This is a genomic window from Bradyrhizobium archetypum (assembly GCF_013114835.1).
Taxonomy (GTDB): domain Bacteria; phylum Pseudomonadota; class Alphaproteobacteria; order Rhizobiales; family Xanthobacteraceae; genus Bradyrhizobium; species Bradyrhizobium archetypum.
In genome coordinates this window covers 56,444-112,358 of the sequence record NZ_JAAVLW010000006.1, presented here as the reverse complement: position 1 = coordinate 112,358, position 55,915 = coordinate 56,444, and the positions used below count along the sequence as shown (strand labels likewise).

55 protein-coding genes, 1 tRNA gene and 1 pseudogene (2 of these 57 cut by a window edge) are annotated in these 55,915 nt (G+C 63.8%); 33 read left to right on the top strand and 24 right to left on the bottom strand.

Annotated features, from left to right (window positions below; all coding sequences use genetic code 11):
• Positions 1–196: the 3' portion of a DUF3095 domain-containing protein gene (locus tag HCN50_RS20785; RefSeq protein ID WP_171711554.1), read on the top strand. Its footprint begins 956 nt before the window's first position; 196 of the gene's 1,152 nt are visible here — the last part of the coding sequence; its start codon lies beyond the left edge, outside the window; the stop codon is at positions 194–196.
• A gap of 155 nt (positions 197–351) precedes the next feature.
• Here HCN50_RS20785 and HCN50_RS20780 read toward each other — a convergent pair whose 3' ends face one another.
• From HCN50_RS20780 to HCN50_RS20770, 3 genes are all read right to left on the bottom strand, one after another.
• Positions 352–792, bottom strand: coding sequence for a DUF2147 domain-containing protein (locus HCN50_RS20780; RefSeq protein ID WP_171711553.1), 441 nt, complete (start codon positions 790–792; stop codon positions 352–354).
• A gap of 87 nt (positions 793–879) precedes the next feature.
• Positions 880–2,262, bottom strand: a complete 1,383-nt coding sequence (locus tag HCN50_RS20775) for an MATE family efflux transporter (RefSeq protein ID WP_171711552.1) — start codon at positions 2,260–2,262, stop codon at positions 880–882.
• An 88-nt stretch (positions 2,263–2,350) separates the two neighbouring features.
• Positions 2,351–2,890 carry a GNAT family N-acetyltransferase gene (locus HCN50_RS20770; RefSeq protein WP_171711551.1) on the bottom strand — a complete coding sequence of 180 codons (540 nt, stop codon included), beginning with the start codon at positions 2,888–2,890 and terminating at the stop codon, positions 2,351–2,353.
• A 175-nt stretch (positions 2,891–3,065) separates the two neighbouring features.
• On the opposite strand from HCN50_RS20770, the gene HCN50_RS20765 reads away from it, so the two are divergent.
• The 17 genes from HCN50_RS20765 to HCN50_RS20685 all read left to right on the top strand — a co-directional run bounded on the left by HCN50_RS20765 (position 3,066) and on the right by HCN50_RS20685 (position 16,960).
• A complete protein-coding gene (locus HCN50_RS20765) occupies positions 3,066–3,668 on the top strand; it encodes a superoxide dismutase (RefSeq protein WP_171711550.1) in 603 nt (200 codons plus the stop codon).
• A gap of 272 nt (positions 3,669–3,940) precedes the next feature.
• On the top strand, positions 3,941–4,318 hold the full coding sequence (gene crcB / locus HCN50_RS20760) for a fluoride efflux transporter CrcB (protein WP_171711549.1): 378 nt from the start codon (positions 3,941–3,943) through the stop codon (positions 4,316–4,318).
• A 100-nt stretch (positions 4,319–4,418) separates the two neighbouring features.
• Positions 4,419–5,066, top strand: a complete 648-nt coding sequence (locus HCN50_RS20755; RefSeq protein ID WP_171711548.1) for a permease — start codon at positions 4,419–4,421, stop codon at positions 5,064–5,066.
• A complete protein-coding gene (locus tag HCN50_RS20750; RefSeq protein WP_171711547.1) occupies positions 5,063–5,566 on the top strand; it encodes a hypothetical protein in 504 nt (167 codons plus the stop codon). The genes HCN50_RS20755 and HCN50_RS20750 overlap by 4 nt, the downstream gene beginning before the upstream one ends.
• Positions 5,567–5,888: 322 nt before the next feature.
• Complete coding sequence (locus HCN50_RS20745) at positions 5,889–6,080, top strand: hypothetical protein (protein WP_171711546.1); 192 nt, start codon at positions 5,889–5,891, stop codon at positions 6,078–6,080.
• 2 nt (positions 6,081–6,082) lie between these two features.
• Positions 6,083–6,835, top strand: coding sequence for a metal ABC transporter ATP-binding protein (locus tag HCN50_RS20740; RefSeq protein WP_171711545.1), 753 nt, complete (start codon positions 6,083–6,085; stop codon positions 6,833–6,835).
• Between the two features lie 5 nt (positions 6,836–6,840).
• Entirely contained in the window at positions 6,841–7,710 is an 870-nt protein-coding gene (locus tag HCN50_RS20735; RefSeq protein WP_171711544.1) for a metal ABC transporter permease, read from the top strand.
• Positions 7,711–7,712: 2 nt separating this feature from the next.
• Positions 7,713–8,582 (top strand): metal ABC transporter solute-binding protein, Zn/Mn family, encoded by an 870-nt coding sequence (locus HCN50_RS20730; RefSeq protein WP_171711543.1) that lies wholly within the window; start codon positions 7,713–7,715, stop codon positions 8,580–8,582.
• A 47-nt stretch (positions 8,583–8,629) separates the two neighbouring features.
• Positions 8,630–9,685 (top strand): CobW family GTP-binding protein, encoded by a 1,056-nt coding sequence (locus HCN50_RS20725; RefSeq protein WP_171711542.1) that lies wholly within the window; start codon positions 8,630–8,632, stop codon positions 9,683–9,685.
• A 1-nt stretch (position 9,686) separates the two neighbouring features.
• Positions 9,687–10,691 carry a WD40 repeat domain-containing protein gene (locus HCN50_RS20720; RefSeq protein WP_171712000.1) on the top strand — a complete coding sequence of 335 codons (1,005 nt, stop codon included), beginning with the start codon at positions 9,687–9,689 and terminating at the stop codon, positions 10,689–10,691.
• A gap of 122 nt (positions 10,692–10,813) precedes the next feature.
• Positions 10,814–11,116 (top strand): hypothetical protein, encoded by a 303-nt coding sequence (locus HCN50_RS20715; protein WP_311968086.1) that lies wholly within the window; start codon positions 10,814–10,816, stop codon positions 11,114–11,116.
• A gap of 231 nt (positions 11,117–11,347) precedes the next feature.
• Positions 11,348–12,286 carry a dioxygenase family protein gene (locus HCN50_RS20710; protein WP_171711540.1) on the top strand — a complete coding sequence of 313 codons (939 nt, stop codon included), beginning with the start codon at positions 11,348–11,350 and terminating at the stop codon, positions 12,284–12,286.
• A 90-nt stretch (positions 12,287–12,376) separates the two neighbouring features.
• Positions 12,377–13,621, top strand: coding sequence for an amino acid ABC transporter substrate-binding protein (locus HCN50_RS20705; RefSeq protein ID WP_171711539.1), 1,245 nt, complete (start codon positions 12,377–12,379; stop codon positions 13,619–13,621).
• A 49-nt stretch (positions 13,622–13,670) separates the two neighbouring features.
• Positions 13,671–14,537: a branched-chain amino acid ABC transporter permease gene (locus HCN50_RS20700; protein ID WP_235977114.1), complete on the top strand. Its 867-nt coding sequence runs from the start codon at positions 13,671–13,673 to the stop codon at positions 14,535–14,537.
• The gene (locus HCN50_RS20695; RefSeq protein WP_171711537.1) at positions 14,534–15,499 is read left to right on the top strand and encodes a branched-chain amino acid ABC transporter permease; all 966 of its coding nucleotides are present in this window, start codon (positions 14,534–14,536) and stop codon (positions 15,497–15,499) included. Before HCN50_RS20700 ends, HCN50_RS20695 begins: the two co-directional genes overlap by 4 nt.
• A complete protein-coding gene (locus tag HCN50_RS20690) occupies positions 15,496–16,233 on the top strand; it encodes an ABC transporter ATP-binding protein (RefSeq protein WP_171711536.1) in 738 nt (245 codons plus the stop codon). The genes HCN50_RS20695 and HCN50_RS20690 overlap by 4 nt, the downstream gene beginning before the upstream one ends.
• Positions 16,223–16,960 carry an ABC transporter ATP-binding protein gene (locus tag HCN50_RS20685; RefSeq protein ID WP_171711535.1) on the top strand — a complete coding sequence of 246 codons (738 nt, stop codon included), beginning with the start codon at positions 16,223–16,225 and terminating at the stop codon, positions 16,958–16,960. Before HCN50_RS20690 ends, HCN50_RS20685 begins: the two co-directional genes overlap by 11 nt.
• Positions 16,961–16,984: 24 nt before the next feature.
• Here HCN50_RS20685 and HCN50_RS20680 read toward each other — a convergent pair whose 3' ends face one another.
• The 7 genes from HCN50_RS20680 to HCN50_RS20650 form a co-directional block, all read right to left on the bottom strand.
• Positions 16,985–17,212, bottom strand: coding sequence for a hypothetical protein (locus HCN50_RS20680; RefSeq protein ID WP_171711534.1), 228 nt, complete (start codon positions 17,210–17,212; stop codon positions 16,985–16,987).
• Positions 17,213–17,413: 201 nt separating this feature from the next.
• A complete protein-coding gene (locus tag HCN50_RS20675) occupies positions 17,414–18,844 on the bottom strand; it encodes a homospermidine synthase (protein WP_171711533.1) in 1,431 nt (476 codons plus the stop codon).
• A 43-nt stretch (positions 18,845–18,887) separates the two neighbouring features.
• Complete coding sequence (locus tag HCN50_RS20670; protein WP_171711532.1) at positions 18,888–19,277, bottom strand: RidA family protein; 390 nt, start codon at positions 19,275–19,277, stop codon at positions 18,888–18,890.
• A 96-nt stretch (positions 19,278–19,373) separates the two neighbouring features.
• On the bottom strand, positions 19,374–19,535 hold the full coding sequence (locus tag HCN50_RS20665) for a hypothetical protein (RefSeq protein ID WP_171711531.1): 162 nt from the start codon (positions 19,533–19,535) through the stop codon (positions 19,374–19,376).
• Positions 19,536–19,539: 4 nt separating this feature from the next.
• The gene (locus HCN50_RS20660; RefSeq protein ID WP_171711530.1) at positions 19,540–20,145 is read right to left on the bottom strand and encodes a GNAT family N-acetyltransferase; all 606 of its coding nucleotides are present in this window, start codon (positions 20,143–20,145) and stop codon (positions 19,540–19,542) included.
• Between the two features lie 123 nt (positions 20,146–20,268).
• Positions 20,269–21,411 carry a type III PLP-dependent enzyme gene (locus HCN50_RS20655; protein ID WP_171711529.1) on the bottom strand — a complete coding sequence of 381 codons (1,143 nt, stop codon included), beginning with the start codon at positions 21,409–21,411 and terminating at the stop codon, positions 20,269–20,271.
• Positions 21,412–22,065: 654 nt separating this feature from the next.
• Entirely contained in the window at positions 22,066–22,326 is a 261-nt protein-coding gene (locus HCN50_RS20650; protein ID WP_171711528.1) for a hypothetical protein, read from the bottom strand.
• Positions 22,327–22,501: 175 nt separating this feature from the next.
• Here HCN50_RS20650 and HCN50_RS20645 point away from each other — a divergent pair, with 175 nt between their 5' ends.
• The 4 genes from HCN50_RS20645 (at position 22,502) to HCN50_RS20630 (ending at position 27,052) form a co-directional block, all read left to right on the top strand.
• Positions 22,502–24,592, top strand: a complete 2,091-nt coding sequence (locus HCN50_RS20645; RefSeq protein ID WP_171711527.1) for a M3 family metallopeptidase — start codon at positions 22,502–22,504, stop codon at positions 24,590–24,592.
• Positions 24,593–24,733: 141 nt separating this feature from the next.
• Positions 24,734–25,360 (top strand): DUF1007 family protein, encoded by a 627-nt coding sequence (locus HCN50_RS20640; protein WP_171711998.1) that lies wholly within the window; start codon positions 24,734–24,736, stop codon positions 25,358–25,360.
• A 5-nt stretch (positions 25,361–25,365) separates the two neighbouring features.
• Positions 25,366–26,430, top strand: a complete 1,065-nt coding sequence (locus tag HCN50_RS20635) for a nickel/cobalt transporter (RefSeq protein WP_171711526.1) — start codon at positions 25,366–25,368, stop codon at positions 26,428–26,430.
• 187 nt (positions 26,431–26,617) lie between these two features.
• A complete protein-coding gene (locus HCN50_RS20630) occupies positions 26,618–27,052 on the top strand; it encodes an acyl-CoA thioesterase (RefSeq protein WP_171711525.1) in 435 nt (144 codons plus the stop codon).
• Positions 27,053–27,090: 38 nt separating this feature from the next.
• Here HCN50_RS20630 and HCN50_RS20625 read toward each other — a convergent pair whose 3' ends face one another.
• Positions 27,091–27,489, bottom strand: a complete 399-nt coding sequence (locus HCN50_RS20625) for an MAPEG family protein (protein WP_171711524.1) — start codon at positions 27,487–27,489, stop codon at positions 27,091–27,093.
• Positions 27,490–27,600: 111 nt separating this feature from the next.
• Here HCN50_RS20625 and hemH point away from each other — a divergent pair, with 111 nt between their 5' ends.
• From hemH to HCN50_RS20610, 3 genes are all read left to right on the top strand, one after another.
• A complete protein-coding gene (gene hemH / locus HCN50_RS20620; protein WP_171711523.1) occupies positions 27,601–28,638 on the top strand; it encodes a ferrochelatase in 1,038 nt (345 codons plus the stop codon).
• Positions 28,639–28,810: 172 nt separating this feature from the next.
• The gene (locus tag HCN50_RS20615; protein ID WP_171711522.1) at positions 28,811–29,809 is read left to right on the top strand and encodes an SPFH domain-containing protein; all 999 of its coding nucleotides are present in this window, start codon (positions 28,811–28,813) and stop codon (positions 29,807–29,809) included.
• Between the two features lie 123 nt (positions 29,810–29,932).
• Positions 29,933–30,376 (top strand): NfeD family protein, encoded by a 444-nt coding sequence (locus HCN50_RS20610; protein ID WP_171711521.1) that lies wholly within the window; start codon positions 29,933–29,935, stop codon positions 30,374–30,376.
• 145 nt (positions 30,377–30,521) lie between these two features.
• On the opposite strand, the gene HCN50_RS20605 is transcribed toward HCN50_RS20610, so the two are convergent.
• Positions 30,522–30,857, bottom strand: coding sequence for a winged helix-turn-helix transcriptional regulator (locus HCN50_RS20605; RefSeq protein WP_171711520.1), 336 nt, complete (start codon positions 30,855–30,857; stop codon positions 30,522–30,524).
• Between the two features lie 71 nt (positions 30,858–30,928).
• Here HCN50_RS20605 and HCN50_RS20600 point away from each other — a divergent pair, with 71 nt between their 5' ends.
• Positions 30,929–31,480, top strand: coding sequence for a carboxymuconolactone decarboxylase family protein (locus tag HCN50_RS20600; protein WP_171711519.1), 552 nt, complete (start codon positions 30,929–30,931; stop codon positions 31,478–31,480).
• A gap of 110 nt (positions 31,481–31,590) precedes the next feature.
• On the opposite strand, the gene HCN50_RS20595 is transcribed toward HCN50_RS20600, so the two are convergent.
• Positions 31,591–32,607 carry a KpsF/GutQ family sugar-phosphate isomerase gene (locus tag HCN50_RS20595; protein ID WP_171711518.1) on the bottom strand — a complete coding sequence of 339 codons (1,017 nt, stop codon included), beginning with the start codon at positions 32,605–32,607 and terminating at the stop codon, positions 31,591–31,593.
• Between the two features lie 192 nt (positions 32,608–32,799).
• Between HCN50_RS20595 and HCN50_RS20590 the strand changes: the two genes are divergently transcribed.
• A complete protein-coding gene (locus HCN50_RS20590) occupies positions 32,800–34,497 on the top strand; it encodes an outer membrane beta-barrel protein (RefSeq protein WP_171711517.1) in 1,698 nt (565 codons plus the stop codon).
• Positions 34,498–34,638: 141 nt separating this feature from the next.
• Here the strand turns inward: HCN50_RS20590 and HCN50_RS20585 are convergent, their stop codons facing one another.
• Complete coding sequence (locus tag HCN50_RS20585; protein WP_171711516.1) at positions 34,639–36,096, bottom strand: glutamate synthase subunit beta; 1,458 nt, start codon at positions 36,094–36,096, stop codon at positions 34,639–34,641.
• A gap of 151 nt (positions 36,097–36,247) precedes the next feature.
• Positions 36,248–40,996 carry a glutamate synthase large subunit gene (gene gltB, locus HCN50_RS20580; RefSeq protein ID WP_171711515.1) on the bottom strand — a complete coding sequence of 1,583 codons (4,749 nt, stop codon included), beginning with the start codon at positions 40,994–40,996 and terminating at the stop codon, positions 36,248–36,250.
• A gap of 481 nt (positions 40,997–41,477) precedes the next feature.
• On the opposite strand from gltB, the gene HCN50_RS20575 reads away from it, so the two are divergent.
• Complete coding sequence (locus tag HCN50_RS20575; RefSeq protein ID WP_171711514.1) at positions 41,478–42,218, top strand: hypothetical protein; 741 nt, start codon at positions 41,478–41,480, stop codon at positions 42,216–42,218.
• Positions 42,219–42,454: 236 nt separating this feature from the next.
• Here HCN50_RS20575 and HCN50_RS20570 read toward each other — a convergent pair whose 3' ends face one another.
• Together HCN50_RS20570 and HCN50_RS20565 are read right to left on the bottom strand one after the other, a co-directional pair.
• Positions 42,455–43,222, bottom strand: coding sequence for an alpha/beta fold hydrolase (locus HCN50_RS20570; protein WP_171711513.1), 768 nt, complete (start codon positions 43,220–43,222; stop codon positions 42,455–42,457).
• 193 nt (positions 43,223–43,415) lie between these two features.
• Positions 43,416–43,883: an Hsp20 family protein gene (locus tag HCN50_RS20565; RefSeq protein WP_028350462.1), complete on the bottom strand. Its 468-nt coding sequence runs from the start codon at positions 43,881–43,883 to the stop codon at positions 43,416–43,418.
• A 231-nt stretch (positions 43,884–44,114) separates the two neighbouring features.
• On the opposite strand from HCN50_RS20565, the gene HCN50_RS20560 reads away from it, so the two are divergent.
• Complete coding sequence (locus HCN50_RS20560) at positions 44,115–45,062, top strand: alpha/beta fold hydrolase (RefSeq protein ID WP_171711512.1); 948 nt, start codon at positions 44,115–44,117, stop codon at positions 45,060–45,062.
• 166 nt (positions 45,063–45,228) lie between these two features.
• On the opposite strand, the pseudogene HCN50_RS20555 reads toward HCN50_RS20560, so the two are convergent.
• Positions 45,229–45,882 (bottom strand): annotated as a pseudogene (locus HCN50_RS20555) (di-heme-cytochrome C peroxidase); the annotation flags it as partial.
• A 156-nt stretch (positions 45,883–46,038) separates the two neighbouring features.
• Positions 46,039–47,853, bottom strand: a complete 1,815-nt coding sequence (locus HCN50_RS20550; protein WP_171711510.1) for an adenylate/guanylate cyclase domain-containing protein — start codon at positions 47,851–47,853, stop codon at positions 46,039–46,041.
• 202 nt (positions 47,854–48,055) lie between these two features.
• On the opposite strand from HCN50_RS20550, the gene HCN50_RS20545 reads away from it, so the two are divergent.
• Positions 48,056–48,706: a LysE family translocator gene (locus HCN50_RS20545; protein WP_171711997.1), complete on the top strand. Its 651-nt coding sequence runs from the start codon at positions 48,056–48,058 to the stop codon at positions 48,704–48,706.
• Positions 48,707–48,710: 4 nt separating this feature from the next.
• On the opposite strand, the gene HCN50_RS20540 is transcribed toward HCN50_RS20545, so the two are convergent.
• Positions 48,711–49,463, bottom strand: coding sequence for a sulfite exporter TauE/SafE family protein (locus HCN50_RS20540; RefSeq protein WP_171711509.1), 753 nt, complete (start codon positions 49,461–49,463; stop codon positions 48,711–48,713).
• A 185-nt stretch (positions 49,464–49,648) separates the two neighbouring features.
• Here HCN50_RS20540 and HCN50_RS20535 point away from each other — a divergent pair, with 185 nt between their 5' ends.
• Positions 49,649–50,542, top strand: a complete 894-nt coding sequence (locus HCN50_RS20535; protein ID WP_171711508.1) for a LysR family transcriptional regulator — start codon at positions 49,649–49,651, stop codon at positions 50,540–50,542.
• Between the two features lie 26 nt (positions 50,543–50,568).
• Here HCN50_RS20535 and HCN50_RS20530 read toward each other — a convergent pair whose 3' ends face one another.
• From HCN50_RS20530 to HCN50_RS20520, 3 genes are all read right to left on the bottom strand, one after another.
• Complete coding sequence (locus HCN50_RS20530; RefSeq protein WP_171711507.1) at positions 50,569–51,537, bottom strand: Bug family tripartite tricarboxylate transporter substrate binding protein; 969 nt, start codon at positions 51,535–51,537, stop codon at positions 50,569–50,571.
• A gap of 152 nt (positions 51,538–51,689) precedes the next feature.
• Positions 51,690–52,469, bottom strand: a complete 780-nt coding sequence (hisN, locus tag HCN50_RS20525; protein WP_171711506.1) for a histidinol-phosphatase — start codon at positions 52,467–52,469, stop codon at positions 51,690–51,692.
• Positions 52,470–53,030: 561 nt separating this feature from the next.
• Complete coding sequence (locus tag HCN50_RS20520) at positions 53,031–53,918, bottom strand: N-formylglutamate amidohydrolase (RefSeq protein ID WP_171711505.1); 888 nt, start codon at positions 53,916–53,918, stop codon at positions 53,031–53,033.
• A gap of 324 nt (positions 53,919–54,242) precedes the next feature.
• Between HCN50_RS20520 and cpdR the strand changes: the two genes are divergently transcribed.
• Both cpdR and HCN50_RS20510 read left to right on the top strand, forming a co-directional pair.
• Positions 54,243–54,602, top strand: coding sequence for a cell cycle two-component system response regulator CpdR (gene cpdR, locus HCN50_RS20515; protein ID WP_027539837.1), 360 nt, complete (start codon positions 54,243–54,245; stop codon positions 54,600–54,602).
• A gap of 103 nt (positions 54,603–54,705) precedes the next feature.
• Positions 54,706–54,780: transfer RNA gene (locus HCN50_RS20510), tRNA-Val, on the top strand.
• 92 nt (positions 54,781–54,872) lie between these two features.
• On the opposite strand, the gene HCN50_RS20505 is transcribed toward HCN50_RS20510, so the two are convergent.
• Positions 54,873–55,915: the 3' portion of an adenylate/guanylate cyclase domain-containing protein gene (locus HCN50_RS20505; RefSeq protein ID WP_171711504.1), read on the bottom strand. The gene runs 724 nt beyond the window's last position; 1,043 of the gene's 1,767 nt are visible here — the last part of the coding sequence; the start codon falls outside the window, past its right edge; its stop codon occupies positions 54,873–54,875.

The window sequence follows — 55,915 nt, the reverse complement described above, 5'->3', positions numbered from 1 at the left end:
CGAACGGGCGCTGACGGAGCTGCTCGCAAAGGCTGCTTCGAACAGGATCGTCCGCTACGGCCTGCACCGGCAGGACGCCGCGATGATGACCTGCTTCGCGCCCTCGGTGATGCGCAGCGATCATGTTCACTTCATCGATGGCGCCCGCGGCGGCTATGCGTCGGCAGCGTCGGCGCTAAAGGCGATGGCGGCGTGAGCGCCGGAAATCCGTAGGGTGAGCAAAGGCGCAACGCGGCGTGCCCACCATCTTTCCAAATCGTTGATGGTGGGCACGCAGAGCCTGTCATCAGGCGCGCATTCGCGCGACCCGTTGGCTTTGCCCATCCTACAGAACTGCGATTGGGAGCGTCACTACCGCCCGACCCGCGTCCAGGTCTCGCCGCCACACAGCGCGCCGACGCAGCCTTCGATCTTTAGCGTGTCTGCGCCTGTCACCGACACACTGCTCGCATAGGTGCCGCCGTCATCGGCGTTGTAGATCTGGCCCGACCATTTGTTGGGCGCTGAGGGCTGCATGCCGCTGAACAAAGGAAGCCCGATCATCGGCCGCGTCTTCAGGGCCGGATTCGGATTCTTGTCATCGACCTGAGGCTTGCCGGTGGCGGGATCGACCGGCTCCTTCAGGCCGACGATCACGCCACAAAGACCGCCACCACATTTGGAGATTTTCACCCTGGCATCGCCCGCCTGGGTCTGCCAGACGCCCGTCGGCTCGGCGCCTTGCGCGAAGGCATATGGCGATGCCAGCAATGTCGCCGCGATCGCGATGATGAAAGCCGTTCTGCAAGCCATGAATCATTCCTTTGAAAAAAGCAGGCCTGCATAACAACAAATTAGATTTGTGCAACGTCGGATTGCGTGCAACTTGCCGTGAAGCGCTTACTTCCCCCATCGCGTCAGACGAACCGAGAGCGCGGTGCTGAGGCCGAATACCACCATTGCGGTGCCGACCAGTGCAAACATCGTCCAGGCCGGCGCCCCCGACGAGGCCAGCCACCAGCCGCCGACCCCAACCAGCACCAGGCGCAGCGTCCCCGCCAGCACGGGCCCGCCGACCTTGGCTGCGCCTTGCGCGGAGAAGTAGAGGCACACGCCAAGGCCGAAGAAGCCGAATCCCGGACCGGCCCAGGCGAAATAGGAATTGGCAGCCGCCGTCACGCCGGGATCGCTGGTGAACAGTGAAACCCACAGCATCGGCTTGATCGCGACGATTAGGCCGATGAGACCCACGGTGACGCCCGCCGCGGCGGCTGCCGTCCATGCGATCCGGCGCGCGCGTGCAACAAGGCCCGCGCCGACAGCCATGCCGATCATCGGCACCGAGGCGACGCCAAATGCAAAGGTGATCGGAATCAGCAAAAACTCCAGCCGCGATCCCATGCCGTAGCCGGCCAGCGTCTCGGTACCGTAGCCGGCGAGAATCCTGGTGAAGATCAGGATGGTCAGCACGCTCTGCAATGGCGACAGGCATGAGATCGCGCCGACCTTGAGGATGTCGATGAACATGTCGCGGTGGAAGGTGAATGCCCCGAAATGCAGCGTCAGGCGGCTGCGGCCGCTGACGAGATACCAGGCCAGGAATACTGCTCCGAGCGTGAAGGCGATGAGCTGGCCCATGGCAACGCCACCCATGCCGAGCCGCGGCAGGCCGAACAGCCCAAGGCCGAGTGCGCCGCCGACGGCGATCTGTACCAGCGCGATGCCGATCAGCGCTATCGATGGAATCCGCATGTCGCCGGTGCCGCGCACGACAGAGGCCAGCGTGTTGACCAGCCAGATCGAAATCGCGCCGGAGAACAGCACGTGCGAATACTGCATCGCCTCTTCAAGCACGCCGCCGCGTCCGCCGAGCAGCGTGTAGAACGCGCGGCCGAAGATCAGCATCATCGCCGTGAAGAAGAGGCCGGCGCAGGCGCCGATCATCGCCGCATGCAGCGCCAGCGTCGCCGCGCGCTCGCGCTTTCCCGCGCCGAGTGCGCGGCTGATGGCCGATGAAACGCCGCCGCCCATCGCGCCCGCCGACATCATCTGCGTCAGCATGGCGAAGGGAAACACCAGCGCGATCCCTGCGAGCGGCTCGGTGCCGAGCCGGCCGATATAGGAAGTCTCCGCGACCGCCACCAGCGTGGTGCCGACCATGGCGATCGCGTTGGGAAGCGCGAGTTTCAACAGTGTCGGCAGGATCGGCGAGGTGAGCAGATCGTTGGTCGGCGCAGATGGCGCTGCGGCGGAACGCAGGTCGAGCGGGGTATCAATGGTCATATGTCACCGGTGATCCAAATCGAATTGGATTATGGACGACATATTATCGGCCTTGTCCGGCACAAGCCACCTGCGCGCGGCGCAGGGGTCACCACGGCAGGCCGCATAGGTCGATTATTCCATCGCGCGGCTTGCGGGTGAAATCGAACACGTATGGCGCCATCGACTCGAAGCGAATTCTTCCCTCCGGCTGCTCGGCATAGACCTCGCCGTTGAAGCGATGCCAGCCGCGCGCCTGGTAGAATGCCTCGTTGTGCGGCTCGCAGAACAGCATTGCAAACCGCACCGCTTCGTGATCGCGCAGCGTCCTGACCGCGGCATTCAGCGCCAGCGTGGCATAGCCGCGTCCCCGGCAATCCTGTCGGGTCGAGACGGCGCCGATGCCGCCGATCTGCACCTTGCGTCCATCCCAGGTGGCGGTGCGGAAATAGATGCCGACATGGCAGGCAAGACCCGGCCTCTCGGCGCCCTCGGGCGCGTCAATCAGCACGCGCAGATCGGCATGGGCCCATTTGACGTGGCCCCAGGGCAATTTTGCCACGACATCGCGCGGCCACACCGCCTGCATGAGCGGTTCGGCCCGCGGCCATGACGAGTCCCCATTCAAGACGTCGATTTCGATGCTCATTTTATCACCATATGGTGCAAAACCTCAGGGGGCTGTGTCTTGTCATACGCTGGACGCGTACAGGCCTTACCGGAGAACCCCTCCCGTTTTGTCAAATTGCGGTGTTTAAGGACAATGGAACCTTCTATAAGGGGTCCCGTTAGACCACGTTCTCCATCAGTTCGGACATCACCCCATGACCTTCACGCTGCCCAATCTTCCCTATTCCCATGACGCCCTTGCCCCCCACATGTCCAAGGAAACGCTGGAATATCACCACGACAAGCATCACCAGGCGTACGTGACCAACGGAAACAACGCGATCAAGGGGACTGAATTCGAAGGCAAGTCCCTGGAGGAGATCGTCAAGGGTTCGTTCGGCAAGAATCCGGCCGTGTTCAATAATGCCGGCCAGCATTACAACCACCTGCATTTCTGGAACTGGATGAAGCCGAATGGCGGCGGCAGCAAGCTGCCAGGCCGGCTGGAAAAGAAGATCACCGAGGACCTCGGCGGTCTCGAGAAGTTCAAGGCCGATTTCGCCGCTGCCGGCGTCGGTCAGTTCGGCTCCGGCTGGTGCTGGCTGTCGGTCAAGAACGGCAAGCTCGAGATATCCAAGACCGCGAACGGCGAAAGCCCGCTGGTCTACGGCGCGACGCCGATCCTCGGCTGCGACGTCTGGGAGCACTCCTACTACATCGACTATCGCAACCGCCGTCCCGACTATCTCAAGGCGTTCTGCGACCACCTGATCAACTGGGACTATGTCGACGAGCTGTTCGGCAAGGCCGGAGCGTAACGACCAGGCGCGGTAGCGCCGTTTCACCCTCCTTTGGAGGGAGGCTATCGCATATGGCAGTTGGAGGTTGCCGGATGAGCTCGCCTGCATGGTTCGAGACGCCCGCTTTGGCGGGCTCCTCACCATGAGGGTCTAATATCTCGCCGCAAAACGCGACCTCATCCTGAGGGCCCGCCGTCGGCGGGCAGGCGAGCTGCACACCAACGTTTTTCTTCATATGCGATAGCCCTGCCATCCAGGGGAGGGTGAACACCGGGGCAATAGTAGGCAACGTGACAAGCTATCTCTTGGTCTTTGTCGGTGGCGGCCTTGGCGCGACGCTGCGCCATTTCATCAATCTCACTTGCGCCCGCATCCTGGGTACCGGATTTCCGTGGGGCACCTTCATCATCAACATCACGGGCTCCACCGTGATGGGGCTGATCGCGGGCTATCTCGCCTTCAAGGGCGAGGCGTCGCAGCCGTGGCGGCTGTTCTTGATGACCGGCATCCTCGGTGGCTACACGACGTTTTCCGCCTATTCGCTCGATGCGGCGCTACTCTATGAGCGCGGTGAGCTGGGGGGCGCGGCGCTTTACGTGATCGGCTCGGTCGTGATCTCGATCGCCGGGCTGTTCGGCGGCCTCGCCCTGGTCCGCCAGTTCTCCTGAACCAGGATCCGGTACGAGCACGGGCCAGGGTGACGTGCTCGCATGGGCCTCCCCAGGCTGCGCATGGGGTATCGGTCGGCTTCCGTTTGCTTCGCCACCCATGGTGGGACTAAGCAGGGTGGATTCGCATCTCCCGTCCAACCCGCAAGCCTTGTCAGAACTCCCGATAACAGATCCGGCGCCAGCCGACGACGCCGAGCCAAAGCCGCGGCGTGCCCGCAAGCCGGTCGGCTGGTCGATGATCTTCATCGCCGTCCTCGTCGCCGTCTGCGCGGCGCGGGTCTGGCGGCGCGACGGCATCGACGGCGTGCTCAACATTCTCACCCACGATCTCTGGCTGTTCGGCGAAATCGTTCCGCGCGTGCTGGCCGGCTGCCTGCTCGGCGGCTTCATCGCGGAAATTCTCCCCCACGACAAAGTCTCGCGGTCGTTGGGTCCGAAATCGGGCCTGAAGGGACTTTTGATCGGAACGGCATTCGGCGCGATCCTGCCGGGCGGTCCCTTCACCGCCTATCCGGTGGCAGCGGCCCTGCTGACGGTCGGCGCCGATTTCGGCGCCACCATCGCCATGGTGGTGAGCTGGACGCTGATCGGCTATGGCCGCGCGGTCGCCTGGGAATTGCCGATCCTCGGCACCGAATTCACGCTGTGGCGGATCGTGATCTCGCTGCCGATCCCGGTGCTGGCCGGCTGGCTCGGCCGCGTCGTCTTCGTGCGGATGTACCCGAAGGGCGAGCCATCCGAATGACTGCGTCGGCGCTGATCATCGACATCACGCTGTGGGGTTCGGTCGCGATTCTCGGCTTGATGGCCTGGCGGCGCGGGCGCGTCGTGCTGGTGTCGTCGGTGCGCGAAGGTTCGATTGACTTCATCAACATCGTGCCGCGCATTGCGCTTGGCGTGATCGGCTCGGGCTACATCGCCGCCGTCATTCCGCCTGATGTCATCACCGGCTGGCTCGGACCCGACAGCGGCTGGTTCGGCGTTCTGATGGCTGTGATCGCCGGCGCGGCGACGCCCGGCGGGCCGGTGGTCGGCTTCTCGATCGGCGCCGTGGCGCTGAAGGTCGGCGGTGGCCCGCCGCAGGTGATCGCCTATGTCGTCGCCTGGGCGCTGTTTGCCTTCCAGCGCATGATCCTCTGGGAAATCCCGTTCATGCCGGCGCGCTTCGTCTGGTTTCGCGCGGCGGTCTCGCTGCCGTTTCCGTTTCTGGCCGCCGCCATCGCAATGGTGATCGGCAAGCCGTGAGGGCGCGCGCGGGCCTCTCCGAGCTCGCCCTTTGCTGTCTCCGTACCTGGGGCGGCATTGGATCGCCCGGAACCCTCGCCGGCTCCTTATCGTTTAAGAATTCATGAAAGCCCTGGGCGCCGCATGTGTTGCCGTGTTCGTTTTGTGGGTCGTTGACGTCAACTTCAATGGTAGCCGTTACACCAGCGCCGTCGTGCAGATGATTCGGCCGGCGGCCGCATCGATTGGCATTCGATTTTAACGCAGTTGAGGTGGGGGAGAGACAGGCCCACGGCCGTCCCAACGCGTAGACTCCCGTAATGTTATATTATAACGTTCCCCCATGGCTCACCTTCATTCGCACGACCACGCCCATCATCACCATGGCCACGCCCATTCCCATGGTCCGGCTACGCCGCATCCGGCGCAGGCCGCGCCCTGGTCGATCCTGCGCATGACGCTCGCCGCCCGCCTTGCCGCGGCGCTGGCGGTCTCGGCCGCGTTGTGGGCTGTCGTGCTGGTGGCGATGAGGTGAGCATGGCCGCGCAGATCAAATTCCGAAACGTCACGCTCGGCTATGAGCGGCATCCGGCGGTACATCACCTCAACGGTGAAGTTGCTTCCGGCGCGCTGCTGGCGGTGATCGGTCCGAACGGCGCCGGCAAGTCCACCCTGTTCCGCGGGGTGGCCGGAATCCTCAAGCCGCTATCCGGCGCGATCGATCTCGGCGGCCTCGATCAGAGGGATATCGCCTATCTGCCGCAGACCGCCGATATCGACCGCAGCTTTCCGATCTCCGTGTTCGACTTCGTGGCCAGCGGCCTGTGGCGCTCGACCGGCTTGTTCGGCGGGATCAGCGGCAAGGCGCGCGAAAAGATCCTCGCGGCAATCGCCGCCGTCGGCCTCAACGGCTTTGAGAATCGCCCGATCGGCACGCTTTCGGGCGGCCAGATGCAGCGTATGCTGTTTGCACGCGTACTGCTGCAGGACGCGCGGCTGATCGTGCTGGACGAGCCGTTTAATGCCATCGATGCCAAAACCTCGGCCGACCTCTTGGCGCTGGTCGGGCGCTGGCATGCCGAGGGGCGCACCGTGCTGGCGGCGCTGCACGACCTGGATATGGTGCGCGCCAATTTCCCCGAAACCCTGCTGCTGGCACGCGGGCCTGTTGCATGGGGCTCCACGGCGGAAGCGCTGACACCGGAAAATCTGCTGGTGGCCATGAAGATGTGTGAAGCCTTCGACGACCGGGCTGCTGCCTGCGCCGATGTGCCCTCGCGCGCGGCCTGAAGCCGATGCTGAATGACGTGCTGATCGCGCCCTTCACCGAATTCGAGTTCATGCGCCGCGCGCTCGCCGCCGTGATTGCGCTCGCGCTCGGCGCATCCCCGATCGGCGTGTTCCTGATGCTGCGGCGGATGAGCCTCGTCGGCGACGCCATGGCGCACGCGATCCTGCCGGGCGCTGCGATCGGGTTCCTGATTTCGGGGCTGAACCTGTTTGCGATGACCACCGGCGGGCTGATTGCGGGCTTTACGGTCGCGCTGCTCGCCGGGCTCGTCGCGCGCAATACGGAGCTGAAGGAGGACGCCTCGCTCGCAACCTTCTACCTGGTGTCGCTCGCGCTCGGCGTCACCATCGTTTCCGTCAAGGGCACCAATATCGACCTGCTGCATGTCTTGTTCGGCAACATCCTCGCGATGGACGACCAGACGCTGCTGGTGATCGCGTTCAATGCCACCATCACGCTTCTGGTTATGGCGGTGATCTACCGTCCCCTGGTGATCGAATGCGTCGATCCGGTATTCCTGCGCACGGTCAGCCGCGCCGGCGCGCCCGCGCATCTGGCATTCCTGGCGCTGGTCGTGATCAACCTCGTCAACGGCTTTCATGCGCTTGGCACGCTGCTCGGCGTCGGCCTGATGATCCTGCCCGCCGGCATCGCCCGGTTCTGGTCGCGCGACATCACCGGCATGATCTGTATCGCGGTGGCGAGCGCGATCGTCTCCGGCTATGCCGGACTGGTGCTGTCGTTCCAGACCAAAATTCCCTCAGGTCCCGCGATCATCCTGATTGCCGCGGCGTTGTATGTGGCCTCGCTGCTGTTCGGCCCTGTCAGCGGCCTGGTCCGGCAAATGTTTCCCGGCCGGCATCTCGAGGCATAGCCATGGTTCGGCTCTGGCTCGTTGCTCTCGCCTTGTTCGCGACCGTTGGTCCGGTTCACGCCGCGGACCGCATCAACGTCGTCGCCAGCTTCTCGATCCTCGGCGATTTCGTCCGCAATGTCGGCGGCGATCGTGTCTCCGTCACGACGCTGGTCGGTCCCGACGGCGACGCGCATGTCTATACGCCGACGCCGTCGGACGCCAAACTGGTCGCGGATGCCAGGCTCGTCTTCGTCAACGGCCTTGGGTTCGAGGGCTGGCTGGCACGGCTATTGAAGTCTGCCGGCGGCAAGGCTTCTGTCGTGACTACGACGTCGGGCATCGCGCCGCTCAAGCTCGGCTCGGAAGCCGATCCGCATGCCTGGCAATCGGTCATCAACGCGAAGATCTATGTCGCCAATATCCGCGATGCGCTTATTGCAGCGGCGCCCGCGGACGCCGAAGCCTTCAATTCCAATGCGAACGCCTATCTGGCTGATCTCGACGCGCTCGAGCGTGAGGTGCGCGAGGCGGTTGCGAAGATCCCACAAGACCGCCGCAAGGTGATCTCGACCCACGGCGCCTTCGGCTATTTCGCGGCAGCTTACGGCATCGAATTCATCGCGCCGCTCGGCGTCTCGACCGAATCCGAAGCGAGTGCCCGCGACGTCGCCAAGATCATCACCCAGATCAGGGCGACCAAAATACCGGCCGTGTTTCTCGAAAATATCACCGACCCCCGCCTGATAGGCCGGATCTCGGCCGAGACCGGCGCCAAGGTCGGCGGAACGCTCTATTCCGACAGTTTAACGGGCGAAAAGGGCGATTCTCCCACTTACATTGCGATGGTCAGGCACAATATAAAGGCCCTGACCAGCGCGCTGAGCCAATAGGGCAGGGGCCTCCCTGCTGCTCGCGCGCATTCTGCCCCGGAGATATTATGCCTGAACTTTCGTCCCAAAAGATTCCAGTAACCGTGCTGACCGGTTATCTCGGCGCCGGCAAGACCACGCTGCTTAACCGCATTTTGTCGGAGAACCACGGCAAGAAATACGCCGTCATCGTCAATGAATTCGGCGAGATCGGCATCGACAACGACCTCATCATTGGCGCCGACGAGGAAGTGTTCGAGATGAACAATGGCTGCGTCTGCTGCACGGTGCGCGGCGACCTTGTCCGCATTATGGACGGGTTGATGAAGCGCAAGGGCAAGTTCGACGCCATCATCGTCGAGACGACGGGATTGGCCGATCCGGCGCCGGTGGCCCAGACCTTCTTCGTCGACGAGGACGTTCAGAAGAACGCGCGGCTCGATGCCGTCGTGACCGTAGCCGACGCGAAGTGGCTGAGCGACCGCCTGAAGGATGCGCCGGAGGCCAAGAACCAGATCGCATTTGCCGACGTCATCGTGCTGAACAAGACCGATCTCGTTTCCAAGCCGGAGCTCGCCGAGGTCGAGGCCCGCATCCGCGGCATCAATCCATATGCAAAGCTGCACCGCACCGAGCGCTGCAAGGTCGCCCTGGCAGACGTGCTGGAGCGCGGTGCGTTCGATCTCGATCGTATCCTTGAGATCGAGCCGGAATTCCTCGACGCCGGCGACGATCATCATCACCACGACCATGATCACCATCATGGCCATGACCATCACAATGACCACAGCCATAGCCATGGCGGGCTAAAGCACTACCACGACGAGGACATGCAATCGCTGTCGCTGCGCTCGGACAAGCCGCTCGACCCGACCAAGTTCATGCCGTGGCTGCAGAACCTCGTCGCCACCGAGGGGCAGAAGATCCTGCGCTCGAAGGGCATCCTCGCCTTCACCGATGATGACGACCGCTATGTGTTCCAGGGCGTGCACATGATGCTGGAAGGCGATCATCAGCGAAAGTGGAAGGAAGGCGAGCCGCGCGAAAGCCGCGTCGTCTTCATCGGCCGCGAATTGCCGGAAAAGACGATCCGCGAAGGTTTCGAAAGCTGCATTGCTGCGTGAGATGATGTCCGATCAGCTCTCCATTGCGTCCCTGACCGATCGCGTGAAATCCGTCGCGGTCGGTGCACCCGTCTCCGCCGTGCATTTCCTCGGCGAGCGCGCCGCCTTCGTCTGTGCCGAGGAAAAGATCGCGATCGCCGATGCCGCCGGCGAAATCTCCCATGTGGACGTGCATGGCGGCGCGATCCTCTGCGCGGTGTCCGATGGCAAGCATGTCGTCACCGGCGGCGATGACGGCAAGGTCACAGCATTGAACGCGAAAGGCGAGACGTTGGTACTCGCCACGGATGCGAAACGACGCTGGATCGACAACGTCGCCTTGCATCCCGATGGTGCGTTTGCCTGGTCGGCCGGCAAGACGGCGTTCGTCCGCAGCGGCAAGGGCGAGGAGAAGAGTTTTGACGCGCCATCGACCGTCGGCGGGCTGGCCTTCGCGCCGAAAGGCCTGCGCGTGGCAATCGCCCATTATAACGGCGTGACGCTATGGTTTCCCAACATGGCGGCAAAGCCGGAATTTCTGGAATGGGCCGGCTCGCATCTCGGTGTGACCTTCAGCCCCGACAACAAATTCCTGGTTACCGCCATGCACGAGCCGGCGCTGCATGGCTGGCGGCTCGCCGATAACAGGCACATGCGGATGAGCGGCTATCCCGGCCGCGTCCGCTCGATGTCCTGGAGCGCGGGCGGCAAGGGGCTCGCTACCTCGGGCGCCGACAGCGTGATCATCTGGCCGTTCACCAGCAAGGACGGCCCCATGGGCAAGGAGCCGGCCATGCTGGCGCCACTGCAGGCGCGCGTCTCCATGGTCGCCTGCCATCCGAAGCAGGACTTTATGGCCGCAGGTTATGGTGACGGCACGGTGCTGATCGTGCGGTTCGAGGATGGTGCGGAAATCCTGGTGCGCCGCAATGGCAGTGAGCCGGTTTCGGCGCTGGCCTGGAACGCGAACGGCACGCTGCTGGCCTTTGGCACTGAGGACGGCGACGCTGGAATGCTGGAATTCTAGCCGCGTCACTTGCGCCCTGGTTCCCCACGGAACCATGCGCGTTGCCGGCCGTTGACCCACGAACAATTCGTGGATTGAACGATATGCCTGCCGATCACCGTCAACGCGAATATCGAAGAGATATGCTGGGCGCATCCACGTTGATCGCGGTCGGGTTGATCATCTCGGCGCTGTCACTGACCGAGATCAGGGCGCGCGATTCCCAGCACGTCGCGCAGGCCACACCGCCAACGCAATCGACGCCCGGCTCTGAAACAAAGCCGCCTGCGCCGTCCGAGCCCGGCACGACCGGCCAGCGGCCGCATGACATTCCCCCGCAGCCGGCCCGCCCCGATCCGGAAGCGCAGAAGTTGGGTGCTCAGCCCGCGCTGCCGCCCGCGCCGGCCGAGAAGGTTGCGCCGCCGATCCGAGAAAAGGAAAAATAATCCCACTCTCGTCGCAACAATTGTGCACCCGCAAAATCGTGGGCTGAAACCTGCGGCGCACATTTGATGCGCGAATCTGCGGCCATGTGACCCGATCCGCTCGTATCAATTCGTCGGAAGGAGCGCGGGCGCCGACCTCGAACGCCTTGTGTTGATCCCCAACAAGCGGTTAGGCTTGCTGCAATAACAGCCGGCGGCTCGAACAATGGCCGGCATGTCAGGGAGTGACGCATGCGTGAGCTAACGCCGGAAACGATCACGGACGCCGTGCTCGAGCAGATGGCGACAACGCCGGACCCACGTCTGAAGACGATCATGGCATCGGCGGTGAAGCACCTCCATGCCTTTGCCCGCGAGGTCAACCTGACGCCGGCGGAATGGATCAAGGGCATCGAATTCATGACCGCCGCCGGCAAGATGTGCTCGCCGGAGCGGCAGGAATTCATCCTGCTGTCCGACACACTCGGGCTCTCGGCGCTGGTCAACGGCCTGCACGATGCAACGGCGCTGGAAGAAGCGACCCATACCAGCCTGCTCGGGCCGTTCTACCGCGAGGCCACCCCGACGCTTCCTGCCGGCAGCTCGATCGCCAAAAATCCGAAGCCGGGCAGCGAATGCGTACTGTATGGCCGCGTCACCGATGCCGTTGGCAGGCCGGTCGCGGGCGCCACCGTCTCGATATGGCAGACCGGCGCCGACGGCCTCTACGATATACAGGCCAGCGCGACATCGGTCGACTATCGCGGCGTGTTCGCAACCGATGCCGATGGCTTCTATGTGCTGAAGACCGTCAAGCCGCTCGGTTATTCGATCCCGATGGATGGACCGGTCGGCGCCATGGTGAAGGCGCAGGCACGGCACGGCATGCGGCCGGCACACATTCATTTCCTGGTCGGCGCAGCCGGCTATCGCGAGCTGGTCACCGCGCTCTATCTGCGCGACGATCCCCACCTTGATGATGACGTCGTGTTCGGCTCCTCGGGCGACCTCGCCGTCGACGTAGTGGCTGAGGATCCGGATTGCCCGATCAAGGGCATGCCGAGCATCCGCTTCGACATGCGGCTGTCGCGGGAAAGCGCGGCCGACAAGACCAGCGGGCGCGTCGGCGCCGATCCGTCGGCGATCCTGAAACAAGCGAAGAACGAAACGGCAGCCGTCGGAGCCGGATAGTCCAGGTCCAGCATCAATAGTTCGCAGCGACCGGGCGGAGATCCGGCGGAGCCGAAATGACCGATAACAACAACAAAGGAGGGGGAAGCAATGAAACGCAGGACATTTCTCGGCGGCGCGATGGCGGTCGCTGTGTTCGGACAGGGATCGAGCGCCTTCGCCCAGCAGCCGCCGATCAAGATCGGCATGTCGATGCCGCAAACCGGCGGTCTTGCCGGTGGCGGCAAGGCTTCGCTGCTCGGCATCGAAATCTGGCGTGACGACGTCAACGCCAAGGGCGGCCTGCTCGGCCGCAAGGTCGAGCTCGTCGTCTATGACGACAAGTCGAGCGCCTCGGAGACGCCGGCGATCTACGCCAAGCTGGTCGACGTCGACAAGGTCGATCTTCTGTTCGCGCCATACGCGACGGTGCCGACCGCACCGATCATGCCGTTCGTCAAGCAGCGCGGTCTGTTGCTGATGGGGAATTTCTCGTTCCAGGTGAACAGCAAGGTTGGCCACGACATGTGGTTCAACAATGCGCCCTGGGGCCCGGCCGACAGTTGGGCGGCCTCGTTCCTCGATCTGGCGCAGAAAGCCGGCGGCAAGAACATGGCGCTCCTGACCGCGGATCAGGAATTCGCCCAGAACCTCGCAGTGACCGCGCGGGATGTCGCCAAGAAGCGCAACATCCCGATCGTTTTCGATCAGGTCTACCCGCCGAACACGGTTGAATTCTCGTCGATCATTCGCGCCCTGAAAGCGGCCAAACCCGACATCGTCTACGTCGCGTCCTATCCGCCGGATTCCGCCGGCATCCTGCGCGCCGTGAACGAGATCGGGATCGGCGACAGCGTCAAGATTTTCGGCGGCGGCATGGTCGGCCTGCAGTTCGCGGCCGTGATGTCCAACCTCGGCTCGCTGCTCAACGGCGTCGTGAACTACAATACCTGGCTGCCGGAAAAGAGCATGTATTTCGACGGCACCAAGGAATTTTTCGACAAATACACCAAGCGTGCGATCGAGGCGAAGGTTGATCCGCTCGGCTATTATCTCGCGCCGTTCGGCTATGCGATGGGACAGATGATCGAGGCGGCGGTCAATTCCACCAAGTCGCTCGATCAGAAGGGCATCGCCAAATATTTGCGCGAGAATGAGCACAAGACCATCGTCGGGCCCATTGCTTTTTCGGCCGATGGCGAGCGCAAGGAAACCGCGACGCTGCAGGCACAGTTCCGCGGCGTCAAGGACAAGGACATCGAGCAGTTCCGGTCCTCCGGCAAGCAGGTGATCCTGTTCCCCGACAAGCTGAAAACCGGAGAGCTCATCACTCCCTTCGAGGCAGCCCGGAACTAGACTTCGTGGCATTCCGGCCAGGGGCCGAGGGGGACCTGAATTGTTTTCGATGGACCTGCTGCTTGGCGCAGTGCTGCTCGGGGTGCTGCTCGGCTGCTTCTATGCAGCCGTCAGCGTCGGGCTGTCCGTCTCGTTCGGACTGCTCGACGTGCCCCATGTCGCGCATCCGGCCTTCCTGGTGATGGCGTCCTATGGCGTGTACCAGCTCAATGAGAGCTACGACATCGACCCGCTGCTGGCGGGGCTTGCGATCACGCCGCTGTTTTTTCTGTTCGGCCTGCTCGCCTACCGCGTCTACCATGAGACCTTCGAGAAGCGCGGCAGCGACGCCGCCGTTCGCGGCATCGCGTTTTTCTTCGGCATCGCCTTCATCATCGAGGTTCTGATCATCCTGCAATTCGGCGTCGACCAGCGCTCGGTTTCGGCGACCTATATCGGCAAGGCCTGGCGGTTCGGCGAGATGCGAATCCCGATCCGGCAACTGGTGGCGTTCGCGGTGGCGCTGGCGCTGACGGTGCTGCTTGCGGTGTATCTGTCGAAGACCTTCATGGGTCGCGCGATCCGGGCCGTCGCGCAGGATGAGGAGGCGCTGCGGCTGATGGGCGCCAATCCGGTCCGCATCAAGCAATTTGCCTTCGGCATCGCCACCGCCGTGCTCGGGATTGCCGGCGCGCTGCTGATCATCGTGGCGCCCGTCGAGCCGACGCTCGACCGCGCCTATATCGGGCGCACCTTCTGCGTCGTCGTCATGGCGGGGCTCGGCAGCATCAGCGGCACGCTGATCGCCGCCATCATTCTCGGCGTCGCCGAATCCATCGTGCTGACCTTGTTCGGCGCCTCCTGGGCGCCGGCGATCTCGTTCGCCATGCTGCTCGGCGTGCTCGCCGTGCGGCCGCAAGGTCTGCTCGGCCGATGAACAAGCGCAGCCACAGCATCGCGTTCTGGGCCGGGGTGGCCGTCTTCCTCATCGCCGTGCTGACGATGACGCAAATCGTCCGCAACGAATATCCGTTCTTTGCCGGCTACGTCATCCTGCAGTTCATCGCGCTTGCGGTCGCCTGGAGCATCCTCGGCGGCTATGCCGGCTACGTCAATTTCGGTACCAACGCCTTTTTCGGAGTCGGCGTCTACACGGCGGTCGCCTTGTTCAAGGCGACCGGCGCCCCGCTCATGCTGCAGATCGCCGCCGGCGCAGTCGTCGGTATGACGCTCGGGTTTGGCGTAGGGCTATTGACCCTGCGGATGCGCGGCATCTTCTTCTCGATCGCGACAATCGCGCTTGCGATCATCATCGAGACCTTCGTGATGAACTGGCGGTTCGTCGGCGGCGCGGCCGGCATCCAGATCCAGCGGCCGCCGGTGATGGCGCCGTTCGACTCATACGTGAAGATGCTGTTCTTCGTGCAGGCGCTCCTGGCCGTGACAGCCGTCTCCATCGCGCGCTACATCCAGAATTCCCGGATCGGCCGCGGTTTGCAGGCGCTGCGGGACGACGAGCTCGCCGCCGAATGCACGGGCGTGCCGACCTTGAAGCTGAAGCTGGTCGCCTGCATGATCTCGGGCGGGCTGATTTCCGCGGCCGGCGCACCTGCCGCGATGTACCTGCAATATGCCGATCCGTCCTCGGCCTTCAATCTGAGCTATTCGGTTTCGGCGCTGGCGATGGCGCTGATCGGCGGCACTGCGCACTGGATCGGCCCGGTGTTAGGCGCCATCCTGCTCGGCTCGACGCAACAGCTTCTCGCCGTGACCATCTCCTCTGAGGTCAACGTGCTGGTGCTCGGCATCATGCTGGTGCTATTCGTGGTCGGCGCGCCCAAGGGCATCATCGGGCTGTTGCGGCCGCGCTATCGCCTGCGCGCGGGAGGCAAGCCATGACGACGGTGGCCGCAGCCGATACGCCGCTGCTGCAGGTCGGGACTCTGACCAAGACCTTCGGCGGCTTCACCGCGCTCGACAATATCAGCGTCGATATCAAAAAGGGCGAACGATTCGGCCTGATCGGCCCGAACGGCTCGGGCAAGACCACGTTGATCAACTGCATTTCCGGTGCGCTGCGTCCGCAGGTCGGCAGCGTGGTGTTTTGCGGCGAGGACATCACCCAATTGCCCCCGCACTTGCGCGCCCGACGCGGCATTGCCCGCAGCTTCCAGATCCCGCGGCCGTTCAGGAGCATGACGGTGCTGGAAAACCTCATGGTCGGGCTCGACTTCGCCGCCGCCGGCTCAGCCGCGGCGGAGGAAGAAATCGCGATGTCGATCCTGACGCGGATGGGCCTTGCCGCCAAAGCCGGCGCTCCCAGCGATACGCTGAGCCAGGTGGAATTGCGCAAGATGGAGCTGGCCCGCGCGATGGCGGTGCGGCCAAAACTTCTGATTTCCGACGAGGCGATGGCGGGGCTGTCGTCTTCCGAGGTCGACGAGGTGCTCGATCTCCTGATCAGCCTCGGCGAGGAGGACATCACCATCATCATGATCGAGCACATCATGCAGGCCGTGATGCGCTTTTCGGAGCGGGTGATGTGCCTCGACGCTGGAAAGATCATCGCGCTCGGTGTGCCCGCCGAGGTGATGGCCAACAAGCGGGTGCAGGAGGCCTATCTTGGCACTTAGCCTTGCCATCGAAGGCCTCGATGCCGGCTACGGCGCGGTGAAGGCGCTGCGCGGCGTCACGCTGCATGTCGAGGCCGGCGAGACGGTGGCTCTGCTCGGCACCAACGGCAACGGCAAGAGCACGCTGATGAAATGCATCATGGGCCTGGTGCGGCCGGATAGCGGCCGGCTTGCGCTGTCGATCGACGGCGTGACGCATGACCTTGCAAGACTCTCGCCCGAGGCGATCGTCGATCTCGGCGTGGCGCTGGTCCCGGAGGGACGGCGGCTGTTTCCCAAGCTGACGGTGACGGAGAACCTGATGCTCGGCGCGTTCCGGAAAATGGCCCGCAGCGCGATCCAGCAAAATCTCGCGCTCGTCTTCGATACCTTTCCGGTGCTGAAGGAGCGGCGCGACCAGCTCGCCGGAACCATGTCCGGCGGCCAGCAGCAGATGCTGGCGATTGCGCGCGCGCTGATGTCGTCGCCACGGCTGCTCCTGATCGACGAGCCGTCGGTCGGGCTGTCGCCGCTACTGGTGTCGCAGACCATTGCCAAGATCGGCGAGCTCAAGCAGCGGGTAGGGCTGACGGTCCTGATGGCGGAGCAGAATTTCAATCAGGCGATCCGGATCGCGGACCGCGGCTACATCATCGTCCACGGCGAGATCGCGGTCGCCGCGCAATCGGTCGACGAGTTGAAGGCCAACGACATCGTCAAGCGGCTCTATCTAGGCGGCGTCGCCTGACGGTGACAGGCCGCGCGCGGGCGATCAGATCGCGCCCCTGAGCGTGCAGGCGGTCGAGCAGGTCGTCATCACCCCGCGCTCGCAGGTGATGCACACCGCGACGCACTGCTTCTTGTCTTTTGGATTGTACTGGCTGTAGAGCTTGCGGGCGCAATTGTCGATCGAGCCCGTCACGTCAGCATGGCTGCTGGTCTCGGGCGTGCACGACGCCAGTGCTGCTGCCGACAGCACGATGGCCAAAAGGGTGCGCATGTCGCTCGCTCCACCGAGGGAGCCGTCGCTCAAAAAGGGCGGCGACGGCCATGGGCCCTCGCAGAAATCACCCTTCAGGATCGCGCGATTGGATTAATTGACGGTTACGGGAATCTCGACTCTCGCAGCTCTACGCCGGTCGAAGCCGTGGGAAGAGCAAATGTGCGCTGCAGCGAGAACTGCAGCGCACAGGTTGCGGTGTTACCGCACCAGTACGTTCCTGAATTGCCAGGGGTCCGAGGTGTCGATGTCTTCCGGGAATAGCCCGGGACGGTCGGTCAGCGGCGTCCAGTCGGTGTAATAGCCTTTCACCGGGCCGAGATAAGGCATCTGGATTTCCAGGCAGCGGCGGAAATCCATCTCGTCGGCCTCGACGATGCCGGCCTCCGGATTTTCCAGCGCCCATACCATGCCGGCCAGCACGGCCGAGGACACCTGCATGCCAGTGGCGTTCTGGTACGGGCAGATGCGCCGCGTTTCCTCGATCGAGAGCTGCGAGCCGTACCAGTAGGCGTTCTTGCCGTGGCCGTAGATCAGCACGCCGAGCTCGTCGATGCCGTCCTCGATCTCGTGTTCGTCGAGGATGTGCCACGAGGGCTGCATCCGGCCGGTCGCGCCGAACATCTCGTGCAGCGAGAGCACGGCATCGTTGGCCGGGTGATAGGCGTAGTGACAGGTCGGGCGGTACACCACCTTCGATCCGTTGCGCACGGTGAAATAGTCCGCGATCGAGATCGACTCATTATGGGTGACGAGGAAGCCGTATTGCGCGCCGGGCGTCGGGCACCACGAGCGTACTCGCGTGTTGGCGCCGGGCTGCAGCAGGTAGATCGCAGCGCCGCAGCCCTCGGTGTGCTGGCGGCCGTTCTCCGGCATCCACTTCTCATGCGTGCCCCAGCCGAGCTCCGCCGGCTGCATGCCCTCGGACACAAAACCTTCCACCGACCAGGTGTTGACGAACACGTCGATCGGCTTCGGCCGCTTCGAGCGCTGGGTGTCGCGTTCGGCGATGTGGATGCCCTTGACGCCGAGCTTCTGCGCAAGCTGGCCCCAGCCCTCGCGGCTCTTCGGCTCGTTGACTTCCACATCCGTGTCGCGGGCGATGTCGAGCAGCGCCTGCTTGACGAACCAGGACACCATGCCGGGATTGGCGCCGCAGGTGGAGACCGCGGTGGTGCCGCCCGGGCTCTTGTGCTTGGCCGCCAAGAGCGTCTCGCGCAACGCGTAGTTGGAGCGCTTCTCCGGCCCGATCGCCTTGTCGAAATAGAAGCCGGCCCACGGCTCGACCACGGTGTCGATATAGAGCGCGCCGATCTCCCGGCACAGCGTCATGATGTCGACGGAGGAGGTATCGACCGACAGGTTGACGCAAAAGCCCTGGCCGCCGCCTTCGGTGAGCAGCGGCACCAGGAGCTCGCGGTAGTTGTCGCGAGTCACGCCCTGCTTGATGAAACGCACGCCGTGCTGTTTCGCCAGTTCGCCGTCCTCATGCGGATCGATGATGACGAAGCGCGATCTGTCATAGTCGAAGTGGCGTTCGATCAGGGGCAGCGTGCCCTTGCCGATCGAGCCGAAGCCGATCATGACGATGGGACCGGAAATTTTCGCGTGAATCTGCGAGGGCGGGCTCATGGGGCTGGACTCCGAAAAAGTTGATCTGTCTTGAACGGGGGAATCAGGCGGTGCGGCGCTTTGCGGTCACTTCAATCTCGACCTTCATCTCGGGCTTGTAGAGGCCAGCTACGACGAGCAGCGTTGCAGCCGGTCGGATGTCGCCGAGCACCTCACCGCAGACAGCGAAATGGGCATCCGCATCCGCAGGGTCGGTGATGTAGTAGGTCGCGCGTACGATGTCGGTCATCGCAAAGCCGCCTTCCTTCAGCGCGGCCTCGATGGTCTTGAAGCAGTTCCGTGACTGGCTCGTGACATCCGCGGGCATCGTCATGCTGGTGTAGTCGTAGCCGGTGGTGCCGGCGACGAAGGCGAAATCGCCATCGATGACGGCGCGGCTGTAGCCAGCGGTCTTCTCGAAGGGCGAGCCGGTGGAAATCAGGCGGCGGGGCATCGGAACCTCGATTGTGGCAACGATCCTGGGATTGATCCGGGGCGAGATGGGCGCGGTTTAAGGGGTTTTTCCCGCTGCGCGCAACCCCTCGCGGGGCTAGCGGGATGGCCTGACGACGTCGGAGGCAGGCGGCGTGGGGCCGGCCCAGCGCCGCACCAGGATGTCCCTGACGATCATGATCGTGATCATGACCAGCAGGGCCGTGGTGATGGCGCTGCGCCAGCGCGGGCGCGCATCTCGGAATAGGCTCGCCGGCATGGCTTCAGGCCACGCGCGGCACGAGCACGGCCTTCGCCTTCCTGGCCCGTGCTGCCCTGATTTTCGGCAAGCGTGCCCCGGTCGGCACTATCATCCCCCAGGCCCCGTCGAGCGCGCCCTCGGAAAGCTCGAGGCCGAGCAGCCGGTCGCGCTCAAACACGCCGGGCAGCGACAGGCCGCCGGTCTTCGCGGCCGAGAAGCCGAAGCGGGCGTAATAGGGCGCATCGCCCAGCAGGATGACTGCGCGATGGCCACGCGCCTTCGCCGCCGCGAGCGCGTGGTCCATCAGCGCAGCCCCGGCCCCGAGCCGGCGGGAGGAAGCCTCCACCGCCAACGGGCCGAGCATGAGCGCCGGGATGCCCCCGGCGCTGACGTGCCACAACCGCAGCGTCCCGACCAGCCGGCCTCCGCTCACCGCCGAGAAGGCGAGGCCTTCGGCGGGCGTGCGTCCGTCGCGCAGGCGCTGGCAGGTGCGCATATGGCGGTCATCGCCAAAGCAGGCATCCAGCAGCGCCTCGCGCGCCGCGACGTCCGAGGCCCGCTCGCTGCGGATCGCGACCGAAGCGGCCTGGGAGGTGAGGGCATTGGTGGTCTTACGCAAAGCAGTCATGGCACGTCAGTCCCCGCTGGCAACGGCTCTACGCCGCGCCAAGCGTTGTCTTCGAAGTGGCTTGTGCAGGGGAGGGAGCCGGCGCACCGGCTCCCGATTATTCGAACCTCGAAGCGAGGCTGCTCAGATGTGATAGGTCCTGAGCGGCGGGATGCCGTTGAACGCCACCGACGAGTAGGTCGACGTATAAGCCCCGGTGCCTTCGATCAAAAGCTTGTCGCCGATCTCAAGCGTCACCGGAAGCGGATACGGCATCTTCTCGTACAGCACGTCGGCGCTATCGCAGGTGGGGCCTGCGAGCACGCACGGCGTCATGTCCGCGCCGTCATGCGGCGTGCGGATGGCGTAGCGGATCGACTCGTCCATCGTCTCGGCGAGACCGCCGAACTTGCCGATGTCGAGATACACCCAGCGCACCTCGTCCTCGTCGCTCTTCTTGGAGATCAGAACGACTTCGGTCTCGATGATCCCGGCGTTTCCGACCATGCCGCGGCCCGGCTCGATGATCGTCTCCGGGATCTGGTTGCCGAAATGCTTGCGCAGCGCACGGAAGATCGACCGGCCGTACTGCACGACCGGAGGAACGTCCTTGAGGTACTTGGTCGGGAAGCCGCCGCCCATGTTGACCATGGACAGGTTGATCCCGCGCTCGGCGCAGTCCCGGAACACCGTCGAGGCCATCGCCAGCGCGCGGTCCCACGCCTTCACCTTGCGCTGCTGCGAGCCGACATGGAACGAGATGCCGACCGGCTCCAGGCCCAGACGCTTGGCGAGGTCGAGCACCTCGACCGCCATCTCCGGGTCGCAGCCGAACTTGCGCGACAGCGGCCATTCGGCGCCGGCGCAGTCATAGAGGATGCGGCAAAACACCTTGGCGCCGGGGGCGGCGCGGGCGATCTTCTCGACCTCGGCGGCACAGTCGACCGCGAACAGGCGAATGCCGAGCGCGAAGGCGCGCGCGATGTCGCGCTCCTTCTTGATCGTGTTGCCATAGGAGATGCGATCCGGCGTCGCACCCGCGGCCAGCGCCATCTCGATCTCGGCGACGGTCGCGGTGTCGAAGCAGGAGCCCATGGACGCGAGCAGCGACAACACTTCGGGCGCCGGGTTGGCCTTCACGGCGTAGAACACGCGGCTGTCCGGCAGCGCCTTGGCAAAGCTCTGGTAGTTGTCGCGCACGACTTCGAGGTCGACGACGAGGCACGGCTCGGTGTCGAGGCCCTCGCTGCGGCGGTTGCGCAGGAATTCCTGAATACGTTCGGTCATGGCACTCTCCCAAGGCCCTAGCGACAGGGCCGGTAGCAAGTGATTTCGGTCGTGAGTGCCTTGGCGTTGTCGCACGATGGAGACGCGACAAGGCCTCGAACCCGTAACCGACTTTTGCTGCCGTGGATTGGGTTGGGAGTGTCTCCCGGCCCGCTCACCTGGCAATGAAGGACAAGCCTTTTCAGTAGCCCGCGCCGGCGGTGGAATGCCGGTAGAGACCAAAAAAGCCCGATCCGTCGTTGCTTTAAGTCGCGTCCCCCGTTGAGAGCGGGGTGCGCCGGTTCGCCTCCGGCTGCCAGTCACGGTTGCAAAGGATGGAGAGACCTTCAACGGCATCTCTTGAGAGAGATGCTGGCCGCTCGAACTGAAGCGACCCTCGGTTCTTCATCCCTTGGCGGCTGTCCGGCCTCTTGTCCGGATACCTACCGACTGACACACGACCACAGGCACGTGCGAAATTGGGCAAGTCGGGAAATAAGACTTTTGATTCTGGTTCGCAAGAATTTTTTTAGGCTGGGGACAAATTTCCCGCGCGCGTGCTTACGAAAGTGTTCGCGAGCCGCGCCACCGCCGACCAACATGAACGAGCGTTAAGATTTCTCGAGAGACGTAGAGCGCTGCAGCGCCTGTGCTGCAGCGGTTTGTTGAAAGCGTTCAGACGCGCTTGAAGAACGGCTCGATGCGTTGCGCGCCGCGGATGAACGCCACCATGATCAGCACGCCGATGCCGAACAGCACGGCCTGCAGGATGTGCGCTGAGGTGTCGTTGAGGCCGAACAGGATTGCGAGCGCCCAGCCGCCGGCAAACGCCGCGCCGAACACTTCGGCGCCGATCAGGATCGCCGCCGAGATGACGGTGATGACGCTCGGCCAGGCGATCACGCGGGAGGATTTCGAAGCGGGCTGTGGGCTCATGGAAAAAGGTCCTGTTATGGGGGCGCAATCTCTCCGAAAAGGCCCTATCTATCAAGCGCAAAAGGCCCAAAAATGCCGCATCGCGTGCTATAGATTGCCGCATGTTCTGAAGCGTTTTCGAGCGAAATCGGTACCGGTTTCCGCGCAAGAAAACGAGGCAAAAACGGGAATTGTGATGTCAGAAACCCTGCAGACGGCGGCCCCTTCGGAAGCTGGCGAAAATCCGCTGCTCCGCCCGTGGCAGACGCCATTCGAGACACCGCCCTTCAGCGAGATCAAGCCGGAACACTTCCTGCCCGCCTTCGAGCAGGCCTTTGTCGACCACGCCGCCGAGATCGCGGCGATCACCCACGATCCCTCGGTGCCCGATTTCGCCAACACCATCACGGCGCTGGAGCGCTCGGGCAAGCTGCTCGCGAAGGTCTCGGCCGTGTTCTACGACCTGGTCTCGGCGCACTCCAATCCCGCGATTCTCGAGATCGACAAGGAAGTCTCCTTGCGAATGGCGCGGCACTGGAACCCGATCATGATGAACGCGGTGCTGTTCGGCCGCATCGCGCTGCTGCACGAGAACCGCGCCTCGCTCGGCCTGACCGGCGAACAGATGCGGCTTTTGGAGCGCACCTACACCAACTTCTACCGCGCCGGTGCCGGCCTCGACGAGGCCGCCAAGAAGCGCCGGGCCGAGATCAACGAGCGGCTGGCGCAGCTCGGCACCTCGTTCAGCCACCATCTGCTCGGCGACGAGCAGGACTGGTTCATGGAGCTTGGCGAGGACGACCGCGCCGGCCTTCCCGAGGCCTTTATCGCCGCGGCCAAGGCGGCGGCGGAAGAGCGCGGCATGGCAGGCAAGGCGATCGTGACGCTGTCGCGCTCTTCCGTCGAGCCGTTCCTGAAGAGCTCGTCCCGCCGCGATCTGCGCGAGAAGGTCTTCAAGGCCTTCACCGCGCGCGGCGACAACGGCAACGCCAACGACAACAACGCCATCATCGTCGAGATCCTCGCGCTGCGCGAGGAGGCCGCCAGGATCATGGGCTTTCCGACCTACGCCGCCTACCGGCTGGAGGATTCCATGGCCAAGACGCCAGAGGCGGTGCGCGGCCTCCTGGAGCGGGTCTGGAAGCCGGCCCGGGAGCGGGCGCTCGCCGACCGCGACGCGCTGCAGGCGTTGATCGCGGAGGAGGGCGGCAACTTCGCGCTCGCCCCGTGGGACTGGCGTTACTACGCCGAAAAGCTGCGGCAGCGGAAAGCCGATTTCGACGACGCCGCCATCAAGCCGTATCTGGTGCTCGATCACATGATCGAGGCCGCCTTCGACTGCGCCACCCGCCTGTTCGGGATTACTTTCTCCGAACGCAAGGACATTCCGGTCTGGCATCCGGATGTCCGGGTCTGGGAAGTGAAGGGGCCCGACGGCAAGCACAAGGCGCTGTTCTACGGCGACTACTTCGCCAGGCCTTCAAAGCGCTCCGGCGCCTGGATGACCTCGCTGCGCGACCAGCAGAAGCTCGACGTCGAGGTTGCCCCCTTGATCATCAATGTCTGCAACTTCGCCAAGGGCGCGGACGGCCAGCCGTCGCTGCTGTCGCCGGATGACGCCCGCACCCTGTTCCACGAGTTCGGCCACGGGCTGCACGGCATGCTGTCCAACGTGACCTATCCGTCGCTGTCGGGAACATCCGTGTTCACCGATTTCGTCGAGCTGCCCTCGCAGCTCTACGAGCACTGGCAGGAGCAGCCGCAGGTGCTGCGGCAGTTCGCCAGGCACTACCAGACCGGCGAGCCGCTGACTGACGACCTGCTGCAGCGTTTCCTCGCCGCCCGCAAGTTCAACCAGGGCTTTGCCACCGTGGAGTTCGTCTCCTCGGCGCTGATCGACCTCGAATTCCATACCCAGCCGGCCGAGGCCAGCCGCGACGTCGCCGCCTTCGAAAAGGCCGAGCTGGAGAAGATCGGCATGCCCGCCGAAATCGCGCTGCGGCACCGGCCAACGCAGTTCGGCCATATCTTCTCCGGCGATCATTACGCGGCGGGCTATTACAGCTATATGTGGTCGGAGGTGATGGACGCCGACGCTTTCGGCGCGTTCGAGGAAGCCGGTGACATCTTCGATCCCGCGGTGGCAAAGCGCCTGCACGACGACATCTATTCATCGGGCGGCTCGCGCGAGCCGGAGGAGGCCTATGTCGCGTTCCGCGGTCGCGAGCCGGAGGCCGACGCGCTGTTGCGCCGGCGCGGCCTGCTCGAAGCGACGCCGGCGGCCTGACTGGCCACGAGTCATCCCTGCGAACGCAGGGACCCATAACCCCTGGTGTTCGTTGGGAAGGAAAAGCCTTTGCCACACTGCCAAAAACAAACAACGCGACGTATGGGTCCCTGCCTTCGCGGGCACGACGTGTTGCGCGTGATGTTCGGCGTACTGATCTTCATTGGCGGGATCGCATTCGGTGCGACTGCGGCCGAAGCCCATCCCCATGTCTGGATCACCGCCAGAAGCGAGGTGGTGTACGCGCCTGACGGCGCGATGACGGGAGTGCGTCACGCCTGGACGTTCGACGACATGTTCTCCACCTACGCGCTGCAGGGTATCGAGACCAAGGCCAAGGGCGTTTACACCCGCGACGAACTGGCGCCGCTGGCGCAGACCAATGTCGAATCGCTCAAGGAGTTCGCCTACTTCACCTTCGCCAAGGCCGACGGCAAGAAGGCGAAATTCGACGAGCCGGTCGACTACTACCTCGAATACAAGGACAGCGCGCTGACGCTGCATTTCGTGCTGCCGCTGAAGGCGCCGGTGACGTCGAAGCAACTGGCGCTGGAGGTGTTCGATCCCTCCTACTTCATCGACTTCAAGTTCGACGACAAGGATCCGATCAAGCTGGTCGGCGCGCCCGCCGCCTGTCAGATGCAGTTCCAGCGGCCGAATGACGCGACCGCCAACACCCAGCGGCTGAACGAGCAGAATTTCATGAACGGCGACAATTCCAATTATGGCGCGATGTTCGCCAACAAGATCACGGTGAACTGCCCGTGAGGTTGATGTCAGCACCTGTCGCGCGAGGCATCGCAATCACGGCCGCGGGGTTCGCGGCCGTTGTGGTTTTCGACGCTGCCTGGCACGCGGTGATGGCGCAAAATCCATTCGGCGGGCCGCGCCCGGCCGCCGCCGAGCCGCAGGTCGGCGGCGTGATCGGATGGATTCTGGCCAAGCAGTCGGAATTCTACCGCGAGATGTCGGCAACCATCCGCGCCGCGAAATCGGACGGCAGCGCGGTCTGGACATTGCTGGCGATCTCGTTTGCCTATGGGATCTTTCACGCCGCCGGTCCCGGCCACGGCAAGGCGGTGATATCGTCCTACCTCGTTGCCAACGAGGAAACCGCGCGGCGCGGCATCGTGCTGTCGTTCGCCTCGGCGTTCCTGCAGGCGCTGGTGGCGGTGGCAATCGTGGCCGTGTTCGCCTGGCTGCTGTCTTCGACCGCCAAGACGATGTGCTCGGCGGAGAAGGCGATCGAGATCGTCAGCTACGCCCTGATCGCCGCCTTTGGCGCACGGCTGGTCTGGACCAAGGGCGGCGGTTTTATGCGCGCGCTGCAGGCGAAGCCGGAGCTGGCGATGGCGGCCACAACCCCTCATCAGCACGATCATGATCATGGCCATCATCATCACCACCATGGGCATGAGCATGATCACGGCCATGGCCACGTTCACGACGAGCATTGCGGCCATTCGCACGGCCCGACGCCGGACCAGCTCGCCGGTCCCGGCGGCTGGCGGCGCGGCCTGGGGACGATCCTCGCCGTCGGCATGCGACCCTGCTCGGGCGCGATCCTGGTGCTGGTGTTCTCGCTGGCGCAGGGCCTGTTCCTCGCCGGCATTGCCGCGACCTTCGTAATGGGGTTGGGTACGGCGATCACCGTCGCAACCATCGCCCTCATCGCCGTATCGGCAAAGGGGCTCGCCAAGCGGCTGAGCGCCGGGCGCCAGGGCGGCGGCGCGCTGATCATGCGCGGCATCGAATTCGGCGCCGCCGGCCTCGTGCTCTTGTTCGGCCTCGGCCTGTTGTTCGGCTATCTCGCCGCCGAACGGGCGACGTGTTTGTAGCTATCCGTCATTCCGGGATGGTCCGAAGGACCAGACCCGGAATCTCGAGATTCTCAGGTGCGCAATTGCGCACCATAGTTCGTGCTTCGCATGCCCCGGAATGACAGCCAAACAGTGGGAGCACCGGCTTTATGAAACGGACTGTGTCGGCTATGCACACAGCCGAACACGCAATACCGGGAATCCCATGTCACGCGAGCAATTCTGGTTCTTTCACCCGTTCCGGGTGCGCTATTCCGAGATCGACGGCCAGGGCGTCGTCTTCAACGCGCATTACCTGACCTATTTCGACACCACCATCACCGAGTATTTTCGCGCGCTCGGCTATGATCAATATGCCGATGCCAAGCAATCCGGCGTTGATTTTCACGTCGTCAGATCCGTCATCGAGTACAAGGCGCCGGTCCGTTTCGACTGGGAGCTCGAGGTCGGCGCGCGCGTGGCGCGGATCGGCAATACGAGCATGACCTTCGAGCTTGCGATTTTCCTCAAAGGCGGCGGCGATGCGCTAGTGACCGGCGAGATCGTCTGGGTGAACACCGATCAGCAGACCCATCGCCCGGTCCCGATATCGAAGGAAATCCGCGAGCTGATCGCGACACGGGAGAAGCATCTCGGCTGAGCGAAGTCGGGAGCATTTCATCGAGCGGTAAGCCAGCCTCACACCGGCAGATAACGCTTGATCGCTGGCATGAAGAAGATCGCGATATTGATCGCGAACCCGATGGTCCAGAGGATCGAGCGCAGGGTGGGGCGGTTGCCGAGATAAGTGAAGACATAAGCGATCCGCACGATCACGAAGAGAATCGCGAGCTCGTCGATCAGGCGCTGCGGTCCGAGCCGGAATTCCGCCAAGAGCACGGCGATCGCAAAGAACGGAAAGGCCTCGATGCCGTTCTGGTGTGCGCCGAGCGCACGGGCGCGGATCGGGTCCTGGTAGAAGGCGGGATCGCGCGGCTTCGCATTGTCGAAACGGCCATAGGCGGCCCACTTGACCGAGGCGATCGTCAGCAGATAGAGCAGCAGCGTTCCGAAAACGCACCATTCGGCGATCGTCATGGTTCCTCCCCGGGCGCACCCGCACGCACGCGCCCCGCGGCAATTTGGGAAGGGTACCGAACCGGCGGTTATCTTGACAAGGATGGTACGACGCGCGAAGCCATCAAAATCATGACCACGGTCATCCCTTTTGGAAATGCGAAAGCGGCGCAGGCCGCCCTGGCGCAACGCGTCGGCGTGCTGCTGGTCAATCTCGGCACGCCCGATACCGCCGATGCGCAGGGGGTGCGCGTTTACCTGAAGGAATTTTTGTCCGATCCTCGCGTCATCGAGGATCAGGGGCTGCTCTGGAAACTGATCCTCAACGGCATCATCCTGCGCATCCGTCCGGCCAGGAAGGCGCGCGACTACCAGAAGATCTGGAATGTCGAGCGAGGCGAATCGCCGCTCAAGACGATCACCCGTTCGCAGGCCGAAAAGCTCGCCGCGGCCATCGCAGATCGTGAGCATGTCGTGGTCGATTGGGCGATGCGCTACGGCAATCCGTCGATCCGCTCGCGCATCGAGGCCTTGGCCGCGCAAGGTTGCGATCGGCTGCTGGTGGTACCGCTCTATCCGCAATATTCCGCGGCGACCTCGGCAACCGTCTGCGACGAGGTGTTTCGCGCGCTGGCCGACATGCGCGCGCAGCCGGCGCTGCGGGTCAGCCCGCCTTATTACAATGATCCCGACTACATCGAGGCGCTCGCCGTCTCGATGTCGGCGCATCTGGCGACCTTGCCGTTCCAGCCCGAACTGATCGTGGCGTCGTTTCACGGCATGCCGCAGAAATATGTCGACAAAGGCGATCCCTATTACGCCCAGTGCGTCGCGACCACCGAAAGCCTGCGCAGGCGGTTGGGCCTTGATGCCTCGAAACTGGTCCTCACATTTCAATCGCGCTTCGGCAACGACGAGTGGCTGCAGCCCTACACCGACAAGACCATCGAAAAATTGGCGAAAGATGGTGTGAAGCGCATTGCGGTTGTGACCCCCGGCTTCTCGGCCGATTGCCTGGAGACGCTGGAGGAGATCGCGCAGGAAAATGCCGAAATCTTCAAGCGCAATGGCGGCGAGCAATTCGCCGCAATCCCGTGTCTGAACGACAGCGAGCCGGGCATGGACGTCATCCGCCAGCTCGTTTTGCGCGAGCTTCAGGGCTGGATATAGCCTTCGAAGAGTGGGGGGCCACGCTTCGAGTCTGAACATCTGGTGGCCGTCCATTCGTTCCCTAGTTATATAACCATGATTGATAACAGCCGGCGCTGAACCGGCGCCGCGGCCTTGATGACAAACGGGTAGCGCGTCCGGCAGCGCCTCCTGCCGGCTTTGGAGGGGACTTATGAGCGGTTTTGACATCTTCGCGATTGCGTTTGTTCTACTCGTCATTGTCACGCTGTTCGCGGGCGTCAAGACGGTGCCACAGGGCTACGACTGGACTATCGAGCGGTTCGGCAAATACACCCGCACGTTGTCGCCGGGACTGAACCTGATCGTGCCCTATTTCGATCGCGTCGGCCGCAAGATGAACATGATGGAGCAGGTAATCAACATTCCCGAGCAGGAGGTGATCACCAAGGACAATGCGACCGTGACGGTAGACGGCGTCGCGTTCTTTCAGGTGTTCGACGCGGCGAAGGCAAGCTACGAGGTCGCCAATCTCGAACAGGCGATCATTGTGCTGACCATGACCAACATCCGCTCGGTGATGGGCTCGATGGACCTCGACCAGGTGCTGTCGCATCGCGACGAGATAAACGAGCGCCTGTTGCGCGTGGTCGATGCCGCGGTATCACCGTGGGGATTGAAGGTCAACCGAATCGAGATCAAGGACATCGTGCCGCCGGCCGATCTGGTCGAGGCTATGGGCCGGCAGATGAAGGCCGAGCGCGTCAAGCGCGCCGACATCCTGCAAGCCGAGGGCCAGCGTCAGTCGGAGATCCTGCGCGCCGAAGGCGCCAAGCAGGGGCAGATCCTGCAGGCCGAAGGCCGCCGCGAGGCCGCGTTCCGCGACGCCGAGGCGCGCGAGCGGCTGGCGGAGGCGGAGGCCAAGGCGACGCAGATGGTCTCCGAATCGATCGCCAAGGGCGACGTCGCCGCGCTGAACTATTTTATTGCTGATAAATACATCAAGGCGTTCGGGCAGTTTGCGGATTCGCCGAACCAGAAGGTGCTGCTGATCCCGGTGGAAGCAACCTCCGTACTGTCCTCGCTGGCCGGCATCGGCGAGATCGCCAAGGCGACCTTCGGTGAAGCGGCAATTGCCGCGGCCGCCGCGCGACGGACGTCCTCGGTGCCGAGCGCCGGCCCGACGCCGCCGCCGGTCGCGCCGCAGCGATAGGAGCGTATCAATGTACCGACCCTGGCAATGCAATGGCAGTGCGCTCCCTCGCCCGGCTCTTCGCGGGGAGAGGGTTGGGGTGAGGGGTCTCTCCCCACGGAAGAACGTTGAGAGGTTCGTGTCATGACCGAAGTGTTTTCGACATTAGGCACCTGGAATTGGCTGATCTTCGGCTTCCTCCTGATGGCGCTGGAATTGCTCGCGCCGGGTGTCTTCATGTTCTGGCTCGGGCTCGCGGCGCTATTGGTCGGGCTGGTGTCGTTTGCGATCAACCCGTCCTGGCAGACGCAGCTTTTGATGTTCGCGGTGTTCGCCATCGCCGCGGTGCCGGCGTGGCGGTACTTCGCGCGCAGCACCGGCAGCCGCAGCGAGAGCCCTTTTCTCAACAACCGGACCAAGGCGCTGATCGGCCGGGAATTCACCCTGGAAAAGCCGATCGTCGGCGGCACCGGCACGGTGCGGATCGACGACACGATCTGGCGGGTCGCGGGCCCGGACGCGCCGGCGGGCAGCCGCGTCAGGGTCGTGCAGGCCGACGGCGCGAGCCTGACGGTGGCTGTGGCTTAACAAACCCCCGCTGCCAGCTCTTCGGGGGAGAGGGTCAGAGTGAGGGGCTCTCACCGCGAGCGTCGAATGTGGAGAGTTCGGTAACTCCTCACCGGCCGCGCAAGCGCGGCGACATCTCCTCGCAAGCGGGGCGAAGTTAAGCAGCTCAACCGCGCCGGCTCCAGCGCTCGGCGAAACGGTGCAGCGGCAGGAAGCTCTCCATCAACTCCCTGCCGAGCGGCGTGAGGCGGTAGCCGTCGCCGGCCAGGAGTTCGACGAGGCCGGCCTCGCGCAGCTCCGACAACCGGGCCTGTATCACGGTCGGCGAGGCGTCGTCGCAGGCGATGCGAAGCGCGCGCGAGGTCAGGGGGGCGTCACGCAGCTCCCAGACGATCCGCAGGGTCCAGCGGCGGCCGAGCAGGTCGAGCAGGGCCATGATAGGCCGGCCGGTTCGCGAGCCGCGAACGGCGCGTTGGTTGGTGGCGACGTCCGGTTTCGGCATGGAGATCCTCTTGCGCATTGCTACAAATAATGTAGCGTACCGCTACGTTATCTGTAGCACAGGAGTTGGCGATGTCCCAGACAGCCCCGCGCGTCGCGCCGCTTGAGCCGCCTTATGCACCTGAAATTGCCGCGCAGTTCAACCGCATCATGCGCGGCGCGCCGCCGCTGATGCTGTTCCGCGTCGTGGCCGGCAGCGCCCGCGCCTGGGAGAAATTCCGCGCCGCCAGCCTGCTGGATCGCGGCCCGCTGTCGTTGCGGGAGCGCGAGATCGTCATCGACCGTACCTGCGCGCGAACGCGGTGCGAATATGAATGGGGCGTGCATGTGACGACCTTTGCTGACGCGGCGCATCTGACGGAAGAACAGGTCCGCGCCACCGTGCTCGGCCCAGCCGATGCGGGGTGCTGGTCGCCGGCAGAGCAGGCGCTGATCGCAGCCGTCGATGCGCTGCATGAGCGCGCCACGTTCAGCGAGGCCGAATTCGCGGACCTCTCGGCGCACTATAATGAAGCGCACATTTTCGAGATCATCCTGCTGTGCGGATTCTACCGGACCGTGTCGTATCTCGCGAACGGACTGGCCCTGCCGCTGGAGGAGACGGCCGCGAGATTTCCGCGATGAAGGTCATTCCGGGGCGATGCGGAGCATCGAACTATGGTGCGCACTTGCGCACCTGAGAATCTCGAGGTTCCGGGTTCACGCTTCGCGTGCCCCGGAACGACAGGGACCCCTTACGCCACGCCCGCGCGTAAGAAATCGTGCAGGTGTACGATGCCGACCGGCTTGTTGGCGTCGGTGACGATCAAGGTCGTGATCTTCGACGAATTGAGAATTTCCAGCGCCTCGCCGGCCATCACGTCGCGGCCGATCGTCTTCGGATTGCGCGTCATCACCTCGTCGACGGTCGCCGCCATCAGGTCGGGATGATCCATGTGGCGGCGCAAATCCCCGTCGGTGACGATGCCGGCGAGATGGCCGCGCGCATCGGTAATGCCGACGCAGCCAAAGCCCTTCGACGTCATCTCGACCAGCGCCTCGGACATCTTGGTGCCGAGCGGCTTCAGCGGCACCGCGTCGCCGGAATGCATGAGGTCGCGGGCGTATTTGAGCAGTGCGCCAAGCTTGCCGCCGGGATGCAGCACGCTGAAGTCGGTCGAGGTGAAGCCGCGGCCTTCCAACAGCGCGATCGCCAGCGCATCGCCGAGCGCCAGCATCATCAGCGAAGAGGTGGTCGGCGCCAAGTTGTGCGGGCAGGCCTCGCGCGCCTTCGGCAGCGTCAGCGCCACGTCGGCGGCCTTCGCAAGCGAGGATTCCCGCTCCGCCGTCATCGCGATAACGGGAATGCGGAAGCGCTTGGCATAGGTGATCAGATTCTTCATCTCCGGCTGCTCGCCGGACCAGGACAGCGCCAGGATGACGTCCTCGGGCGTGATCATGCCGAGGTCGCCATGGCTCGCCTCGGCAGCATGCACGAAGAAGGCCGGCGTGCCGGTGGAGGCAAAGGTCGCGGCGATCTTGCGGCCGATATGGCCGGACTTGCCGAGTCCGGTGACGATCAGCCGCCCGTTGGCGTTCCGGATCAAATCGGCCGCCGCTACGAAGGGTGCGCGCAGATCGGATTGCAGCGCTGCCGATAGCGCGGCGATCCCGCTGCCTTCGGCGTCGAGCGTGCGCAAGGCTGACTGGACGGCGGAGTCAGCGGGGGTGGTGCCGGATGATTCTGTCATCAGCGGATGCGGATTGGCCATGTCTATCCCAGGGAGGAGGCGCTTCGCCCAAAGCCCTCCATAGCATGGCCGGTTCGGCGATGCGACGCGGTCAGAAGGGCTCTCAACGACCCATTAACCATAATTGTTTTAACTCCATTAACGACGAGTTCCCGTACGAGCGGGCGGCGTGCATGTGCCAAGTAGTTGTTTTCGTTGGAGTTACTTATCGTCATGACGAGGCCAGCAACGGGCCGGAGAAGCGCGCGCGCCTTTCGCGCAGCCTTGCCGTGCCTCGCGCTGATCGCGCTCTCGGGAACCGCAGCGCAGGCTCAAACCGTCACACCGGACCTGTTCAGCTCGCAGCGTACCAGCCAGATCACGTCGCCCGATTCGCCACTGCGCCGGACTGTGGCCGGGGTGAATGATCTGCTCACCCGTCCGAAGCTACCGCAGGGTGAGAGGCCCGCGTCGGCGCGGACCGGACCGATCCCGAAATACGGCCTGCCGGCGGCGAGCGGCGCTGCCGACTCCGGCTACGACTCGTTGAACCGCAAGCGCAAGAAGCCGAAATATTATCCCGGTCAGGCGAAGCCCAAGCCGCCGGTCGGTCCCGGCAGTCCGCCGCCGATCGCGTCGAACACGCGGCTGCGGCTGTCGATTCCCCCGTCGGAATCCGCGCACAAGGCTCCGGTCCCACCGGCGATGGCGGGCACGGTTGTGGGACAACCGCCGCGCAAGCGCCTCCGGATCGACGACGATCCGTTCGGCGCGGTCGGCGACTACGCCGGCAGCTTCCTGATCAAATCCGCGGTAGAAATTTCCGGCGGCTACGATACCAATGCCGGTCGCTTGGCCGCGGCGCAAGGCAAGCCGCTCTACGTGATCGCGCCGGAATTTTTGGCGGTCTCCGACTGGAGGCGTCACGCCCTGGTGGCTGATCTCCGCGGCTCCTTCACCGGCTACGCCAGCAATCTCACGCCGAACGCGGACGGCACGCCGCTGTCGGCGCCGCTCGATGTCGATCGGCCCAACTTCAACGGTCATATCGACGGCCGGCTCGATGTCAGTCGCGACACGCGGCTGACCGCGCAGGGTCGGCTGTTCGTCTCGACCGACAATCCCGGCAGTCCGAACGTGCAGGCGGGTCTCGCCAGATATCCGATCTTGACCACGTTAGGCAGCACCATCGGTGTCGACCAGAGTTTCAACCGGCTGCAGGTCTCCGCCGGCGCCACGGTCGACCGCACCGACTATACCAATTCAAAGCTCACCGACGGCACTTCAACGACCAACGACGACCGCAACTTCAGCCAGTATGGCGGCGTTGGCCGCGTCAGCTATGATCTGAAGCCGGGCATAAAGCCCTTCGTGGAAGTGCAGGGCGACAGCCGCGTGCATGACGTCAGGCTCGATCGCAGCGGATTTGCGCGCGATTCCTCGGGCGGCTACGCCAAGGGCGGCACCAGCTTCGAATTCTCGCGGCTATTGACCGGCGAAATCGCGGTCGGCTACGCCATGCGCGACTATGTCGATCCGCGGCTGAACCGCCTGGAAGGCCTGCTCGTCTCGTCCTCGCTGGTCTGGACCGCGACGCCGCTGACGATGGCAAAATTCTATTCCGACACCACGATCACGGAGACCACGCTGCCCGGCACGTCGGGCGTGCTGACGCATGTCTATACCGTCGAAGTCGACCACGACTTCCGCCGCTGGTTGACCGCAATCGGCAAGTTCACGTGGGGCTCGCTCGACTATCAGGGCAATCCCAGGCGCGACAAGATCTACGGGGTATCAGGCGACGCCATCTACAAGATGAACCGCAACGTCTGGCTCCGCGGCACGCTGCGGCGGGACTGGCTGGATTCGAACTTGCCCGGGAATAGCACGGCATCGACGGTGGTGATGCTGGGGGTGCGGGTGCAGCATTAAGAGCTGCATTCGCACTCCAGTCGTCATGCCCCGCGCAGGCGGGGCATCCAGTACACCGCGGCTTATCCGAATTCCACAGAAAAGCCTCTGGGATACTGGATCGCTCGCCTTCGCGGGCGATGACAGCCGTGTGGACAGGGACTACCTTGGCAGCGTCGTCGAGCCCATCAGATACTGATCGATCGCCCGGGCGCACAGGCGGCCTTCACGGATCGCCCAGACGACGAGAGATTGTCCGCGGCGCATGTCGCCGGCGGAGAATACGTTCGGCAGCGAGGTCTGGTAGTCCGACGTGTTGGCGCGGACGTTGCCGCGCTGGTCGAGGTCGACGCCGAGTGTCTTCAGCATGCCCTCGTGCACCGGGTGCACGAAGCCCATGGCGAGCAGCACGAGCTGCGCCTCGAGCTCGAATTCGGTGCCGGGAATCGGCTTGAACTTGTCGTCGACCTTCACGCAGTGCAGCTTTTGCACCTTGCCGTCGACGCCCGAGAATTTTTGCGTCAGCACCGCGTATTCGCGGATGGCCCCTTCGGCCTGGCTCGATGAGGTCCGCATCTTCAAGGGCCAGTTCGGCCAGGTGACGCCCTTGTTCTCATGCTCGGGCGGCGCCGGCATGATTTCGAGCTGGGTAACGGACTTCGCGCCCTGCCGAAGCGAGGTGCCGATGCAGTCCGAACCGGTGTCGCCGCCGCCGATCACGACGACATGCTTGCCGCCGGCGAGAATTTCTTTGGTGTCGCCGAGCGGCTCGGAGGAGACGCGGCGGTTCTGCTGCGGCAGGAAATCCATCGCAAAGTGGACGCCGTCGAGGTCGCGGCCTGGGATCGGCAGGTCGCGGCCGGCCTCGGCGCCGCCGGTCAATGCCACCGCGTCATACTGGGCGAGCAGTTCGCGCGGATCGATTGCGCCCGCAGATGTGCCGCCGATGTGAACGCCGTAGTGGAACGTCACGCCCTCGGCTTCCATCTGCGCCACGCGGCGATCGATGATGTGCTTTTCCATCTTGAAGTCGGGAATGCCGTAGCGAAGCAGGCCGCCGGCCTTGGCGTACTTTTCGTAGACATGAACGTCGTGGCCGGCGCGCGCGAGCTGCTGTGCGGCGGCAAGGCCCGCGGGGCCGGAGCCGACGATGGCGACCTTTTTGCCGGTCTTGGTTGGCGCAATCTCGGGCTTCAGCCAGCCATTGTCCCAGGCGCGATCGACGATGGCGCATTCGATGGTCTTGATGGTGACCGGGTTGTCATCGATGTTGAGCGTGCAGGACGCCTCGCACGGCGCCGGGCAGATGCGGCCGGTGAACTCCGGAAAATTGTTGGTCGAGTGCAGGTTGCGCGAGGCCTCTTCCCAGTTGCCCTGATAGACGAGGTCATTGAAATCGGGGATCTGGTTATTGACCGGGCAGCCCGGTGTGCCCGGCGCCACCGAGCCGGTGCCGTGGCAGTACGGAATGCCGCAATTCATGCAGCGCGCGGCCTGATCGCGCGTGTCCTTCTCGCTCAGGGGAATGACGAATTCGCGAAAATGCTTCAACCGCTCGGCGACCGGCGCGTACTTGCGTTCGTTGCGGTCGATCTCGAGGAAACCTGTGATCTTGCCCATTAAACCTGATGCCCCTGCATCTCTCGTTCGCATCTGTCTATTTCCGTCACCCTCCGTCATTGCGAGGCGCGTGGGCCGCGAAGCAATCCATGGTTCGGCTCGGTGGCGCTATGGATTGCTTCGCTGCGCTCGCAATGACGGGCTGGTGTAACTAAGCCCCGATCGCGATTTTCGGCTCGGCGTCGGCGTTCGCCTTCAATTCCTTCAGCGCGCGGCGGTATTCCACCGGCATCACCTTGCGGAATTTCGGCAGCCAGGCCTTCCAGTTCGCGAGGATCTCGGTAGCCTTCTTCGAGCCGGTCAGCTTGGCATGGCGCGAGATCAACACGTGCAGCCGCTCGACGTCGGAGTCGAGCAGGTTCTGGAACACGTCGACCCGGCCATGCGCTTCGAGATCGCCGGTGTGGTGATAGGTGTTCTGGTTGATCATCTCTTCCGAGAGCACCGGCTCCAGTTCGACCATCGCCATGTTGCAGAGTTTTGTGAAGTCGCCGGCTTCGTCCAGCACGTAGGCGATGCCGCCCGACATGCCGGCCGCGAAGTTGCGCCCGGTCTTGCCCAGCACCACGACGATGCCGCCGGTCATGTATTCGCAGCAGTGATCGCCGGCGCCTTCGACGACCGCCACCGCGCCGGAGTTACGCACCGCAAAGCGCTCGCCGGCGATGCCGCGGAAGTAGCACTCGCCCTCGATCGCGCCGTACATCACCGTGTTGCCGACGATGATCGATTCTTCCGGTACGATGCCGGAATTTTTCGGCGGCCTGACGATGATGCGACCGCCGGACAGGCCCTTGCCGACATAGTCGTTGCCTTCGCCTTCGAGATCGAAGGTGACGCCCTTGACGAGCCACGCGCCGAATGCCTGGCCCGCGGTGCCCTTCAGGCTGACATGAATGGTGTCATGCGGCAGTCCGGCATGGCCGTAGATCTTCGCAACGGCTCCGGACAGCATCGCGCCGGCCGAGCGGTCGGTGTTGTTGATCTCTTCCTCGATTTTCACCGGGGCGCCGCGGTCGAGCGCGGCCTGCGCCTTGGCGATCAGGCGGCGGTCCAGCACCTTTTCCAGATGATGGTTCTGCGGCTCGGCGTGATAGATCTTCTGGCCCTTCTCTTCCTTTTGCCGCACGAACAGCTTCGAGAAATCGAGCCCCTTCGCCTTCCAGTGCGCCACCAGCTTGGATTGGTCGAGCATCTGGGTCTGGCCGACCATCTCGTCGAACGTCTTGTAGCCGAGAGATGCCATGATCTCGCGGACTTCCTCGGCGACGAAGAAGAAGTAGTTGATGACGTGCTCGGGCTGGCCGGTGAAACGCTTGCGCAGCACCGGATCCTGCGTCGCGACGCCGACCGGGCAGGTATTGAGATGGCACTTGCGCATCATGATGCAGCCGGCGGCGATCAAGGGCGCGGTGGCGAAGCCGAATTCGTCGGCGCCCAGCAGCGCGCCGATCACGACGTCGCGTCCGGTACGGAAACCGCCGTCGACCTGCACCACGATGCGGCTGCGCAGCCGCTCGCGCACCAACGTCTGGTGGGTTTCGGCAAGGCCGATTTCCCAAGGGCTGCCGGCGTGCTTGATCGAGGTGAGCGGGGACGCGCCGGTGCCGCCCTCGAAGCCCGCGATGGTGACGTGGTCGGCGCGCGCCTTCGCCACGCCCGCGGCCACCGTGCCGACGCCGATTTCGGAAACCAGCTTGACCGAGACCTGGCCGTCCGGATTGACGTTCTTGAGGTCGTAGATGAGCTGCGCCAGATCCTCGATCGAATAGATGTCGTGGTGCGGCGGCGGCGAGATCAGGCCGACGCCCGGCGTCGAATGCCGCACGCGCGCGATCGTCGCGTCGACCTTATGGCCGGGCAACTGGCCGCCTTCGCCGGGCTTGGCGCCCTGTGCCATCTTGATCTGCATCATGTCGGAGTTGACGAGGTATTCCGTCGTGACGCCGAAGCGGCCCGAAGCGACCTGCTTGATCGCCGAACGCATCGAATCGCCGTTCGGCATCGGCTTGAAGCGATCGGCTTCCTCGCCGCCTTCGCCGGTGTTCGACTTGCCGCCGATCCGATTCATGGCGATCGCAAGCGTAGTGTGTGCTTCGCGCGAGATCGAGCCGAAGCTCATGGCGCCGGTGGCGAAGCGCTTGACGATTTCGCTGGCCGGCTCGACCTGGTCGAGCTTCACCGGCTTGCGCTTCTCGTCCTCGGCCGTCTTGATTCGGAACAGGCCGCGCAGCGTCAAGAGCCGCTCCGACTGCTCGTTGAGGATCCTGGCGAACGCCCGGTAACGCTCCTGCGAGTTGCCGCGCACGGCATGCTGCAGCGTGGAGACGGACTCGGCCGTCCAGGCATGGTCCTCGCCGCGGGTGCGGTAGGCGTATTCGCCGCCGACATCGAGCGCATTCTTGTAGACCTGGGCGTCACCGAACGCGTCGGTGTGGCGGCGCGCGGTTTCCTCGGCGATTTCGGCAAGGCCCACGCCCTCGATGCGGGTGTGGGTGCCGGCAAAATACTTGGCGACAAAATCGGCCTTCAGCCCGACGGCGTCGAAGATCTGCGCGCCGCAATAGGACTGGTAGGTCGAGATGCCCATCTTGGACATCACCTTCAACAGGCCCTTGCCGATCGACTTGATGTAGCGCTTGACGATTTCATAGTCGTCGAGCGCGCCCGGCAGGCGATCCTTCATCGCGATGATGGTTTCGAACGCCAGATACGGATTGATCGCCTCGGCGCCGTAGCCGGCCAGACAGGCGAAATGATGCACTTCGCGCGGCTCGCCGGATTCGACGACGATGCCGACGGAGGTCCGCAGGCCGGTGCGGATCAGGTGGTGATGCACGGCGGCGCAGGCGAGCAGCGAGGGAATCGGAATCCGGTCCGTGCCCGCCATCCGGTCCGACAGGATGATGATGTTGACGCCTTCGCGCACCGCGCCCTCGGCGCGCGCGCAGAGTTCGTCGAGCACCTGCTCCATCCCCGCCGCGCCGAAGCCGGCGTGGAAGGTGGTGTCGAGCGTGCGCGACTTGAAATGGGTGTCTGCGACGTCGGAGATCGAGCGGATCTTCTCCAGATCCGCATCGGTCAGGATCGGCTGCCGCACTTCGAGCCGCTTGGTCGAGGCCATGCCCTGCAGGTCGAACAGGTTCGGCCGCGGCCCGATGATCGAGACGAGGCTCATCACGAGCTCCTCGCGGATCGGATCGATCGGCGGGTTGGTGACCTGCGCGAAGTTCTGCTTGAAATAGGTGAAGAGCGGCTTCGGCCGGTCCGACAGCGCCGAGATCGGCGTGTCGTTGCCCATCGAGCCGGCGGCTTCCTCGCCGGTCGCCGCCATCGGCGTCATCAGGATGTTGATGTCTTCCTGCGAATAGCCGAACGCCTGCTGCCGGTCGAGCAGCGGCAGGTTGGAGCGCACACCCTTGGTGGCCGCATCAGGCAATTCCTCCAGCACGAGCTGGGTACGATGCAGCCAGTCGCTGTAGGGATGGCTCTTGGCGAGCGTCGCCTTGATCTCGTCGTCGGGAATCAGGCGTCCCTGTTCAAGGTCGACCAGCAGCATCTTGCCCGGCTGCAGCCGCCACTTGGTGACGATCTGGTCCTCGGGGATCTTCAGCACGCCCATTTCGGACGCCATCACGATGCGGTCGTCGTTGGTGACGAGATAGCGCGCCGGGCGCAGCCCGTTGCGGTCCAGCGTCGCGCCGATCTGGCGGCCGTCGGTGAAGGCGATCGCGGCGGGGCCGTCCCACGGCTCCATCAGGGCTGCGTGATATTCGTAGAAGGCGCGGCGCTGCTCATCCATCAAGGGATTGCCGGCCCACGCTTCCGGAATCATCATCATCACCGCGTGCGGCAGCGAGTAGCCGCCCTGCACCAGGAATTCCAGCGCGTTGTCGAAGCAGGCGGTGTCGCTCTGGCCTTCGTAAGAGATCGGCCACAGGCGGCTGATGTCCTTGCCGTAAAGCTCCGAATGCACGGAGGCCTGGCGCGCCGCCATCCAGTTGACGTTGCCGCGCAGCGTGTTGATTTCACCGTTATGGGCGATCATCCGGTACGGATGCGCCAACGACCAGGTCGGGAAGGTGTTGGTCGAGAAGCGCTGATGCACCAGCGCCAGCGCGCTCTCGAAATCTTCTTCGTGCAAATCGGGATAGTACTTGCCGAGCTGGTCGGCGAGGAACATGCCCTTGTAGATCACGGTACGGCACGACATCGAGACCGGATAATAGCCGGCCATGCCGCGATCGCGCCGCTGATAGATCGCCTGCGAGATCGACTTGCGCAGGATGTACAGCCTGCGCTCGAACTCTTCCTCGGTCTTCGCCGTGCCGTTGCGGCCGATGAACACCTGCATGTGGTAGGGCTCGGTCGGCTTGACCGTGGCGCCGAGCGAAGCGTTGTCGGACGGCACGTCGCGCCAACCGAGCAGCACAAGGCCCTCTTCCTTGATCTGTTCGGCGATGATGCTCTGGATCACCTTTCGCCACGCCGTTTCCTTCGGCATGAACAGCGCGCCGATCGCGTACTGGCCGGGCTCCGGTAGCTTGAAGCCGAGTTCGGCGGTCTTGCGAGCGAAGAAGGCGTGCGGGATCTGCACCAGAATGCCGGCGCCGTCGCCGGCGCGCGGATCGGCGCCGACCGCGCCGCGATGCTCGAGGTTGCAGAGAATGTTAAGCGCGTCGGAGACGATCTGATGCGACTTCTTGCCCTTGATGTTGGCGATGAAGCCGACGCCGCAGGAATCCTTCTCCAGGCTGAGATCGTAGAGGCCCTCCGCCGGCGGACGCCAGTCATGCTCGCGCCGAGAATCCTCAAGCAGCGTGTCGGCCGGTTTCGAAGCCGCGGTCGCCGACAGGGTTTCTGTCACGATGTTTTCGCGCTCGAATTCCGACCCGCTCATTTCATTCCTCTCAAAAAAGGCTAAGGGCCTCACCGCATCGTCGGCGCACCTTGGACGCTTGCGGCACCCACCGGGCCACCGCTCGTCCGCCGCGAGCCGCAATTTCTTAAATTCAGGCCTTCCCGTTCAACGTCCCTGAGGAACGGCCTTGCCTGCACTGCCCCGACGCTCGTGGCGCCACGGTTTCGTTGCAATCCCTATGCCGGGACCGCCCCGCAATTGAGACAGTGATACTGTCCTAACTTCGACCATGCCAAATTTTTCTTTATCACACAAGCGCGTGAAAGTCCTTAGCCCGCATGCGGATCGGCGGCTTGCGGCCGGGAAAGACCGCAGGCTGGGCCTTGCGGCGGCAGCGCGCCCCGATCCGGCCCAAGGACCGCCGGATTTCGTAATGAAATTGACCGCGGGCCGGCGGACGAGAGAGCGGAATGCTCCCGTCCGGTCCGGCGGCTAAAGGGGATTACAGGAGCTTTCGACAATGAAGTTGTTCACGGGATCTTTGGCGGCGGGACTGATCCTTCTTGCTGGCGGCGCGCAGGCGCAGGTTCCCGGGCGCTACACAGCGGCATCCGATTTCGATGCACCCTATGCGGTGGCTCCGCCGGTGGTCCATGGGCCGCGCTATGCCCCCGGCCCGGACTACGTACCCGGTCCGCAATACGGATACGCCCCCGGCCCCGGCCTGCTGCCCTCGACCGAGGTCTATTCCGTGCTGCGCGACAACGGATTTTCTCCGCTCGGAATCCCGAGGCTGCGGGGCTTTGTCTATACGATCTCGGCGATCGACAGGAGCGGTGAGGACGGCCGGCTGGTGATCGACGCACGCAACGGCCGGATCATCCGTTTCGTGCCCTATCGAACGGGCGACAATTTCTACGAAGACCAGAGCGCGCTGCGCGCGCCACCGGCTGCTCCGGTGCCGCAAGCCAACACGGAGGCGCAGGTTCAGGCCGTGACACCGGCAGCTCCTTTCCAGGCCGCCCCGCGGCCGTCAAAGCCGCCTGCGCAGCTGGCGAGCCGAACGGTGCCGATGCCGAAGGCCAGCCCGATCGCAGCCAAGCCCACGCCGGCGCCGGTACAGCAGGCCACCGCGCCTGCGCCGAAGCCGACCGAAGTGCAGGCTGCGGCTGGGCCGGCCGCCACGGGCTCGATCCCGGCCACGCCTGCCCCGCAGATTGCGCCGACCCAGGATATGCCGAACGTGCAGGGGCTGGAGTGATCCCATCGTCGTCCCTGCGAACGCAGGGACCCATACGCCGCGGCCGGCGGAAATGGCACACGGGAAGACGGCTTTGCCTCAACGACTGCGCACTGTGATTATGGGCCCCTGCGTTCGTAGGGGCGACGATTTGAGGGGTTCACGCCTCTAGCCCGTCGTCCCTGGGTTCGCATGCGTAGGGACGGCAGCAAAACAAAACGCCCCGGTCATCCCCGGGGCGCTTTCGTTGTAGCGAGCTATTCATGCTGGCCCGCGGCGGTCAGGATCAGGTCGGCGACCTTGTCAGCCTGTGACACCAGCGACAGGTGACCGGCGTCCAGCTCGACTGTCGTCGCATTCATGCGCTTGGCGAGAAATCGCTCGAGGTCGGGATTGATCGTGTAGTCCTGCTTTGACACCGCGTACCAGCTCGGCTTGCTGCGCCAGGCGGCGGCAGTGGTGCGGCCGGCAAACAGGGAAGCTGCGGTCGGCTCCTGCACGGCGTAGAGGACCTCGGCGGTCTTCCGGTCGACGCCATTGGCGAAATATTTCAGGAAAGCGTCCTCCGACAATTTGGTGAAGCCGTCATGGTCCTGAACGCCAGCCCGCGCCGGCCCCGTTGGGAATTTCTGCGAGAGCGCGACGAAATCCTCGCCCGCGTCAGGCGCCCGCGCCGCGATATAAACGAGCCCCGTGACCTTCGGGTCGGTGCCGACTTCGCTGATGACGGTGCCGCCCCAGGAATGCGCCACCAGCAAGGTCGGACCGTCCTGCTGCGCCAGCGCGCGGCGCGTGGCCGCGACCGAATCCGCCAGCGAGGTTAGCGGATTCTGGACCGCGGTGACGTGAAGTCCCGCCGCCTGCAGCCGCGCAATGACTTCCGACCAGCTAGATCCGTCGGCCCAGGCGCCGTGCACCAGCACGACGTTCTTGACCGGCGCCGCGGTCGCCGCCTGCACCGTCTGCGCACCAAGTGATCCGGCGAGAACGCCGGCAATGAGTGTCAGTGTTCGCAACGTCTTCATCGATCTGCTCCGTATCTGGCTGTCCCGGCTCGCTGGCAACTTCGATGGGAGCAGCAGCATCGTTACGGCCGTCACGCCGACGTGATCCGCGCGAGGTCTCGCAAAATTGCGGTTCAGGATTGCGCGCAAAAAAACGCCCCGGTTTCCCGGGGCGTTTCGCGTTTAGCCAACAAGGGCTGAAAACCTTGCCGCCTTACGCGGCGACGGAAGCGTCGACCACCTGCGGAGCCTGCGCGCCCGAATTGATCGGAATGCTGCGCGGCTTCTTGGCTTCGGGGATCTCGCGGACGAGATCGACGTGGAGCAGGCCGTTCTCGAGCGAGGCGTTCTTCACCTGCACGAAATCGGCAAGCTGGAAGACACGCTCGAAGGCACGTGCGGCGATGCCGCGGTAGAGCACTTCGGATTTGTCCTTGCCGTTCTCGTTGGCGGTTTTCTCGCCCTTGATCGTCAGCGTATTTTCCTTCGCGACGATCGACAGCTCGCCTTGCGAGAAGCCGGAAACCGCAACGCTGATGCGGTAGGCGTTCTCGCCGGTGCGCTCGATATTGTAGGGCGGATAACCGGGGCTGCCGTCCGAGGTCACCTGGTCGAGCAGGTTGAAGAAGCGGTCGAAGCCGACGGTGGAACGATAAAACGGGGTGAGATCATAAGTACGCATAGCATAGTCCTCCATTGAGCGACTGTTTCAGTTACCCGCCCGCCATCGGGCCGGGCCGTAGTCCTGTGCAGCCTCAGGTTTGGAGCCTTGGTTCCGGTTCCGAAACACTGGTAGCGGCCTGCACGAAAGTGATATGGGAGGGGAGAAACAGCGTTCAAGAGGGGCGAAACGGGCCCTTTTTTGCGCCCCCGCCTTGATTTCCAGCCCTTTTCACCTATCCGGTTGCCCGTCATGACGCTTGTCTCGATCCCCGCCAATCCGGTTCCGGAGGACGTCGTCTCGGGCACCATCAACACGCCCGATGGCGCGGAACTGCGGTTTGCGCGCTGGGCGCCGCCGGCAGGCCGCAAGGGCACGGTCTGCGTCTTCACCGGGCGCAGCGAGTCGATCGAAAAATACTTCGAGACCGTGCGGGACCTGCGCGACCGCGGGTTTGCGGTGGCGATGATCGACTGGCGCGGCCAGGGGCATTCGTCGCGCCGGCTGCGCGACCCACGCAAGGGCCATGTTCGCGACTTCTCCGATTTCGAGGTCGACGTCGAAACCTTCGTGCAACAGGTCGTGCTGCCGGATTGTCCGCCACCCTATTTCGCGCTGGCGCATTCGATGGGCGGCGCGGTCATGCTGCGGGTAGCGCATGCAGGAAAGCGCTGGTTCGACCGCATGGTGCTGTCGGCGCCGATGATCGACCTGCCGGGACGCAGGACCTCGTTCCCGACACGGGCGTTGCTTCGGGTCATGCGGCTGATGGGGCAGGGCGGCCGTTACGTACCGGGCGGCAGCGACGCGCTGACCGGAACGGAATCCTTTATCAACAACCCCTTCACCAGCGATCCCGTGCGCTATGCCCGCAACGCCGCGATCCTGGAGGAAGACCCGACGCTGGGCATCGGCTCGCCGACGGTTGCCTGGGCGGATACCGCATTCCGGGCGATGCACACCTTCCGCGGCATGAACTATCCGTCCGAGATCCGCCAGCCGATCCTGATGCTGGCCGCCAGCAACGACACGATTGTTTCTACCGCCGCAATCGAGGAGTTCGCCTATCATTTGCGGGCCGGCTCGCATCTGGTGATTGCAGGCTCCAAGCACGAGATCCTGCAGGAGCAGGACCGCTACCGCGCGCAATTCTGGGCGGCGTTTGATGCGTTCGTGCCGGGGACGCCGCTGTTCAAGTGATGTGTCAAGCTGTCATTTGCCGGGCGTCGTGGTCCGCCTTGCGCAGACTCCGTAAATTTGTCTGCGCTCCCCGCAATCCATCCTGCTTCGAATGAATCGTGCTTGTCCGCTGGCGCGGACGATGGATACGCGGGTCAAGCCCGCGTATGACGGCGGTGGTCTACGCCGCCGGCTTCGGCAGCCGCGCCGTGATCCGCTCGGGCAGGCGCTGCTCGACGAACAGCGTTCTGACTTCGGCGACGCTCAGGTAGCGGGCCTCGCCTTCGCCCTTGCCGAGGATTTTCAAGAGGACCGGCCATTCGCCTTTCATCAGGATCGGGAAGTACCAGCGCGCCGCTTCGCCGCTGCGCTTGAGATTGGCCGTCATGAAGGCCTCGATCTCTTTCGCCGTCAGCCCGAGTTCGATGCCTCCTGAAGGATCCTTGCAGTCCCTGCCGAAGGTGGCGAGCCGGTCGATCTGGTCTTCGTGAACCTTCGCGTCGGCGTCGAGAATGCGCGAGCCGCCGCCATGCTTGTCGAGCGGGCCGTTGCGCAGCTCGTCGAGCACGGCGCCCGAAGTCGCGCTGTTGAATACGCGCAGCGGCCCGAGCCCGTTGGCAATGACCGCAACCAGCCAGGTTTCCAGCCGCACCTTGTTTTGCCGCGCACCTGTTTCGCCGCTCGCCAATCCGATCATTTCTGACAATTTCGAGAGCGGGACGACGTGGCCGCCGACATAGCCGTTGGCGACGAGGGCGCGCAGAAACGGGCAGGGATTGTTGGGCGAAACCGGAAACTGCGCGGCAGGCGCGGTGTCCGCGGCAATAGGATGGTCCGACATGGCTCAAATCCTCAAAGGCGCCGAATATGAAAAATGGCCTGTCAGCGACGCAGGGCGATGACGGTTTCTGAAAAAGGAATCGGCGGGCGCTACTTCAACGTGTAGACAAGTTTTGGCGGAAATCGGCGAGGTGTCAACCGACGCGCCATCCACCTGTCAGGAATCGACGGCAAGCTTCGGAGAGGATTCGACGAGGGTCAATCTGCTGAAGGGGATGCCGGCTTTCACAAGCCCATCGCGATAGTGCGCGATGTCGGCCTCCAACTTCCAATGAAAATTCCGCAGGTAACGGTCGACGGTCAGGTTGGGATAGTTGCTCAGCAGAACCTCGGCCGCGCTCGCCGCTTCCGCGGTTCGTCCCGATTGCGCGAGCGCTGCCGCTCGTATCGCCAGCGCCTGGAGATGATTGGGATTCATATAAAGCTCTTCGCGGGCCCAGGACAGCGAAGCGTCATATTGCCCGAGCAGGTAGTGGCTGAACGCGTTCACGGCGGCCCATTGATATCGAGGGTCGTTGTTGCCTTGCTGTGCCGCCATCGTAAACAGCTCGATGGCCTGCCGGTGTTCGCCGCTCATCAGGTGACAAAAGCCGAGCACGCCGCGGGCGCCCATGTCGTAAGGATTGAGCCCGACCGCGCGCTTTGCGGCGTCCATTGCCGCCTCGTAGTGCCCTTCCACCGCATGCAGATAGGCCAGAATCTGAAACGCGAAAGACGAACGGGGATCGAGCCGGACGCTGCTCTCCGCAAGACTCATCGCGGAATCCCACAATTCCCGCGTGCTCTTGATCCATCCGAACTGAATGCCCTGGATCTGGATGGTGGCGAGGTAGGCGCGCGCGATCGCCAGCGTCGGATCGAGCGCGATGGCTTCCTTGAACAGGCTGATCGAGGTTTCGTAATCCGCCTTGGTGTGCAGGTAGTAGTAGGACAGTCCCTTGAGGAACCGATCCCAGGCGCTGATATCGTTCGACGGCGTGCGGGGCGGGGCGGACGCTTCCGCCCGGTAGATCTCGGCCGCGATCGCCGCCGACAGGCTGGTGGTGAGTTCGTCCTGCATCGCGAACAGGTCGCCGATATCGCGGTCAAACCGGCCGGTCCATAATTGCTCGCCGGTCTCGGGCGCGATCAGTTCGGCGGTGACGCGAATCTTGGTTGCGGCGCGCCGGACCGAGCCCTGGATCAGATAGGTCGCGTCGATCTCGCGGGCGATCAGGCGCGTGCTGACGTTCTTGCCCTTGAACGAGAATGTCGCATTGCGACTCAGCACCCGATAGAACGATTGCAGCGACAGCGCGTGGATCAGGTCCTCGGTCAGCCCGTCGGAAAAATACTCGTCCGCGCTTTCGCTCAAATTCGCGAATGGGAGCACGCCTACGATCGCGGTGCGATACTGGGCGGGGAGGTTGGCGGCCGACATCTCGGACGCGGCCTTGCGCGGCGGTCCGGCGGCGTCGGCGCCACCGGGCTGCCAGGTCCAGACATGGATCGGCTCCTCGATATTCTTGAAACGGTAGGGACCGGCATCGACGAAGGTAACGCTGAGGCGCTTGCCGGCTTCATGGCAAGCCTTGCCCGAAACCGCCACCCCGCCCGGAGCGGCGACCGATTCGAGGCGCACGGCGATGTTGACGTCGTCGCCGAACACCTCGTCCTCATCAGCCATCACGTCGCCCATGTGGATGCCCATGCGAAACTGCATCGAGCGATCGGCAGGCAGGTGCTCGTTGCGCTCTGCCATCACCATCTGCATCGCGACAGCGGCCTCGATGGCCCCGACGATAGAGGGAAACTCCAGCAGAAAACCGTCGCCGGTGTTTTTCACCAGGCGGCCGCCATGATTGAGGATGATGGGGTAGATCGCGGTGCGATGGGCCTTGAACGTGGCGTGCGTCCCCGCCTCGTCGGCCCCCATCATGCGGGAATAGCCGGCGATGTCAGCGCAGACGATGGCTGCCAGGCGTCTTTCCATTTCCCCACTATATCCCCAATGGCACCGGATAGGACGTAGACATACCACTATGTGGTCGGCCGACCGATTCCAATGTTTATAAAATATGCGCAATCCGGCGGAAGCCCGATTTGCTCATGATAGTACTGCAATCCCTCGGATATTAGCGTATGCGCAGGGAGGGTCGAGGGGACACAACGGGAACCGGTTAACAATGACAGAGATGCTCGGCATTCACCAACTCTGGCTGTTCATTCTCTCCGGGCTGCTGCTCAATATCACCCCGGGGCCGGACACCGCCTACATTATCGGCCGCAGCATCCAGTTCGGATGGCGCGGCGGGGCGGCGGCGGCGACCGGAATCAGCGTCGGCTGTCTCGTGCACGTGTTTGGCGCCGCTATCGGCCTGTCGGCGCTGCTGATGACGTCATCTGCCGCCTTTGCGATTTTGAAATGGGCCGGCGCCGCCTATCTGCTGTTTACCGGCGTCCAGATGCTGCTGTCGCGTTCGCCCCCGCTGGCCGAGGCGGCAGCGACGGGCAATGGCTCGGCAGGCAGCGAGATGTCGCTGGCTCGCGTGTTCTGGCAGGGCGCGCTGACAAATGTGCTCAATCCGAAGGTGGCGCTGTTCTTTCTGGCGTTCCTGCCGCAGTTCGTAGCGGCGGAGTCTGCCCACAAGACGCTGGCCTTCCTGGCGCTGGGTCTGATCTTCATCACCGGCGGCACGTTGTGGTGCTTCTGCATCGCCGCCTTCGCGGCCCGGGCCGCCGGTCGTATCCGGCAATCGGCCGGCGCGGTGGCCTGGATCAACCGCTCGCTCGGCGGGTTGTTCGTCTATCTCGGTATCCGGGTGGCAATGCTGGAGGCGCGCTGATCCGTCAGCCGTGCATTTTCATGAAGGCGCTGGCGGCGAGATAGAGCCCGAGAAGGATCATCGCGATCAGGAACCAGCGGCGAAATACGTCCGGCTGCATGCGATTGCGCACCGCCTGTCCGATGAACATGCCGGCAAAGGATGCGGCCATCGCGATAGCGCCCGGCAGCGCGGTCGCCGCCGTCAACAGGCCCGTGGCGGTAAGAGTGAAGGCCAGCGCCATCGTCGCTACTGTGAAGAATACGCCAAGCGCCTGCACCAGTTCGTCTTTCTCCATGCCGATCGCCTGCAGATAAGGCACCGACGGGATCACCTGAACGCCGGTCGCGGCCGACACCACGCCGGTGATCAGGCCGACGATGCCGCCAATCCATTTCTCGTTGCGGTGTGCAACCTTGAAATTGAGTTTGCTGAGGCCGAGGATCGCGTAGATCACCAGCAATGTGCCGAGCGCGACCGTGCCATAGGGCGCATATGGGCCGGTCAACAGCCCCGCGTTCAGCCAGATGCCGGCGACGGTGCCGGCCATCAGCGGCCACAGCCGCCGCATGATGTCACGCAAATACGGGCCACCAAAAGTCTGCCAGATGTTGGTGACGATCGCCGGCACGATCACGATCGCGATCGCCTGGCCCGGCGGCATCGTCACCGCGAGCAGGCCCATCGACACCGTCGGCAGGCCTAATCCGACGACGCCCTTGATAAAGCCGGCCAGCAGGAAGGCCGCGGCGATGAAAATGAGCATGGGTTCGATCATGCGCCGGACATTGACCTATCGGCATTACAGGCTCAATCTGGAGGTTACGGAGGCAGCCTTCGGAACAAGCGAAGGTTAGTGTTCTTCTCCGTCATTGCGAGCGCAGCGAAGCAATCCATCTCACGGCACGAAGAAGGACCGGATTGTTTCGCTGCGCTCGCAATGACCGCTGAGCAGGAAATCCCATGCGCTTTGATTTGGTCGATCTGCAGCTCTTCATCGCGGTGGCCGAGACCCGCAGCATCACCAATGGCGCGCACAGAGTCCATCTCGCGCTGGCGTCGGCGAGTGAGCGGATCAAGGGACTGGAACAGGCGCTCGGTGTTTCGCTGCTCACGCGCGGCCGCCGCGGCGTCGAACTGACGCCGGCGGGCGAAAGCCTGCTCGATCATGCCAGGATCGTGATCCACAATGTCGAGACCATGCGCGGCGATCTGCTGGCCTTTGCCCGCGGCGTGAAAGCGACCGTCCGCTTTTTCGCCAATACTTCGGCGCTGTCGGAATACCTGCCGAAGACGCTGGCCGCGTTCCTGAAAGAGCATCCTCATATCTCGGTCGATGTCCAGGAGCACGAAAGCGGCGACATCGCCCGCGCCATCGTCACCGGCGCCGCCGATCTCGGGCTCGCGGCCGATCATGCGCTGCCGGACAATATCGAGCGGATTCCGTTCAGCGAAGATCGCCTGGTGCTGGCCGCGCCCGGCGAGGGCGAACTGTTGAACCGACGGCAGGTCGAGTTTGCCGAAGTGGTGGGGCGGGATTTCATTGGCTTGATCACGTCAAGTGCGCTGCACGCCCATGTCAGCGGACATGCGGCGCGGCTCGGGGCGCGCTTGCGTTTCCGCGCCCGGATGAACAATTTCGATGCGATCGGGCAGATGGTTGCCGCCGGCATCGGGGTCGCCGTGATGCCGGAGGTCGCGGCAAAGCGTTGCGCGCAGTCGATGAAGATCAATGTCATCAGGATCAAGGATGGCTGGGCCAACCGGCGGCTTGCGATCTGCGCCCGCAGCTTCCGGGCGCTGCCGAAACCCGCGCAGCAACTGGCGGAGCATCTGCGCAAGAGCGCGCCGCGGTGAATGTGAGGGAGCGCGAAGGTCTGGCGCTACTTTCCCGTGGCAAGGCCGGCGGCCTTGATGACGCGCGCCCACTTTTGCGCCTCGGTATCAATGTAGTCGCGAAAATGCCCCGGCGTGTTGCCGGCGACCGTCAGGCCCTGATCGGCGAGCTTTTGCTTCACGTGCGGATCGTTCATCGCCTCGTTGGCAATGCGGTTCAGGGTTGTGACGATTGTCTCGGGCGTTCCGGCCGGCGCGATCATGCCGTACCAGTTTTCGATCAAAAGATCGGGCATGCCGACCTCGGCAGTGGTCGGCACGTCGGGTGAGGTGAGTGCCCGTTTCGGCGCACCGAGGGCAATTGGGCGCAGGCTGCCCGACTTGATATGCGGCAGCAGCACCGGCAAATCGAGGAACGCCATCTGCACCTGCTGGCCGAGCAGATCGTTGATGGCGGGTGCGGCGCCCCTATAGGGCACGTGCACGATGTCGATTCCCGCCGTCAGTTTGAGCAGCTCGCCGGCAAGATGCGGCATGCCGCCGACGCCGGCAGACGCAAAATTGAGTTTCCCGGGCTGTGCCTTGGCGAGCGCGATCAGCTCCTTCATGTCACCGGCAGGGACGTTGCTGGCAACGACCAGCATTTCCGGCACCGTCGTCACCAGAGTGACGGGCGAAAAATCCTTCGCGACGTCGTAGGGCACCTTTTCCATCATCGGGTTGATGACGAGTGCGCTCGCGCTCACGATTCCGATCGTGTAGCCGTCGGGGGCCGCCTTTGCGATCGCATCGGTGCCGAGCACGCCGGCCTGGCCGCCGCGATTGTCGATCACAACCGGCTGTTTTGCGATTTCCGACATGCGCTGGCCGACCAGGCGCGCGATGATGTCGTTGGGACCGCCGGCCGGGAACGGGACGATTAGCTTGATCGGTTTGCTCGGAAAGTCCTGCGCTGCGGCCAGCGTCGGCAACAATAACAGCGTCAGTCCGGCAAGCAGCTTGCTCAGCGGTCTCATGAGTGCTCCCCGATCCCGCATCTAACGTGCGTGTTCGGGGCATCGTACGTGATGAACCGCTCCGTGCAAGGTCCTGCCGTTGTGGCGGAGCCGAGCCCTGTCAACGCAGGAGTTCGTCGGTCCGCGCGAGCGTGATATTCGCGGTTACGTCTCTAGCTGTTCAGCAGCTTCAGCGTCGCCTCGTGCACGCGCGCGTCGCCGGCGGCGACGATGCGGCCGCCGCTCTGGGCCGGCTTGCCTTCCCAGTTGGTGACGACCCCGCCGGCGCCGGTGACGATCGGGATCAATGCCGCAATGTCGTAGGGCTTCAGTTCGGTCTCGACCACGAGGTCGAGATGGCCGGCCGCCAGCATGCAATAGGAGTAGCAGTCGCCGCCATAGCGTGACAGCCTCACTGCACTCTCGACCCGGCCGAAGATTTCGCGGTCGGCGGCGTTCATCAACAGCGGACTGGTGGTGAAGGAGGTCGCTTCCTTCAGCGTTGCGCAGCGGCGCACCGTCAGCCGCCGCTCGCCCGACGGCCCCGAATAATGCGCCGAGCCAGAATCGCCGGAAAAGCGCTCGCCGATATAGGGCTGGTGCATCATGCCGAACACCGGCGTGCCCTTGTGCAGAAGTGCGATCAGGGTACCCCAGATCGGAAATCCCGCGATGAAAGATTTGGTGCCGTCGATCGGGTCCAGCACCCAGACATATTCGGCGTCCTCGCGCTCGTTGCCGAATTCCTCGCCGACGATGCCGTGCTGGGGAAAATTGGCCTTGATCAGGCGGCGCATCACAGCTTCCGCAGCGCGGTCAGCCTCGGTGACCGGGTCGAAGTCGCTGGCGCTCTTGTTGTCGATGGAGAGCGAGGTTCGGAAAAACGGCAGGATGGTCTCGCCTGAAGCAGTTGCAAGCCGCCCGATAAACGCTGTGAAATCGATGACCGTCACGGCTGTCCCTTACCGCAATAGAATGCCGCCTATTGCCTAGCCCAATCCGGGCTGCCGCGCACCGCCAACGGCACGTTATTCCCATTCGTTTGCACGCCGGCTTTCGAATCGGCTTTCGCAATGGCTTCGTTTAGGCATGGATTTTTGGTTAGCGCTGATATCACGAAGTCGCGAGTTTTGGCATACCAGTACTGCAAAGAGACCGGGGCTGCGACGAAGCGTTCACATAAGTGTTTGATTTTGTTACAGTAAATCCGCAGAAGCGGCGATGTTGCTTATCGGCAAGTTTGTTCCACATTGCGCCGGAGAGGGCTGAAAAACACTTGCGTTTTGTGCAGCGCGGTCGCATATTGTTGCGGTGCGGTAGCGCCTCGCGCTATCGCTGCCCTCCTTGGGCGTTTCCTCCCTAGACTTGGGCCGCTTGTTCATTCAAGCGGCCCTTTTTTCTTTTGGAGGTGAGCGTCATTCCGGACGTCGCGCAGCGGCGATCCGGAATCTCGAGATTCTCAGGTGCGCAATTGCGCACCATAGTTCGCTTCGCGCCCGGAATGACAGAGGGCTCTACTCCGCCGCCGCCTGGAATGGACCGAGATCTCCGAGTGGCACCTGCGCCAGCGCGTCGGCCAGCGTGGCGAAGTCGGTTACCACCTGCGCAAAGCGCGGGCTGCGCTCGCGCCGCCGCTCATCCATATAGATCGCGCGATTGAGTTCGAGCTGCACGGTGTGCAGGCCGCTGGCGGGATTGCCGTAATGCTCGGTGATAAAACCGCCGGCATACGGCTTGTTGCGCCCGATCGAATAGCCGAGCCCGTTCATGATTTGCTCGACGACATCGGGCAAAAGGCTCGAGCAACTGGTGCCGTAGCGGTCGCCGATCACGATATCGGGCCGCCGCGGCTCGTCGCGCGAGACGCCGACCGACGGCATCGAGTGGCAATCCACCAGGATCACGGTTCCGAACGCCTGATGGGCCTTGTTGATCAGCCGGCGAAGCGCGCGGTGATACGGCTTGTAGAGCGCCTCGATCCGTCCGAGCGCTTCGTCGACGGAGAGCCGTTCGCGATAGATTTCCTGCCCGTCACCCACCACCCGTGGGATGGTGCCGAGGCCGCCGGCGACCCGCATCGAGCGGGTATTGGCGAAACTCGGCAACCGCCCGGTGAACATTCGCGGATCGAGCTCATAGGGCTCGCGGTTCACGTCGACATAGGAGCGCGGAAAATTGACCCGCACTGTCGGAAAGCCCTGCGCGCTGAGGCCTCCGATCAATTCGTCCATGAACGAATCCTCGGAGCGCCGCAGCGCGGCGAGGTCGATCCGGGAAGCGTTGAGAAATTCGAGCGGATAGACCGAGCCGGAATGGGGCGAGTTGAAGATGATCGGCGCCCGCCAGTGCTGCGGCTCCACGATCTCGAACGGGGGCGACAGCTCGCCATCAAACTGGGTCATCGTCGGGCGCCGTCCCTTGAATGTCCGCATTCCCTTCGCGGCCTGTCGATCATGCGACCGACTCTGCCGGCGAAGGGCAGGGTTTTGTAAGGATGCATTGTCTGTAATCGTAATCATTCTGCCAAGCGAAAAAAGGCCGAGTTCGCCTGGAAGCTGTTGCAAACGCCTGAAAAGCGCCGCCTTGATCGATCCTGATATGGGGCGCTGCAGAAAATAGCGCCGCCCGCCATTGCCAAGACACCGTTACCTTTCACCCGAAATTTACCCTCTGTCGGGCTTAGTGAGCGCAATGATCCTCCAAGCCAGGTTCGACGACTGACCGCCATGCACAAGATCCTCCTCGCCGAAGACGACAACGACATGCGCCGCTTCCTGGTCAAGGCGTTGGAAAATGCCGGGTTTCAGGTCTCGCCCCACGACAACGGCATGTCGGCCTATCAGCGACTGCGCGAGGAGCCGTTCGAGATGCTGCTGACCGATATCGTGATGCCGGAAATGGACGGCATCGAGCTGGCGCGCCGGGCCTCGGAACTCGACCCCGACATCAAGATCATGTTCATCACCGGCTTCGCCGCGGTTGCCCTGAATTCCGATTCGGAAGCGCCCAAGAATGCCAAGGTGCTGGCCAAGCCGGTCCACCTGCGCGAGCTGGTCAGTGAAGTGAACAAGATGCTGGCGGCCTGATTCGGCGTCCATTTTGTCCGAAAAGGCCTCAGAAAATAGTCCGAACTATCCTTGCCCGGGCGCTTTGGAGCCGATATACGGACCCCACCCAATACGACTTTTAGGGCACGTAGCTCAGCGGGAGAGCACTACCTTGACATGGTAGGGGTCACAGGTTCGATCCCTGTCGTGCCCACCATCCTTCGCTCGCGAAGCGAGAGAAGGATGCCGCGCCGAAGCCCAACGGGCGAAGGCGGGCTCTTGGCCGCGAAGCAATCGCAGGATCAAGCCTCACGCCGGTAACCCTGCCTTGAGAAGACCGGCCTCAAGACGCTGACGGTCGGCCTCCTGCTTGTAGTGCTGAGTCGCGAGATAGCCGGCCACGGAGAAACCGGGCTCCAGCTTGACGACCTCTGCGGCATGCGCGGCAGCCGCGACGCTGTCGCCCATCTGCGCGAAAATGGCGGCGAGGAAGGCGTGGTGCGTGAAGTCGGGCCGCGTGATCCGCGCGAAGGCTTCGGCGGCCTCGGCATATTTCTCCGCGCAGTAATAGGCGCGGCCGAGATGGCTCCAGAAGCGCTCGGGGTGGAACGGGTTGAGGCGCATCGCCTTCTTGATCCAGTCGATACCCTCTTCCGGCCGTCCCAACCAAGTCAGAAACTCGCCTTGCTGGACCACGACCAGATCGTAATTCGGATTGAGGGCGAGCGCGCGTTCCTGGTGGTAGGCGGCCCTGTCGTGGTCGTCGCGCGTCAGGTTCACCGCGGCCAGGATGCGGTGCACGTCGCTGTCATTGTCATCCAGCGCCAGCGCAACCTCCAGCTCGTCGGCCACCTGCTGGAAGGTGGCGTCGCGGTCGGCGCACCATCCGTAGATCCAGGTCTGGCCCAGCACGCAGGCCTTCCAGGCATGGGCATGCGCGTAATTCGGATCCAGCGCGATGGCGCGGTCGAGCAGCCGCTGCGCCTCCGCGTTGGCCTCCCGCTGCGAGCGGTGGTGCAGCACCTTGGCGGCCAGAACGCACTCATACGCCGCCATGCTGTCCGGTCGCTTGCGCTTTGCGCGCTCTTGCGTCGCGGCCTCGACGCGGCCGGGAAGCGTGGCAACGATCGCGCCGGTCACCTCGTCCTGAATGGCGAAAATATCCTCCAGCTTGCGATCATAGCGTTCGGCCCAAACATGCCGGTCGGTTTGCGCGTCGATCAACTGCACGGTGACGCGGACGCGATCGCCGACCTTGCGCACGCTGCCCTCGAGGACATATTCGACGTCGAGCTCCCGCGCGACCTCCTGCACCTTCACCGCCTTGCCCTTGTGCACGAAGGTCGAGTTGC

Coding starts and splice junctions, on each gene's coding strand:
- HCN50_RS20780 (WP_171711553.1), bottom strand. CDS start 792: ATGGCTTGCAGAACGGCTTTCATCATCGCGATCGCGGCGACATTGCTG.
- HCN50_RS20775 (WP_171711552.1), bottom strand. CDS start 2,262: ATGACCATTGATACCCCGCTCGACCTGCGTTCCGCCGCAGCGCCATCT.
- HCN50_RS20770 (WP_171711551.1), bottom strand. CDS start 2,890: ATGAGCATCGAAATCGACGTCTTGAATGGGGACTCGTCATGGCCGCGG.
- HCN50_RS20765 (WP_171711550.1), top strand. CDS start 3,066: ATGACCTTCACGCTGCCCAATCTTCCCTATTCCCATGACGCCCTTGCC.
- HCN50_RS20755 (WP_171711548.1), top strand. CDS start 4,419: ATGGTGGGACTAAGCAGGGTGGATTCGCATCTCCCGTCCAACCCGCAA.
- HCN50_RS20750 (WP_171711547.1), top strand. CDS start 5,063: ATGACTGCGTCGGCGCTGATCATCGACATCACGCTGTGGGGTTCGGTC.
- HCN50_RS20745 (WP_171711546.1), top strand. CDS start 5,889: ATGGCTCACCTTCATTCGCACGACCACGCCCATCATCACCATGGCCAC.
- HCN50_RS20740 (WP_171711545.1), top strand. CDS start 6,083: ATGGCCGCGCAGATCAAATTCCGAAACGTCACGCTCGGCTATGAGCGG.
- HCN50_RS20735 (WP_171711544.1), top strand. CDS start 6,841: ATGCTGAATGACGTGCTGATCGCGCCCTTCACCGAATTCGAGTTCATG.
- HCN50_RS20730 (WP_171711543.1), top strand. CDS start 7,713: ATGGTTCGGCTCTGGCTCGTTGCTCTCGCCTTGTTCGCGACCGTTGGT.
- HCN50_RS20725 (WP_171711542.1), top strand. CDS start 8,630: ATGCCTGAACTTTCGTCCCAAAAGATTCCAGTAACCGTGCTGACCGGT.
- HCN50_RS20720 (WP_171712000.1), top strand. CDS start 9,687: ATGATGTCCGATCAGCTCTCCATTGCGTCCCTGACCGATCGCGTGAAA.
- HCN50_RS20715 (WP_311968086.1), top strand. CDS start 10,814: ATGCTGGGCGCATCCACGTTGATCGCGGTCGGGTTGATCATCTCGGCG.
- HCN50_RS20710 (WP_171711540.1), top strand. CDS start 11,348: ATGCGTGAGCTAACGCCGGAAACGATCACGGACGCCGTGCTCGAGCAG.
- HCN50_RS20705 (WP_171711539.1), top strand. CDS start 12,377: ATGAAACGCAGGACATTTCTCGGCGGCGCGATGGCGGTCGCTGTGTTC.
- HCN50_RS20700 (WP_235977114.1), top strand. CDS start 13,671: ATGGACCTGCTGCTTGGCGCAGTGCTGCTCGGGGTGCTGCTCGGCTGC.
- HCN50_RS20695 (WP_171711537.1), top strand. CDS start 14,534: ATGAACAAGCGCAGCCACAGCATCGCGTTCTGGGCCGGGGTGGCCGTC.
- HCN50_RS20690 (WP_171711536.1), top strand. CDS start 15,496: ATGACGACGGTGGCCGCAGCCGATACGCCGCTGCTGCAGGTCGGGACT.
- HCN50_RS20680 (WP_171711534.1), bottom strand. CDS start 17,212: ATGCGCACCCTTTTGGCCATCGTGCTGTCGGCAGCAGCACTGGCGTCG.
- HCN50_RS20675 (WP_171711533.1), bottom strand. CDS start 18,844: ATGAGCCCGCCCTCGCAGATTCACGCGAAAATTTCCGGTCCCATCGTC.
- HCN50_RS20670 (WP_171711532.1), bottom strand. CDS start 19,277: ATGCCCCGCCGCCTGATTTCCACCGGCTCGCCCTTCGAGAAGACCGCT.
- HCN50_RS20665 (WP_171711531.1), bottom strand. CDS start 19,535: ATGCCGGCGAGCCTATTCCGAGATGCGCGCCCGCGCTGGCGCAGCGCC.
- HCN50_RS20660 (WP_171711530.1), bottom strand. CDS start 20,145: ATGACTGCTTTGCGTAAGACCACCAATGCCCTCACCTCCCAGGCCGCT.
- HCN50_RS20655 (WP_171711529.1), bottom strand. CDS start 21,411: ATGACCGAACGTATTCAGGAATTCCTGCGCAACCGCCGCAGCGAGGGC.
- HCN50_RS20650 (WP_171711528.1), bottom strand. CDS start 22,326: ATGAGCCCACAGCCCGCTTCGAAATCCTCCCGCGTGATCGCCTGGCCG.
- HCN50_RS20645 (WP_171711527.1), top strand. CDS start 22,502: ATGTCAGAAACCCTGCAGACGGCGGCCCCTTCGGAAGCTGGCGAAAAT.
- HCN50_RS20640 (WP_171711998.1), top strand. CDS start 24,734: ATGTTCGGCGTACTGATCTTCATTGGCGGGATCGCATTCGGTGCGACT.
- HCN50_RS20635 (WP_171711526.1), top strand. CDS start 25,366: ATGTCAGCACCTGTCGCGCGAGGCATCGCAATCACGGCCGCGGGGTTC.
- HCN50_RS20630 (WP_171711525.1), top strand. CDS start 26,618: ATGTCACGCGAGCAATTCTGGTTCTTTCACCCGTTCCGGGTGCGCTAT.
- HCN50_RS20625 (WP_171711524.1), bottom strand. CDS start 27,489: ATGACGATCGCCGAATGGTGCGTTTTCGGAACGCTGCTGCTCTATCTG.
- hemH (WP_171711523.1), top strand. CDS start 27,601: ATGACCACGGTCATCCCTTTTGGAAATGCGAAAGCGGCGCAGGCCGCC.
- HCN50_RS20615 (WP_171711522.1), top strand. CDS start 28,811: ATGAGCGGTTTTGACATCTTCGCGATTGCGTTTGTTCTACTCGTCATT.
- HCN50_RS20610 (WP_171711521.1), top strand. CDS start 29,933: ATGACCGAAGTGTTTTCGACATTAGGCACCTGGAATTGGCTGATCTTC.
- HCN50_RS20605 (WP_171711520.1), bottom strand. CDS start 30,857: ATGCCGAAACCGGACGTCGCCACCAACCAACGCGCCGTTCGCGGCTCG.
- HCN50_RS20600 (WP_171711519.1), top strand. CDS start 30,929: ATGTCCCAGACAGCCCCGCGCGTCGCGCCGCTTGAGCCGCCTTATGCA.
- HCN50_RS20595 (WP_171711518.1), bottom strand. CDS start 32,607: ATGGCCAATCCGCATCCGCTGATGACAGAATCATCCGGCACCACCCCC.
- HCN50_RS20590 (WP_171711517.1), top strand. CDS start 32,800: ATGACGAGGCCAGCAACGGGCCGGAGAAGCGCGCGCGCCTTTCGCGCA.
- HCN50_RS20585 (WP_171711516.1), bottom strand. CDS start 36,096: ATGGGCAAGATCACAGGTTTCCTCGAGATCGACCGCAACGAACGCAAG.
- gltB (WP_171711515.1), bottom strand. CDS start 40,996: ATGAGCGGGTCGGAATTCGAGCGCGAAAACATCGTGACAGAAACCCTG.
- HCN50_RS20575 (WP_171711514.1), top strand. CDS start 41,478: ATGAAGTTGTTCACGGGATCTTTGGCGGCGGGACTGATCCTTCTTGCT.
- HCN50_RS20570 (WP_171711513.1), bottom strand. CDS start 43,222: ATGAAGACGTTGCGAACACTGACACTCATTGCCGGCGTTCTCGCCGGA.
- HCN50_RS20565 (WP_028350462.1), bottom strand. CDS start 43,883: ATGCGTACTTATGATCTCACCCCGTTTTATCGTTCCACCGTCGGCTTC.
- HCN50_RS20560 (WP_171711512.1), top strand. CDS start 44,115: ATGACGCTTGTCTCGATCCCCGCCAATCCGGTTCCGGAGGACGTCGTC.
- HCN50_RS20550 (WP_171711510.1), bottom strand. CDS start 47,853: ATGGAAAGACGCCTGGCAGCCATCGTCTGCGCTGACATCGCCGGCTAT.
- HCN50_RS20545 (WP_171711997.1), top strand. CDS start 48,056: ATGCTCGGCATTCACCAACTCTGGCTGTTCATTCTCTCCGGGCTGCTG.
- HCN50_RS20540 (WP_171711509.1), bottom strand. CDS start 49,463: ATGATCGAACCCATGCTCATTTTCATCGCCGCGGCCTTCCTGCTGGCC.
- HCN50_RS20535 (WP_171711508.1), top strand. CDS start 49,649: ATGCGCTTTGATTTGGTCGATCTGCAGCTCTTCATCGCGGTGGCCGAG.
- HCN50_RS20530 (WP_171711507.1), bottom strand. CDS start 51,537: ATGAGACCGCTGAGCAAGCTGCTTGCCGGACTGACGCTGTTATTGTTG.
- HCN50_RS20520 (WP_171711505.1), bottom strand. CDS start 53,918: ATGACCCAGTTTGATGGCGAGCTGTCGCCCCCGTTCGAGATCGTGGAG.
- cpdR (WP_027539837.1), top strand. CDS start 54,243: ATGCACAAGATCCTCCTCGCCGAAGACGACAACGACATGCGCCGCTTC.